This is a genomic window from Nakamurella lactea DSM 19367 (genome assembly GCF_000426645.1).
GTDB classification, from domain to species: Bacteria; Actinomycetota; Actinomycetes; order Mycobacteriales; family Nakamurellaceae; genus Nakamurella; species Nakamurella lactea.
In genome coordinates this window covers 56,033-100,713 of sequence record NZ_AUFT01000022.1, presented here as the reverse complement: position 1 = coordinate 100,713, position 44,681 = coordinate 56,033, and the positions used below count along the sequence as shown (strand labels likewise).

Below are 44,681 nucleotides of genomic sequence, written 5' to 3'. Positions count from 1 at the left end.
GGGTAGTTCCACGGCGTCACCTGCCCGACGACGCCGATCGGCTCCCGCCGGATCCAGGAGGTGAAGCCGCTCAGGTACTCGGCCGACGCCCGCCCCTCGAGCACCCGGGCGGCGCCGGCGAAGAAGCGCAGCTGGTCGACACTCGGTGGCAGTTCCTCGGACGCCGTCAGCCCCAGGGGTTTTCCGGTGTTCTCGCTCTCGACCGCGACGAACTCGTCGGCCCGCCTCTCCAGCGCGTCGGCGATCCTGAGCAGCGCCAGTTGCCGTTCGGACGGGGTGGTGCGCCCCCAGCTCTCGAAGGCCGCCTCCGCGGCGGCGTAGGCCCTGTCCAGGTCGGCCTGCCCGGACAGTGCCGCGGTGGCATAGGCCTCGCCGGTCGACGGGTTCACCACCTCGGACGTCGCGCCCTCGACCGCATCGACGTACTCGCCACCGATGAAGTTGCGCAGGGTTGGTAGGTGCTCGCTCACTCGCCTCTCCAAAGGTTTCGCTGAGCTGTTCGAGCCCACGGTAACTTGTGGCGGTCCTGCTCGCAACCGATAACGTTGCTTGACTTCAAAATCCATACGCAAATAGTCGCATCAGCCTTCGCTGGCCATCGAAACAGTGACGAAGCGCGATGCGCCTCAGAACGACATCCGCCGCAGGAACTTCTGGGTGCGTGGGTCCGACGGGTGGTCCATCACCTGGGACGGCGGCCCGGCCTCGGCGATCGAACCGTCGGCCAGGAACACCACCTGGTCGGCCACCTCCCGGGCGAAGGCCATCTCGTGGGTGGCCACCAGCATGGTGGTGCCGTCGTGCTTGAGGTCGGTCAGTAGGGTCAGCACCTCGCCGACCAGTTCCGGGTCGAGGGCCGAGGTCACCTCGTCGAACAGCATCAACAGCGGCTTGTTCACCAAGGCCCTGGCGATCGCCACCCGCTGTTGCTGGCCGCCGGACAGATCATCCGGCCTGGCCTTCGCCTTGTCCGCCAACCCGACCCGGTCCAGCATCTCCCGCGCCTGCCGCTCGGCGGTGCCGCGGTCGATGCCGTGCACCCGCCGCGGCGCCAGGGTGATGTTGTCCAGCACGCTCATGTGCGGGAACAGGTTGAAGGCCTGAAAGACGATGCCGACCTGCGCGCGGACCGTGTCGGCGTCCACCCGCGGGTCGGTGATGTCGTTGCCCTGCAACAGGATCGTTCCGTCGTCCACCTGTTCCAACAGGTTGATGCAGCGCAGCAGCGTCGACTTGCCGGAGCCGGAGGCGCCGATCAGCACCAGGCACTGGTGTTCGGGTACCGACAGCGTGAGATCCCGCAGGATCACCTGATCGCCGTAAGCCTTGCGCAGCCCGTCGATCTGCAGCAGTCCGCCGCCACCGGCGGCCGGCTGCTTGCCGAGGTTCGTCATACCGTTCCCCCGGCGCCGGTCCAGCCCTGCCGCCTGGCCACCCAGTCGGTGAGCCGGGTGAGCGGAATGGTGATGATCACGAACAGCACCCCGGCCACCACGTAGGGCGTGTAGTTGTAGGTCTGCGAGGTCTCGATCTTGGCGTTCAGCACGGCGTCGTAGACCACGCCGAGCACCGAGATCAGTCCGGTGTCCTTCATCAGCGAGACCAGGTCGTTCAGCAGCGGCGGCAGTACCCGACGGACCGCCTGTGGCACCACCACGAACCGCATCGTCTTGCCGTGGTTGAGCCCGAGCGAGCGGGCCGCCGCCCGCTGCGACGGGTGCACCGACTCGATCCCGGCCCGCAGCACCTCGGAGACGTACGCGCCGTAGGTGAGTACCAGCGCCACGCAGCCCCAGAACAGGCCCGATTTGGGCAGCCAGTCCAGCCGCAACGACGGCATGCCGAAACCGAGCAGGAACAGCACCAGGATCAGCGGCAGCCCGCGGAACAGGTCGGTGTAGGCGATGGCCAGGGCGCGCAACGGGAACCAGGCCGGCCCGCGCAGCGATCGCAGCAGTGCCACCACCAGCGCGACGATCAGGATGGCGATCTCGCAGATCACCATCAGCCGGATGTTCAGCCACAGGCCGGATGCGATGTCCGGCAACACCTCCCAGCCGTAGCTCAGGTCCAGGAAGGTGGACCGGAAACGCGGCCAGCCGGGGGTGTTCACCACCACCAGCACCACGACCGCGACCACCACGACCGTCGAGACCGAGGCGATCAGCACCGATCGACGGGTGCGCCGCCGGCGGTACGACTCCCGGTCCAGTTGGACCTTCGAGGCCACCCAGCCGTCGTCGGTATCGCTCACCGGGCCGCCCGCCCCTCGCTCATCAGGGCGCTACTTGAGTTCGGGCGCGACGTCCTTGCCGCCGAGCCATTCGTCGGTCAGCTTCTGCAAGGTCCCGTCGGCACGCAGCGCGTCGACGGCCTTGGTCGCGCACTCGGTGAGCGGCGAACCCTTGGCCAGCAACAGCCCGAACTGTTCCTTCTCACTGGCGGTGCCGGGCAGCTGGCCGACCATCACGCCGTCCTTGAGCTGGGCGCCCACCATGTAGAAGCCGGTCGGCAGATCGACGACCAGGCCGTCGATCTGGCCGTTCTGCAGAGCCTGGGCGGCCAACGCGTTGTCGTCGAAGACGTTCGGCTTGTTGGTCGGCTTGATCACGTCGTTGACGGCGGTCAGGCTGGTGGTGCCGTTCATCGCGCCGAGCTTGGCGTCCTTGAGCTCGGCGATCGTGGTGGCCTTCTCGATGCTGCTGCCCTTGACGGTGATCACCACCTGGCTCACGTCGTAGTAGCCGGAGGAGAAGTCGACCTGTTTCTTGCGGGTGTCGTCGATGGAGAACTGGTTGATGTCGAAGTCCCAGCCGTCCTGCTTGACGATCGCCTCGTCGAATCCGACCCGCGTCCAGGTGACCTGGTCCTTGCTGAAACCGAGCTGGTCGGCCACCGCGTATGCGACGGCGGACTCGAACCCCTTGCCGTTGGACGGATCGTTGTCGACCATCCACGGCTCGTAGACCGGCTCGGAGGTGGCGATGGTCAGCACGTTCGGCGTGGTGGTCTTCAACTGGTCGGGCACGCAGGCGCCGCCGACCGCGCCGGACGCCGAGCCCGACGATTCCGCGGTTGACGATGCCGGGGCTGACGATTCGGCGGCCGACGACTCCGGGGCTGACGACTCCGCGCCCGACGTGCCCACGGCCGAGGACGCCGCCGAGGTCTCGGCGGCGCTGGTGTCGGCGGCGCTGGTCTCGGCCGCGGACGTGTCGGCCGCGCTGGTGCCGCCGGAACCGGCGGTCGAATCGGAGCCGCAGGCAACAGCGCCGAGCAGCAGGGCGCCGCTCAGGCCGGCGGCGAGCGCAGCCCGTCGCAGCACGGTCGATGCACGGGTCGGATACAGGGCCATCGGAACCTCCACGATCGGGCAGTCGCAGGACGTCGGCGGTGATCGGTGAGCTCGGCCGATCGACGAGTCCCGTCGCTCGATGAACTCTGCCGGCCGGCGCCGTGCAGGACATCTGGAGCATACGGAGCATCCGGGGGAAACCTGCACGCGGCGGTGTGCGCTGCGGCACCGTTCCGCAGGTCCGGCTGTGTCACGATCGTCCGGTGGACGAACCCGACCCGAAGACCGGGCGCACCAGCCGCGACCTGGTTCCCGGCAACCCGGGTGCCGACCCCCTGCCCTGGCCGGCTGCCGACTCGGATCCGGCCGATCGGGCCACCGACCAGGCGGTGATGGACGAGCTGCGGGCCGTCGAGACAACCGGTAAACGCAGCAGCCTGCGGGACACGATCGGTCTGCTGGTCACCAAGCTGACCGCCGCCGAGCGGGAGATGCGCAGCGCCGACGAGGCCGCGGCGGCGGGCCGGCTGGCCGGATCCGCGGTCGGGGGCGAGGGCGAGAAGCGGGTGTTCTCCGCGTTCAAGGCCGGCTTCTTCGGTGGCGTCGGCTTGCTGCTGGCCTACATGGCCTACCTGTCGCTGGACACCATCCGCTCGACGCTGATCGTGATCGCGGTGGCCGCATTGCTGGCCATCGGGCTGAACCCGGCGGTCGGCTGGCTGGTCCGGCGCGGCCTGCGCCGCGGCGCCGCCGTGGCGACCGTCTTTCTGGTCCTGGTCGCTGCGATCGCCGGAGCGGTGTACGCCATCGTGCCGCCGATCGTCACCCAGCTCACGGCGTTCATCGGCAACCTGCCGAGCATCCTGAGCAACCTGCTGGACAACCCGACGATCAAGAACCTGGACGCGAAGTTCGGCATCATCAAACAGCTCCAGGACTCCGACATCGTCAAGAACGTCGGATCCGGCGCGGCCAGCGGGATCCTCAGCGGAGCCGCGACGGTGGCCGGCATCGTTTTCGACCTGTTCGTGGTGTTGATCCTGACGCTGTACTTCCTGGCCGGCTTTCCGCAGATCAAGGCGGCCTGTTACCGGCTGGCCCCGGCATCGCAGCGGGTGCGGGTCACCGATCTCGGCGACAAGATCCTCAAGCAGATGGGCGGCTATCTGTCCGGCGCCACCATCATCGCCATCCAGGCCGGGCTGGTGGCCGGCCTGTTCTCGGCGATCGTCGGGTTGCCGTACCCCTGGGCGATCGCGCTGGGCGCTGCGGTGTTGGATTTCGTGCCGGTGGTCGGCCCGATCATCGTCGGGGTCTCGATCGCGCTGATCGGCTTCACCCAGTCGCTGACGATCGGCATCGTTGCCGCTGCGTTCTACCTGTGCCAGCACCTGTTCGAGGCATATGTCCTGTACCCCAGGGTGATGCGCCGCACGGTACACATCAGTTCCGGGGCGGTGATCGTGGCGATCCTGGTCGGCGGCGCGTTGCTCGGGGTGACCGGCGCGCTGCTGGCGGTGCCGGTCGCGGCCGGTGTCCAGCTGATCGTCCGGGAAGTCGTGATGCCGATCCAGGAAGGTCGCTAGGACGCGACCGGGTAGGACGCGACCGCGAACGGTCCCGGCGCCATCAGCACAATGGGGGGCATGAGCGAGCATGCGAGCGAATCATCGGTGCTGAATGACGTGAACCCGCGAGCGCGAGCGAGCGGGGAGACGTCATGAGCCCTGCCCCGTCCGGTCTCGCCGGACTGTCCGAACGTGTCTTCCAGGCCGTGGTCTTCGACAACGACGGCACGTTGATCGATTCCACGCCGGCGGTCGATCGCTCGTGGGCGCGCTGGGCGGCGGAACGGGACATCCCGCAACACCGGTTGTCGGGATTCCACGGCGTGCCGGCACTGGCCATCGCCACCGCGCTGGTACCGGAACACCAACTCTCGGACGCGATCGCCAGAATCCACGAGCTGGAGCTGGCCGACCTCGACGATGTGCTGCCGTTGCCCGGCGCCGCTGCGGCGCTCGCCGCCCTCGGTGACCGCTGTGCCATCGCCACCTCGGCCACCAGAGCCCTTGCGCTGCTGCGACTTCGCGCCGCCGGCCTGCAGCCTCCCGCGGTACTGGTGACGGTCGACGACGTGCGCAACGGCAAGCCCGATCCGGAGCCGTACCTGCTGGCGGCCAGTCGGCTCGGGGTCGATCCGGCCCGGTGCCTGGTGGTCGAGGACGCGCCGAGCGGCATCGCCGCCGCGGCGGCGGCGGGCTGCACGACGATCGCGGTGACCACGACCACCCCGGCTGCGGAGCTGGCCGCCGATGCGGTGATCGATACCCTGGCGCAGCTGCGCTGGATCGTCACCGACGGCGGCATCCGGGTCGCGCCAGCCGACCAGGAGAGCAGCGGTCGATGACGGCGGGGGGATTGCCGCGTCGGGCGGTGGTGACCGGGGCGAACACCGGACTCGGGCTGGCGACCAGCACGGCGCTGGCCGCTGCCGGCTGGTCGGTGACGCTGGCGGTCCGCTCCCCGGCGAAGGGCCACGCCGCGGCCGCCGGTATCCGGGCGCAGGTGCCCGGCGCCGATCTACAGGTCCGCCGGATCGACCTGGCCGACCTGGGGTCGGTGCGGTCGTTCGCCGACGAATGGCGGGGTCCGCTCGCGGTGCTGGTGAACAACGCCGGGGTGATGCTGGCGCCGGAGCGCGAACTGACGCCGGCCGGGCTGGAGCAGCAGATCGGCGTCAATCATTTCGGCCACTACCTGTTGACCGCGCGGCTGCTGCCGGCGCTGGCCGAGGGGGCCGGCCGGGTGGTGTCGGTGTCCTCGATCGCCCATCGGGCCGTCCGCCGACTCGACCGGAAGCTGAATCTTGCCGGCAGGTACACCCCGATGGGCGCCTACGGGCAGTCGAAGCTGGCCGTGCTGATGTTCGCGCTGGAACTGGACCGGCGGTTGCTGGCCGCCCACAGCCCGGTGACATCCGTTGCGGCGCACCCCGGTTGGTCGGCGACCGAGACGCTCTCACCGGGCGATCGCGGCGATACCCCGGGTCCGCTGGTCTGGTTGGCCCGGCGGGTCAGCCAACTGCTCGGCTCGTCGGCGGCGCACGGCGCGCGGTCGCAGGTGCTGGCGGCGACCGCGCCGCGGCTGCCCGGTGGCAGCTACTACGGACCGCGCTTCGGGTTGTACGGCCGGCCACACCGCGCCGCGCCGTCCCGGGCGGCGCGCAACGCCGATGACGCCCGGTGGCTGTTCGACACCTCCGCCGAGATCACCGGCGAGACGATCCGGGACTGACTGACTACTCGGTCGCGCCCGGGTGAGCGTTCAGCGTCCCCGGCGCGGCGGCCAGACCGTAGTACAGGTAAGGGTTCTCGTTGCCGTGCAGTCCGTCGGCGTGGTGGCCGCCGGCGGCGTCGGCGAATCGAGGTGCGCCGGCGATCAGGGCCTTGGTGTACGGCACCCGGACCTCGGTCTCGGTGATCTGCGCGCCGGCCAGCGGAACGAACCGCTGCGGCCCGTCGAAGATGCTGGCGCCGATGGTGACCCAGGCCGGGTCTTGCGTCTCGCTGTCCAGGAAGACCTGATCGATCCCGCCGAGGTCTTCGCCGTCGGCATCGATGACGTGCGCATCCTGCAAGGCGAAGATCTGTTCTGCCGACATGGCCATGGTCCGCTCCCCTGATTGGTGACGTCATAGTAGAACGCGATCGGTACTGGTGAGCTCGCCGCAGCGGCGTGGAATCAGTCGAGCCGGCGCACCTCGAGCAGGATGATCGCCAGGGACTGGATCTGGTGCAGGACCCCGAACAGTCCGGCCTGATCGAGGCTCCCGCGCAGCAGCGTGACCTCGGACTCCGGGTCCGGCACGATTTCCAGGTCGGCGAATGCCGTCCGCGCCGCAGATCCGAGTTGCCCGGCGACGGTGATGCCGTACTTCCGCTTGACCATCAGCAGTCTCCTTCCGCGGGCCGGACCGTCGGCGACGTCCGGACCGACCCGGCCGCGAGGGGAAGGTCACCCAAGGGGAAGGTGCCGCATCGTTCGAAGGTCCCGGCGATTGTGCCACCGTGGCACCGGTGCACGACACCGGCCCCCGGGCTCTGCGATCGTAGGCTCACTCGGGTGGACGGCCGAGCGGGGGCTCCGGGTCGCCGGCCGGCTCGGTCCGGCGGACATCGACCAGTTGCATCCCGAGAGCGCGGATCTGTTCGATCACGGCGTGCAGTTCGGCCTGGCTGAGGTCGCCGGACAGGACGGTGGCGGTCGGCTCGACTTCGATCGCCAGGTCGGCGAACGCGGCTCGCGCAGCCGGGCCGACCGCGCCGCTGACCCGGACTTCGTAGCTGGCGGATGGGGCAGACACGGCGCCTCCTACTCTGGGATGCGCTCCATGGTCGTCGCTGCGGTGGGGTGTCGGCCTCATCCGTTGTGGGTGGCGCGCTCCGAACTGCGAGTGGTGCTGGACCGGAACTCGTCGTTCGGCAACGACCTCAGATCAACTGCAGCTCGTGGGCGCGGTCGATCGCTTCGCGCCGCTTCGCCGCGCCGAGTTTGCGATACACCGCCGCGAGGTGGGTCTTGACCGTATTGATCGACACGAACAGTTCGTCGGCGATCTCGGCGATCGTCATGGTGGTGGTCAACCAGCGCAGTACGGACAGCTCTCGCTCGGTCAGCTGCTCGAAGAGCTCCGCAGGTCCGGTCGGATCGACGGACCGCTGACGAACCAGCCCCGGGCGAGTGGTCGTCGCCGCTCTCGCCTCCGGCGGCGGACCGGGCCAGCGAGCGGCGAGCACCGCGTGGCGGCCGAGCAGCGCCCCGAGTCGTGGTCCCGCCTCGATGAACGGCATCACCAGACCATCAACCGTACCGAGATCGATGGCTCGGCTGACCGCTTCGGCGGCGGCCGCCTCTTCGCCGCGGGACTCGGCAACGATCGCCCCGAGCAGCACCGCGTCGAGCAACACGGGCAGCGGCGCCGCCGGCGCCGACGAACTGACCACCCGCCGGATCCGCTTCTCGGCGCGGTCGAACTCGCCGAGCTCCAGATCGGCCCGGGCGTGCGCCAACTCGGGAAGATGTGGCACGTTCAGCTCCATCGTCGCGAGCGACTTGATCGCCGTTGCCGGTCGGCCGAGCGCCACCACGATCTCCGACAGCAATATCTGCCGGACCCCCGGCAGGTTGAACCCGTTGGCCATGCTGGCGAGCGAATCGCTCGACAGCAGGTCCTGTGCTTGTTGGTACTGCCCGGCCAACGTCAGCGCCTTGGCTTCCAGCAGACCGGCGCAGTATCGCAGGGTGTGGTCATGGCTGGTGTCGAGCTCGAGGTTCGTCCGGCGCATCGCGCCCCGGTAGGCGTCCAGATCGCCGCGCAACAGGGCAAGGTGGGCATAGCCGAGGTGCAGTGGGGCGACCGAACCGCCACGTATCCCGGGGGAGGATCGAAGGAACGACATTCCCTGCTCGGCCGCCTGCCGGGCGACATCGGTCTTGCCCTGGGTCGCCGCGAGCATCGTCAGCATGCCAAGGCCGCCGATGGCGATCGCCGGCGCCCCACAGCCGACGGCCGTCTCGACCGATGCCCGCAGCGCCGGCTCGGCGGCGCTGATCGACCCACTCCAATAACGGGCGGCGCCGACCACGCCCTTCGCCGTCGCGATCAGCAGCGGTCGGTCACCGGCACTTTCGAGCCGGGTGGCCGCTTCCTCGACAGCCTCGAGGTCGCCATCGCGATACGCCAGCATCAATTCGGCGAGACCGACGAATGCCGCGGCCGTGGCGTCGTCGGCCCAGCCGCTCCGTTCGTCCTCGACGCCGGGCTCGTCCGGCGAGTCCGGCCTCGCGCGCAACTGTCCGAGGAGGGACCGAGCCCGCGCCGTCATCCCGGCGAGACCGGCTACCGCTGCCCGGATCGCGGAGGTGCGGAATGCCGTCAGGGAGGTGAGATCGGGCGATGCCGCGTCGACGAGCCGGTCGATGCCCTCGAGAGGCTGTCGGCCGTTCCGCAGAAAGGCAACCTCGAGACCACCACGCTGCAGCATGTCAAGGGCGTGGGACCAGTCGCCGGCGTTCAAGGCGTGCCGCAGGCCGTCCATCAGCCGGCCGTGCTCGTCGTACCAATGCGCGGCACGGCGATGGAGTCGGACCTGCATCTCCGGAGAGTCGTTGGCGCGCAGATGCTTGAGAAGTTCCAGCAGCAGCGGATGGTATCGATACCACACGCCTTCCCGATCGGTGGTGACGAACGAGTTCGTCTGCGCCAGTCGTTGCAGGACCTGGTCTCCGTCGCTTCCACCGGTGATGGCGTTGACCAACGAACCGCAGATCTCGTCGGCAATGCTGGTGCGGATCAGGGCGTGTCGGGTCTCTACCGTCTGGCTGGCGAGCACTTCCAGGGTGAGATATTCGCCGATGCTGCCCTGATCGAGGGCGAACTCGGTGATGAACGCGGCCGGATCGTCCCGGCCTTCCATCCGCAGGACGGAGAGTTTGAGTCCCGCCGCCCAGCCTTCCGTTCGCGTTGCCAGCGTCGCCTGTTGCTGCGTCGACAAATCGACGCCGTGCGCGGAGAGCAGACGGCCGATCTCAGGTGCGTCCATCGCGACGTCGCGAGCGCGCAATTCGGCCAGCTGCCCGGCGACCCTGACCCGATGAATGGGTAGTAATGGATCGCGACGTACCGCCATTACCATTCGCAGATTCGGCAGTGGATTGAGGATCAGCGAACTGATGGTTTCGAGAACCTCGATTGACGAAATGAAATGAAAGTTGTCGAGCACCAGAACCAACGGGCTCGGTCGGCCCTCGAGGTGGCGGCTGAGAACCTCAATGGCCAGCGCGCCGGATGACATCAGCGGATCAGCGGGAGTGTGGTGATCGCCGGCAACGTCGGTCAGTTCGGTTGCCAGCCCTGCTCGGGACATCGCCGCGCGGAACAGCCCCCAGAACGCCTCTTCGTGATCGTCGCCCGGGTCCAACGACAACCACACGACCGGATCCTCACGGTGTTCCGCCCATTCACTGAGCAGGACCGTCTTTCCCCAGCCCGGACCAGCCGCGATCAAGGTGAGTGGCATCTCCACCGCCCGATCCAGCGCCGCGATCAACCGGGGGCGTGGGACGTGCCTGGGCGGAACAGGCGGTGGCGTCGCCCGCCGGCCTAAGGAGGTTGCACCCATCTGTCCTCCCCGGGTCGAGATCGCTGTCCACAGGCGGAGAGGGTCCGCTGGCGCGAGAATACCCGTTCACCGGGCAGCCGGATATCGGGCAGCTGCCGAAGCCCGCAGATCTTCACCACTGAAACCCTAAGTGCCAAAGGTCGGGTGCGCATCTCAGGCCGCCGCCGGCGGAATCGTGTGAGCGAACGGGTGTGGATGAGCCCGATCGCCGGCCGCCGGTAACACATGGTGGTACCACGTCGTGGGTGTTCGGTAGCGAGATGTGCGGAACTCGTCCGAACAAGTTTGACGGGTCAGGTTCACCCTCGACGAGGGATCCGATCGACAAGGATCTGCGATGAGCTGGATCGATGCGATGGCGAGGGTGGCTGCCCAGACGGGACACGGTGCTGAAGGATCTGTTGGCCGGTCTTCCCGGTGCGATCAGCAGCGTTCCGGACGGGATGGCCTCCGGACTGCTGGCCGGGGTCAGTCCGGTCAACGGGTTGTACGCGAGCGCCGCAGGGCCGATTGCCGGCGGGCTGACCTCGAGCACCCAATTGATGGTCGTCGCCACCACCGGCGCGGCAGCGCTGGCCACCGGTTCGGCACTGGGCAGCGTCGCACCGGGCGATCGGCCGGGCGCCCTGGTGCTGATCTCACTGTTCGCCGGAATCGCCATGATCGCTGCCGCGGTCCTGCGGCTCGGTCGATACACCCGGTTCGTCTCGCATTCGGTGATGACGGGCTTCCTGACCGGCGTCGCGGCCAACATCGTCTTCGGCCAGATCCCGGATCTGACGGGAAGTTCGGCGTCCGGCGGCTTCGCACTCGCCAAGGCGCTTTCGGTGCTCGGTCACCCCACCCACATCGACCTGCCGAGTCTGCTCACCGGGGTGGCGGCCGGGGCGCTGGTCGTGCTGCTCGCCCGCACCCGGCTGGCCGCCTATGGCGCCTTGTTGGCGGTCGCGGTGCCGACCGCAGTCGTCGCCATGGTGAAGGCGGATTCCGTTGCGAGAGTACAGGATTCCGGCGCGATCCCGCGCGGCTTCCCGCTGCCCGCCCTCCCCGACTTCTCGCAGTTCTCCTTCAGCCTGGTCGGTGGGGCGTTGGCAGTTGCCGCCATCGTGTTGGTCCAGGGCGCCGGTGTCGCCGAGGTAGCGCCCAATCCGGACGGGTCAAGGAGTTCGACGGACCGGAACTTTCTCAGCCAGGGCGTTGCGAACGTCGCGTCGAGTCTGGTGAAGGGACAGCCGGTCGGCGGATCGTTGGGCCAAACCGCATTGAACGTCACCAGTGGCGCGCGCACTCGCTGGGCCGCCGTCTTCTCCGGGCTCTGGATGCTGGTGATCCTGATTGCCCTGTCCGGCCTCGTCGGCATCGTCGCCCAGCCGACTCTTGCCGCCCTGCTCATCGTTGCGGCCATCGGCTCGATCAGCCCGGCTCGGGTGATCACCATTTTCCGGACCGGGGCGACGTCGCAGGTCGCCATGGTGTCGACCTTCATCGCGACCCTGCTGCTGCCGGTCGCCACGGCAGTGGGGTTCGGCGTCGCGCTGTCGTTGTTGCTCCAACTCAACCGGGAGGCACTCGACCTGCGCATCGTCAGACTCGTCCCCACCGATGCGGGCTGGCGCGTCCGGGAACCGCCGAAGTCGCTCGGCGACCGGGAGGTGGTCGCTCTGGATGTGTACGGGAGCCTGCTGTACGCCGGGTCCCGCACCTTGCAGACCAAGCTGCCCGACCCCGCAGGTTCCCACCGGACCGCGGTCATCATCCGGCTGCGGGGCCGCACCGAGCTGGGCGCGACGTTCTTCCTGGTCATCGACCAGTACGCCGGCCAACTGCAGGAAGCCGGCGGGCGACTGTTTCTCAGCGGGGTCGACCCGGAGTTGCGGGCCCAGCACCGCCGCAACCGTGGACCCGAGGACCGCGATCGGATCACCGTGTCCGTCAGCACGGACCTGGTCGGCGAGTCCACCGACGCGGCCTTCGCCCAGGCTCGCCGCTGGGTCGACGCCGATCAGGACGGCGGAAACGTTCACCCGTGATGGGTGAGTCCCGGATCGCGATCGCGCCGCTACCTTCAGAGCGGTAGGACGTGCCTCACGATCGACCACGAGTGCTCCGGTCCGCGGGACTCACCGGGCAACGCGAGCAGAAATGCGAGGAAACGACCGATGACGCAATCGAATCCGTCGCCGGGAGTCGGCGACGCACCGCCCGAGCAGGGGTCGCCTCCGACCCAGCGACGGGTCGCGGTGGAGCCGGAGCTCGGTGCCGGGAAACGGGCAGTGATCATCGGGGTGACGGCGGTCGGTGCCATCTTCCTGCTGCTCGCCGGAGTGCTGCAGTTCCTGCAGGGATTGGCCGCCCTGATCAAGGGCGACTTCTTTGTCGTCGCACGGAATTTCACCTACACGTTCAACGTCACCACCTGGGGCTGGATCCATTTCGTCATCGGGGTGCTGATGGTGATCACCGGATTCGCCCTGGTCATCGGAGCCATGTGGGCCAGGGTCGTAGGGATCGGACTGGCCCTGTTCAGCGCGATGGCGAACTTCATGTTCCTGCCGTACTACCCGGCCTGGGCGATCATCATCATCATTCTGGATGTGGCACTGATCTGGGCGCTGGCCAACTACGACCGCGCCATCGACTGAATCAACGAGTAGCAGAAGGAGCTGAATATGCAGCGAGGACCGGTCGACTTCCTGGTGGCCGAATTTCGAGAGGGATCGTTTCACGGAGGCATCGCCACTGCCATCGCCAGGCTGGTGGAGCAGAACATCGTTCACATCATCGATCTGGTGTTCATCTCGAAGGACGCCGACGGGAATGTCGATACGATCGAGATCGACGCGCTGGACGACGAGGCCGCCGGGTTCTACGCCGGCCTGGACGGCGAGTTCGGCGGGCTGCTCAGCGACAGCGATCTGGAGGCTGTCGCGGTCGAATTGGCCCCGGGTTCGGCTGCGGGCCTGATCGTCTACGAGAATGTCTGGGCGCGGGAGTTCCTCGCCGCTCTGGGTGAGGCAGGCGGCAACGTCATCAGTCAGGCGCGCATCCCGGCCGAGGATGTCGAAAGTGCGTTCGCGGGCCTGGAAGATGCCTGACCGCGCCGAGTTTTCGTCCATGCACCGCAACGGCGTGCAACTTTCGTACAACAGTGAGGAGGCATCATGATTGGCCGACCTATGATGCGGGCCGGACGGCCCGGACTGCTCGGAACGGTCGCACGGACCGCCGTGATCGCCGGGACGGCGACCGCCGTATCCGGTGGCATGACGCGACATGCACAACAACGGGCCCAGGAGCAACAGCAGGCCGAGGCCTACCAGCAGGAGCAGCTCGCCGCGCAGCAGGCGCCACCGGTCTATGCCCAGCCGGCGCCACCGCCGCCGGCGGCCGGCGCAGCCTCCGAGGATTTGATCGCACAGCTGCGCGAACTCGGCGAACTACGTAGCTCCGGGGTGCTGACCGAAGAGGAATTCGCGGCGCAGAAGGCCAAGCTGCTCAACGGCTGACCCGATTCACCGCAGACGGCCGCCTTCCCCGGTGTTCTCGGGGAGGCGGTCCTCTCGTACCGAATCCTCTCGTACCGAATCAGAGCATTCCCACCAGGACCAGCGAAATGTCGATCGCCACGATCAGCAGTAACACCACGGCGATGGCGACGACGGCCGGATGGGCGCGCATGGTCGCACTGGACGGGTTGCCCACCGCGCTGTTCACTGCGGAGCAGCGCATCCGCACTCGATCGTGGTCGTGGGACTCGTACATGTACATGGACATGTTGCGCTCCTCGATCGGGCGAGAACGGGCATCGGCGAACGTCGGTCCCGGCTCACCGTGGCTGGTGCATCCGACCATATTTCCGGCGGCCGGCGGCGGGCTCACCCGTCTTGGGTGATCGTTGCTACCAGGCGGTTATCGCCGGACAGCACCGGGTCTCGGCGATCCTGGGTCACGTACGATTCAGACGTGCCGAACACTGACGATTCGAAGAACATGGTGTCGATTCCGGCCGGCAGCTTCCTGATGGGTAGCGACGATCACTACCCGGAGGAGCGCCCGGCGCACCTGGAGCAGGTCGCCGGATTCCGGATGGATCAGCACCCGGTCACCAATGCCGAATTCCGCCGGTTCGTCAAGGACACCGGTTATCGCACGATCGCCGAGACGCCGCCGACCGCCGAGGAATTCCCGGACGCCACGCCCGATCAGCTGGTGGCCGGCTCACTGGTGTTCCGTCAGACCGAGGGGCCGGTGCCGTTGAACGACTGGCGCCAGTGGTGGCACTGGACAACGGGCGCCCACTGGCGCGCCCCGTTGGGCCCGGGTAGCACGCTCGACGGCCTGGACCGGCATCCCGTGGTGCACATCGCTTTCGAGGACGCGCTGGCTTACGCGCACTGGGCAGGCAAGGAGCTTCCCACCGAGGTGGAGTGGGAGTACGCCGCCAGGGCAGGGCGCCCGCCGACCATGTATGCCTGGGGCGACGAGGTGGAGCCGCACGGGCGGGTGATGGCGAACACCTGGCGTGGGGAGTTCCCGTGGCAGAACCTCGAACCGCCGGGCCGGGACCGCACCTCTGCGGTCGGACGCTACCGGGCGAACGACTGGGGGCTGGTGGACCTGATCGGCAATGTCTGGGAGTGGACGACATCGGGCTGGACCGACAGCCATGCCGAGGCCGGCGCCGAGCAGCATTCCTGTTGTGCTCCAGAGCGACCCCTGCAGGAGAGCGACCGCAAGGTGATGAAGGGCGGCTCGCACGTGTGTGCCGAGTCGTACTGCCTGCGGTACCGGCCGCCGGCCCGGCAGGGCCAGTCGGTCCGCAGCAGCACCAGCCACCTCGGCTTCCGGTGCATCAAGCGGGACTGACCACTCCACCATCAGCAGTCAACCGCTCTCAACCGCGGCACCACTCAGCCGCGCCGGACTCAACCGCGCCGGCGCCTGCGGGAGCCGAGTACCAGCACCAGCCCGGCGGCCAGTAGCGCCAGGCCGATCGCCAACATGTTCCCGGCCGGCACGCCGGTGTTCGGCAATGCGCTCGACGGTGGGGTGGTCGGCGGCGTCGTGGGCGGGACGGTCGGCGGCGTCGTCGGCGGGGTGGTGGGCGGGGTGTCGAAGGTGTTCGTCGCGGTGATGGTGAGGACCGGGACGTCGCCACCCGCTGGATCGACTCCGGCGATCACCGCGGTGGCGGGCGAATCATGGTCCAGCACAGCGGAATCCGCTCCACCGGTGTCCGGCTCGGCACCGTAACACCTGGTGCCGGCCAGGATCAGCAGATCATCGCCGGACGCGGTGGTCACCGGGACCGTCTGCCCGCCCTTGACCTTCACGGGACCGGAGAACACCTCGGCGGTGTCGCCGGCGACTTCGAGCTCGCAGGTGACGACGACGGTGAAGACGTCATCGGTGTGCGCCGCGGCGGCATCGCCGGCCAGCACCTTGGTCACCTGCAATTTGGTGGCGGAGAACGGGTTGACGAAGCCCGCCACCACGACCTGGGCGGCGCCAGCGGCATCCGCGTCCGGGATGGTGACCACCACCGGCGGCGGGGTGCTGTCCGCGCCGCCGGAGTCGGACTCGGTGACCGTGCACACCGCGCCGACCGGAAGACCGGTGATCGGATCGGAATGCAGGGTGAGCTCGTCGGCGGTCCGCTTCAGCTGGACGGTGTCGGTGAACGCCGCGTCGTCACCGTCGAAGGCGCAGGAGACGGTGAAGGTGAACGGGCCGGCCGGCAGGGCGGCCCCCGGTCCGTCGAGCTGTTTGACGATCTGCAGGCCGCCGGAGCGGTACTCGTTGGTGATGGTGACGGTGTTCGGGCCGTCACCGCTGATCGGGACGTCGCCGGAGCCGTCGGAATCGCCGGAAGGCGCAGGGTCGTAGGTGATCTCGGTCGCCTGGCCGGTCGCCGTCTCGGTCGCAGAACAGGTGGCGCCGGCGAGCGTGTCGACCACCGTCGGGGTCCCCGGCACCACGGTCACCGTGGTCGGGAAGCCGGGCAGCACCGCCCCGTCCGCGGAGCAGGTCACCTCGACGTCGAACTCGTCGGCGGCGTAATCGGCGGCCTCGCCGGTCACCACCTTGTCGATCGACAGCTGGGCCGGGTCGAACGAGTTGGTGACCGTGACGGTGGCCGTTGTCGGCGAACCGGCTCCCCGGATCAGCACCGGCCGGTTCGGCGAGATGGTCACCACGCTGGCACCGGCGTCATCCGGCTCGGTGATGGTGCACAGCGATCCGGCGGCGATGTCGGTGACCGTCTTCTCCAGCGGCTGGTCTCCGCCGAGCACGATGTCGTCGTCCCAGTCCGTCCGGACGCCGGTCGGATCCCGCAGCACACAGGTCATGTGCACGGTGAAGGGCCCGGCGCCGTAGCTGTCGGCCGCGTCGCCGGTGACGTCCTTGATGAGGTGGATCGGCCCGGCGTGGTACGTGTTCGTGACGACGGCGGTGTTGGTGGTCGCGCCGTCGGCATCCGGCGCCAGCTCGATCGGCGGGGCTGTCGTGCCGTCGGTGGACACCGGGTCGTCGTCACCGACGGTGGTGACGATCGTGGTGGTCACCGCACCCTTGTCGTCCGGTTCGGTGATCGTGCATGCGGCACCCGCCGGCAGGCCGGAGAAGGTCACCGTGTCGCCGTCCTCGAGCTCGGCGGTCATCGGATCGTCCGGCCCGTAGCCCTCGGCGTAGACCGGATCGCCCAGGAAGGTGCAGTCGACCTCGACGCCGAACGGGCCGTAATGGATCGGGTTCCCGTCCTGGTCCACCGCCGCCGAGTCCACTGCCTTGGTGATCGACAGTGATGCCAGGTCGTAGGTGTTGGTGAGTGTCGCGGTCTCGACGTCGGTGATCTCCTGTTGCACCGTCGCCTCGGTCTGGGCGGGCGGAGTCGAGCTGGTCTGGCCGTTGTCCCCATCGGTCAGCCTGCAGGTGGCGTGGTAGGGCAGGTCGTAGACGGTGACCGGTTCGTCGGCGGTCAACGTCAGATTCTTGACGTCATCGGGCAGCGGGACCACTTGGCCGGCGGACGTGCAGGACAGGGTCACCGCGAAGGTGTCCGGGGCGAACGCCGCCCCGTCACCGTCGACGTGTTTGACCACCCGCAGCGGGCCGTTGGCCAGTGCGACGCCGACCCGCGGCGGCTCGGTGGTCAGGGTGTAGCCGGTGGTGTCGCCGGTGACCCAGCGAGCGGAGGTGCCCACCGAGTTGAACGCCATCGTGTCGATGTCGGCCGCCGCGTCCGTGTTCGGCGCGTCGGCCGGTGAGAACGGCGGCGCGACCATGTCGACCTCGACGTCGACCGTTGCGGCCGGCGCCAGCGTGGTCTCCGGCAGGATCTCGAACTGCAGGCCGGTAACGGTATCCGCATCCACCGGCAGCGTCGCCCCGGCCGGCCACTCCTGCCAGTTCAGCGCCGGGCACAGCAGTGCCCCGTCGGCGGCCGTGGGTCCGTCGCACCAGTCGGCTGCCGGCGCGGTGGTGTAGTACACGTTGAGCTGGCCGGCGCCGGGGGTGGTGACGGTGGGCCGATCGCCGGACAGCAACGGCCGCCACTGACTGCCGCGAGGCAGGGCCGGCGAGGTGGCGACCGCGTCGCCTGGGGCGGGCAGCCGGTCGATGCCAAGGATGCGGTCCAGCGGCCGGTTACCGGTGTTCTGGAAGTCCAGTCGCCAGGTGACATCGCCGCCGGGTTCGGCGACCGGCACACAGGGCCGCAGGTAAAAGCCGTCCGCGTCGGCCTGGCAGGTCGGATCGCCGGTCACTCCGGGGTCGACCAGGACGCCGAGCTGGTCCGATCCCTGCGCCTTGACGGCCTTGTGCACGCTGACCGCACCGGCCGAGATCACCGTGTTGGTGGCGGTCGTGGTGCACTCACCGGTGTCCGGGTCCAGCGTCCCGTCGCAGGCGTCCCAGGGCCGGTCGCCGGTCACCCCGAACTCATTGGTGAACTCGGTATCGGCCGGCAGGCCGGGCCGGGTCTGCATCCGAAAGGTGATGGTGTAGGTCGCACCGACCGGCAGCGTGCTGCCGTCCGGGAAGGTGAAGGCCAGCTCGGTCGGCGAATCTGCCGGGGTCTGGGTCACGGTGACGTCCGCCGGGTCGGTGGGCATTCCGGTGCCGCCGGCGATCGCGTAGGTGAAGTTCGGATCGTCGGCGAGCTGCACCTGCGCTCCCTGCGCGTCGGTGGGCAGCCGATCGGTGATCACCGGGTTGGTGATGTCGATGTCCCCGTTGTTGGTGACGGTCAACGTGTAGGTGAACGGGCTGCCCGGCGGCACCGTGTCGCCGTCCGGCGCCTTGGTCACCGCGACCGAGTTGTTGGCGTGGTGGTAGGTGATCGTCGCCGGGGCGTCGTCGCTGGCGGTCAGCGGATCGCCCGCCGCATCGACGTCGGAGCTGGTGACGTCGGCGGTGACGACGTTGGTGGTCACCCCGGGGGCGGTCTCGCCGGGGGCCGGCGGGTTCGCTGCCAGATCCGGCAGCACCGGTCCGCCGGTGTGCAGGATGTCGCGGCGCTGGACGACAAAAGTGGCCAGCTGCTTCGGGTTCGCGGGGTTCTCCCAGTTACTGCCGTCGGCCTTGGTGAAGGTGTACCGCAGACGTTGAACCTGGTCGGCGGTCACCCCGGCGGGCAGCTCTGCGGTGGTGCCAACGGTGCCGAGTTGCCACGACCCACCGGTCAGCACCGGTTGGCCGTTGACGACGGACCAGCTGCCGCCGGTCCACGCATCTACCTGCACCCGATCGATCGGGTTGACGAACGAGATCGGGTTGAGCGAGACCAGATCGTAGGCGTTCCAGAAGGTTTCGGCGTCGTCGGTGAGAACCATCTTGACCGTGCGGGACGGACCGGAGGGCTGCCCGGACAACGTCACAGTCGAGGGGCCATGGGACGGTTCGGTCAGGGTGGCCGGGTCGAAGGACTTTCCGGCCTCGACGTCGATGCCCTGGGCGACCAGGTCGATGTCGGCGGTCCGGTCGGCGGTGACGCTCTCCGGCGTGACGCCCGGGTAGCCGACCAGATCGGATGCCGTCACCGAGGTGGTGTTGGTGACGGTCTGCCCGTCGGCCGGCGGGGTGCCGGTGGACCGGGATGCGGTGCGGAGTCTGGTGTCGAACGCGACCGTGGCGGTCGGCACCGTGTCAGCCGTCGCGGCAGTGATCCGGCCGGTGTAGGTGACCTCGATGTGCGTGACGTCGACCAGCTGCGCCTCGGTCAGCGCCAGCGCTTCGTCCCTGGTGTAGTCGCTCTGGCCGCCCGGGCCCGGGGTCAGCGTGATCGTCACGTTGTCGGCGCCGATGTCGGCGGCCGGGGTGATCGTGGTGAAGCCCACCAGGTTGAAGGCGTCGAAGGGGTCGGTGCCCCTGGTCGCGTCCGCGATGGTCAGCTGGTCGATCTTCGCCGGTGTGGTGTTGGAGCCGGTCAGTGTGACCCTGGCGGTCGGATACTGGTCCTGCGGGACGCCGGCTTCCGGGATGCCCAGTGGCCCGCCGGTCCACGTCTTGCTGGCGTCGACGGTGACCGGGACGTGCAGCAGGTTGATGACGTCGGCGTCGGTCGCGGTCAGGCTGGGGGTGGTGCTGTTCACTTCCGGGTACGCGGTCGCTCTGACCGTGTTGTTGATCTCGCCCGAGTTGTCCGTGTTGTAGACCCGGTCGGCGGTCACCGGAACGTCCTCGTTGCTGCGGAGCTCGTCCCGCAATTGGAAGACCGGGTGGATGTGCCGGTTGTTGCCCTGCGAGGAGGCGACGCCGGAGCCGATCGACGGGGCGGTCGGGGTGCCGAGTCGTTCGCTGCGGGTCGGGCTCTCGATGTAGGACAACCGGAAGCCGATGGTGACGGCACGCTGGTCGCTCGAGAGGGTGTAGCCGGGGAAGGTTCCGTCGCAGGCGTCTGGACACGGGTCGTTCGCCGGCTCGACCCAGCTGCCCGCTGCCGGGTCGGTGCTGCCGGCCGGCAGCTGATACAGCTCGACCTTGGTGATCTGGTCGTAGGTGAGCAGCGGATCGAGTTCCGGGGTGATCGGGTCGATGCGCACCAGGTCCCAGGTGTCGAACACCGAGTCGGGCAGCGCCGTGGTGTCCGGATCCTGGGTGTCGTTGATCTCGGCGCGCTGCACGCCGGTGAAGCCGTTGGTCGACCAGGACAGGGTGGCTCCGACAACGGCCTCTGACCGGGCGTTGACCAGGTCCTGGTCCCAGGCCTTGTCGATCGGGTCGACGTTGCCGAGGTCAGGCGGCGTGAGCGTGACGCTGGCACACCGTTGCAGGGAGGTGCCGTCGACGTCGCCGACCGACGCCGACGATTGAACGCAGTTGGTCATGATGCCGTCGGTGCCGCCCGCGTCGTCCTCGAGGGCGTACGACAGGTTGGGCTGCACCGCGGTGCCGGGCGGGAAGCCGCCCGAGCAGTTGCCACCGGCCGGGTCAGCGGTGTAGACGAACCGGATGCCGATGGCTGCCGCGGAGATGTCTTCCGGAATGACGCCGTTGAAGATGCCCGGCGGAATGTCGACCATCCCCGGGATGTCCGTCCAGGTGGTGCCGTCCTCCGTGTACTGCACCGTCAGGGTCGAACACCCGGGTACGGGTGTGGCAGTCACGGCTTGCGGGTCGAAGGAGTCGTACCACTGGTTGGGGTCGGGGATGCTGGCCGGGTCCTGCACGATGATCGTCGTCGCGTCAACGGTCGACGCCGGAAACGGCCGGATCCTGGCGCCGAGTTGGGCCGTGACGATCTCGCCGGGTTGCGAAGGGACGGCCGCGGGAGTGATCTTCTTGCTGGTGTCGACGAACAGCCGGTCGCCGAGTGAGGTGATCGAGTCGGTGGCGTCGGCCTGGGCGTCGACGCCGTTCGCGGTGCCGGTCACGTCGACCGTGTTGTCCCGGGTCACCGACTGCACCGCCTGGTCGGACGCCGTGGTCACCTGGAACGGAATGGTGGCCTGGGCACCCGGATTGATCGGTCCGTCGAAGGTCGCGGTGAACCCGGTCGGGGTGCACCCGGCCGGCGGCCCCGGCAGGGTGTTCGGCGCGGTCGCGTCCTGTTCGGTCCCAGGGCATCCGGGTCCGGTGTAGGTGACATGTGCGCCGGTGGCGCCGTCGGGCCACACCACGTCGGCGCCCTCGGCGTCGCTGCCGATGCCGTCGAAGGTCAGCCCGCCGTCGGCGAACGGGTTGGTGGTACCGGCTTTCGGCTCGGTGATCGTCATCGACTCCAGCGGCACCTCGGAATTGTTGGTGCCGGTGACGGTGACCACGCTGGAATCGCCGGCGTGCACGGTGTCCGGGTCGAAGGACTTGCCGGCGGCCAGGTCGAGCGCGGTCGGCGGGATCCGGTACGTGTCGCTTGCGGGATCGGAGGTTGCGGAGTCCGTGCCCTGGGTGACGGTGGTGTTGGCATCGTTGGCGATGGTGATCGGATCGGTGAGCTCGGTGACGTTCTCCCGCTGCTCGAGGTCGATACCGACGTCGGCGGTGGCGCCCGGCACGATGCCGTTGTCGTCGGTGCTGGTGAAGGTCCAGCGCAGCCCGGTGATGTCGGCCGGGTCCGTCGGTGGATTCGGCGGCAATGCCGCCGGCGGGCCGACTGGCCCGTCGACCCATTGGCCGTTGACGTAGGCGGAGACCTGCACCGTCTCCGCGCCCTCGGGCATGGTGACCTCGCCCAGCCCGGTGACGCCGAGATACTGGAACGGGCTGGGTGTCGCGGTCGGGTCGACCGGGTCCTGGATCACCATCGTGTCGACCGGCACGTTGGAATTGTTCTGGCCGGTGAGCGCAACGCTCAGTGGGGTGCCGGGCACGGCGGGGGCGCCGGTCGGGGTGATCTCTTTGGTGGTCTTGGCTGCGAACGTCGACGGGATCGTCGGGGTCACCGTTGCGCTGTCGGCCTTCTGATCGGCGTTGTCGGCTGTGATGGTGGCCGTGTTCTCCAGCGGCTGGCCGCTCTCCGACACAGGGATGTCCTCGTCGACCACCACCGGGATGGTCAGCACGATGACATTGCCTGGTGCCAAACCGATATCACCGTTGCCGAGGTCGTCGTTGAACGTCACCGTCACCGGCGGCCCGTTGTCGATCGTCGGATTGCTCGTCGGTCCGGCGATGGTCGGCGTGCCGTTGAGGCTGATGTAGTCCGGCAGCGGGTCGACCAGCACCGCGTTGACGCACCCGTTGACGGTGCCGGCCGTGCACTGGAACTGGATGGTGTAGTTGAACGTCTGGCCGGGTTCGACGTCCGTGGCATCGGCGCTCTTCTGGATGGACATCGATGCGGTCGGCGCAGCCGAGGCAGCGGGCGCGGCCAGCATCGCCAACGACAGCCCGATGACGGTGGCCATGGCGAGGCTGAGCCAGCTGCGCAGCGCGCGGCGGGCCCGTCGCCGCTGCACCATCCGGCGCACTGGGCGACCCGGCTGCGCTGCGGGCACGTCATCCGCCTCGATCATGTCGAACTCCTCCACGTTCGATGCCTGGTCAGCATCTGATCCGGTCGACCGACCGATCAGACGAGTTTGGGAAAGGTGAGCAGCAGGGCGGCGCACACCACGAAGCCGGCTACCCCCAGCCCGAGCAGGACCCACTGCGCCCCAGGGTGTTTGAGCCGTCCGGACATCGCCGCGAAGAACAGCACGGCGGCGAAACCGATGGTGAGGACCGTGTAGTTGTCGCCGCGTTGGTTGTCGACCAAGGCGGTGAGGAACTTACTGTCCGCCCGCGCATCGGCTTCCTTCGCCGCGGCTACCTCCGGGATGGCGAATTCGGCCAGGTCGAACGGGGTGGCCGCGGCGTCCGGGTTCTTCAACGGCTGCGACGCCAGCCAGACCGGGAACGCGGTGTGCAGCGGTTCGGGAAAGCGATCGCTCAGGAAATCGCTCAGTGCCTTGTCGCCGCTCTGATAAGCCTGCAGCCACTGGGTGAAAAGCTGCACCTGGATGGTCAGTGCGCGATCTGCCGCGGCGTCGTATCGGGACGCCTCGATCCGGGCGCTGGACGCCTGGGAGAAGGAGATCGACATCGCCCCGCCCCACTTGCTGGCCTGGAAACCGGTCCACGCGGTGAGCACGGCGGTCACCGACAGGAGCACGACGGTGACCAGCTCCCGCCAGTCCTTCGGTTCCTTGTCGTTCGGTTCCTTGTCGTTCGGTTCCTTGTCGTTCGGGTCGCCGCCGTTCGGGTCGCCGCCGTTCGGGTCGCCGCGCGATGGTCCGGCAGCGGTGACCGAGAAACCGCCGGCCAGTCGGCCCGGTTCTGCCTCGTCCACTCGCTGCATCCTTCCCAAGGGCCGTTTGCTTCCACCTGTCCGCTCGAGTGGTTCAGCTGCGTCCTCCCGGGTGAACGGTGCTCTCTCTCGTGGCCCGAAGCGGCGAGCGGAGCGACATGTCCGTGTGACGCTAGGGCCCGCCGTCGGCGTTCGGGGTCACCCACTGCGGGTGATCATAGGACCGCAGCAGTGACGCCGCAGGGTGGACGATCACCCGAGGTGGGTGACCTGGACGGCACTTTTCAGACCTATCGTTCGCGTCAGCGGATAACAGTGCCACCTGGCATCTAGCCCACTTGGAGGACCGTGATGAGTACGAACCTGAGCCCGGCCAAGCGAGGCTGGTCGGTCGGGCTGACCGCGATGGCCGGCTTCTTCCTGCTGATGGCCGGCGGATTCCAGTTGCTCCAGGGCCTGGCAGCGCTGATCCACGGCGACTTCTTCGTGGTCGTGCAGAACAACACCTACAGCCTGAACGTGACCGGCTGGGGCTGGATCCACCTGATCATCGGCATTATCGGCATCATCACCGGGTTCGCGCTGCTGGCCGGTCAGACGTGGGCGCGAGTGGTGGGCATCGTCCTGGCGGTCCTGTCGGCCATCGCGAACTTCATGTTCCTGCCGTACTACCCCGTCTGGTCGATTCTGATCATCGTGCTGGACATCGCGGTGATCTGGGCTCTGACGGTCTACGAGCGCGACTCGGAGTTCTGATCCCGGTCCGACGGCGGGGTTCCGGCCAGCGCAGCTTCCGTGGTGTCGAAGACCCGGTTGTTCTCGACCAGCCCCTGATACCAGCCGGTGCGCGACGCCATCGCCACCGCCTCCGGCGCTACGGACGCCAGCCGCAGCTGAACGCCCAGTGCGGTCAGCTCGCGGTCCAGGTCTTCCAAGGCGTCGAGCACGGTGACGGACAACTGCCGCACCTGGCTCACCTCCAGGACCACTGCTTTCAGCGGCTGGTTCTGCTCGACCTGCGCAATGATCGCCCGCTCGGATTCCTGCACGTTCGCCGTGTAGAGGGCCCCGCCGACGACAACCGTCAGAGCCTCCGCGGTCCGCGGTCCCATCGTCACCCGCACCCGGTTCAGCTCGTGCAGCACCAGGCCGAAGGTGATCAGCACACCTGCGGCGACGGCGGCCAGCAACCCGGCGGTCAGGCCGACCGCGGCCGTGACCAGCGCGGTCCAGAAGTCGCGCGCGCTGATCCGCTTGAGGCGGGCCAATGCGCGCACGTCGATCAACCCGACGACGGCAACGAAAACCATCGAGGCGAGCGTCGCCTGCGGCAGCAGACTCAGCACGGGCGCCAGGAACAGCGCCACGATCACCGCGAGTGCCACCGTCACCAGCGATGAGACCTGCGATCGGGCACCCGCCCCCTGGTTCACCGCGCTCTGCGAGAACCCACCGGCGGCCGGCATGGTCTGGAAGAACGAGCCGGCCACGTTCGCGGCGGCGGTGGCGAACAGCTCCTGATTGCTGTCGATCTGCGTCTCGCCGGGCTTGCGGATGCCGCGGGCGACCGCGGCCGACTCCAGGAACGCCATCACCGCGATCGCCAGCGCACCCGGCACCAGGCCGGCGAGGTGGGTGAAATCGGGCAGCTTCGGAACCGGGAAACCAAAAGGAATCGGCGCGATCTTCTGCACGCCGTGATCGGTCAGCGAGGTGAACGCCACCAGCAGGATGCCGGCGACCACCACCACCAACGGTCCCGGCACCTTCGGCAGGTAGGCCTTGACGCCGAACAGCACAGCGACCGACCCGACCGACAGGCAGATGGTCGCCAGATTGCCCTCTGGGATGGCCTCGACGACCGCGGCGATCGACCGGATGAAACCCTTTCCGGTGGGGTCACTCGTCTCGCCGAGCAGTTTGGGCAGCTGGCCGACCGCCACCGTGCCGCCGACGCCGACCTGGACGCCGATGATGGTGGACTTGTTGATCACCTCGACGATCGAACCGAGTCGCAACAGCCGGCCCAGCAACAGGATGACGCCGACCAGCAGGGTGAGCGCCATCAAGGACCCGACGGCGTCCTCGGCCCCGGCCGCGACACCGGCCGAGACCAACGTGGTCGCGCTGAGCGTCGCAATGGTCGAGGTGGTGGAGACGCTCATCGCCCGGGATCCGCCGAGCATCGCGTACACGATCATCGGCACCATGCAGGTGTACAACCCGATCTGGACCGGCATGTTTGCGATGGTCGCGTAGGCCATCGCCTGTGGCACCACAACGGCGCCGGCGGACAGCCCGGCAATCACGTCGCCGGTCAGCCAGCCGCGTTGATATCCCGACAGGGTTGGCAACAGCCACCGGTGGGTCGACGGCGCGGCCGGAACAGGTGCATTCATCCAGCCGCTCCGGGCGGGGGGCTTGCTCGACGATCCCGCCGACCGCTGGTCCGCCCGCAGGATGTGACGTGGTTGTCCATGGTTATTGCTTGAGCATGGCGACGCTCATCAGGTGCTCCGGTTCGATCAGGTGCGAGTGATCGTCGTCGCCGAGATCGATGCGGACCAGGCCGATCGTGCCGGTGAACGCGTTGCCGGTCGCCTGGTAGTCGCTGGACACCGGGGATGCCAGATCCATGCCCACATCAACGGTCTCGTCGAAGGTGAACTGGAACGGCAGCGTGCGCTCGACCCTGCCCTCGCCGATCGCGGCATCGCCGGCGAACAGCGAGACGGTCCCGCCCTTGCCGAGACCACCGCCGTCGTAGGCGAAATGCACCCGCACCTCCTGATCGCCGGCCGGGACCGGGCCGTTCGACCGGACGATGTCGGTCCGGATACCCAGCAGGTTGTACGCGTAGGCCAGCTTCCCGTCGACCAGGTAGACCGACCAGCCGCCGTAGGCCCCGCCCTGCGCGATGAGCACGCCGCCGGCGCCCGACTCGGGAACGGTCACCTTCGCCGTCACGGTGTACGACTTGTTCTTGATGTTGATCGAGGTGTTCTCCGACAGCCGACGCATGCCCGGGTAGAAGGTCTGGCTGGTTCCGGTGACCAGTTCGGGACGGCCGGCAAGTTCCGGATTCAGTCGTTCGGCCGAGCGAATGTCCAGCGGCAGTACGTTGAACCGCGCGGCCTGGATCAGGAACAGCTGCTGGAGATGGGCGAGTCGCTGCGGCTCTTCGGCGGACAGGTCGTTGGATTGCGTCCAGTCCCGCTCGACGTTGTAGAGCTCCCAGACGTCCTCGTCCAGGCCGTGACTGGAGGCCAGCCACGGGTCCTTGTGCTTGGCCACCGCGGTCCAGCCCTTGTGGTAGATCGCCCGATTGCCGAGCATCTCGAAGTACTGCGTCTCGTGCTGTTCGGCCGCGTCCCCGTCGTCGAACGAGTAGTTCATCGGCACCCCCTCGTAGGGACGCTGGGTGACGCCGTTCACCGTCGACGGCTCGGGGATGCCCGCGGCCTGCAGCACGGTCGGGGCAACGTCGATGACGTGCGCGAACTGGTGCCGGATCTCGCCGCGGGCGGCGATCCCGTTGGGCCAGCTCACGATGGTGCCGTTGCGGGTGCCGCCCCAGTGGCTGGCCACCTGCTTGGTCCACTGGTAAGGGGTGTCCATGGCGTGTGCCCAGCCGATGGCGTAGTGGTTGTACGACTTGGGCGTGCCGAGATCGTCCTTGTGGGCGATGACGTAGGCCTCGTCCTCGATGTCGTTCATGTGGTTGATGGTGAAGCCCTCGTTGGTCGTCCCGTGCATCGAACCCTCGGCGCTGGCACCGTTGTCGCCGATGATCACATAGACGAGCGTGTCGTCGAGTACCCCGAGTTCCTCCAGCGCATCGAGCAGCCGCCCGACGTGGTGGTCGGTGTAGGCCAGGAACCCGGCGTACACCTCCATCTGGCGGGCCAGCGCCGGCTTGAGTGCGTCGCTCATCTCGTCCCAGGCCGGGATCCCGGCGCTGCGTTCGGTGAGTGCGGCGTCGGCGGGGATGACGCCGGCCTCCTTTTGCCGCGCGAACGTTTCCTCGCGGAGGCGGTCCCAGCCCTGGTCGAACTGACCGGCGTACTGGTCGGCCCACTCCGTCGGAACGTGGTGCGGCGCATGGGTTGCGCCCGGGGCGAAGTAGGTGAAGAACGGCTTGTCCGGGGCCAGCGATTTCTGCTGCCGGGTCCAGTCGATCGCCTTGTCGGTCATATCGGCCATGAAGTGGTACCCCTGCTCGGGCGTTCCCCACGCCTCGACCGGTGAGGTGTTCTCGTAGATCGCCGGGTACCACTGGTTCGTCTCGCCGCCGATGAAGCCGTAGAAGTACTCGAAACCGCCACCGGGGTGCGGCCAGTGGTCGAACGGGCCGACGGCGCTGGCCTCCCACACCGGCACCTCATGACACTTGCCGAACTGGGCGGTGTTGTACCCGTTGAGCTTCAGTGTCTCGGCCAGCGGCGCACAATTGTTCGGCCGCAACGAGTTGTAACCGGGTGCCGACGTGGCGATCTCGGTGATGCCGCCCATTCCCACCGTGTGGTGATTGCGACCGGACAACAGTGCCGCACGGGTCGGCGAGCACAGCGCCGTGGTGTGGAACCGGGTGTACTTCAGACCCTGCGCGGCCACCCGCTCGAAGTTCGGCGTCTGGATCGGCCCGCCGAACGCGCTCGACGCGCCGAACCCGACGTCATCGACCAGGATGACGAGCACATTTGGGGCACCGTCCGGCGGCAGCAGTCGCTGGATCGGTGGATAGTGCGTGTCCGGGTCGGACGCGTCATACGTCACCGTTCCGGTATAGGCGAGATCGGGGATCGGCAGGATGGAACGCTGGACGTCGGCCATGATCTGTGGTCCTCTCGGTGCTGCGGATCGATGTGCGTCGCTTGCAGATCAGTCGCAGGTCGGCCCGCGATTCAATCGCGGGACATCGCCGCGGCCAGATGCCCTTCCACGTCGATGTAGGCGTCGTCGGCGATGTCGAACACCACCTTGACAATCTCGCCGCCGGTGAAGGCGAACCCTGATTCGTACTCGCTGGAAACGGGATCGGCACTGTCGTAGCCGATGCACAGACCCTCGCCGCAGAGCGAGAAGTGACCGAGGACGGTGCGGATCTCCTGCTCGCCGACCTGCTGTTCGTCGATGAAGAGCTTCAGCGGTCCGACGCCCTCCCGGTACTCGCCCATCCGCTCCTTGGTGAACTCGACACCGATGATGTGCTTGCCGCCGGTCGGTGCCGGAGCCGTGATGTGGTTCTCGGGCGGGATGCCGAGGAAGTTGTAGGCGTAGGTCACCTGCCCGTCCTTGATGAAGAGGCTGTGGCCGCCGAACCTCGAGCCGTGCGCGAAGATCACGCCCTGGCTGTCGGGCGTCAGATCGACCTCGGCGAGGACCTTGTACGACACCCCGTGCACGTTCGCCGCGGACCGTTCCGGGATCTCGGTCGTCCCCGGGTAGTACGTGTACTGACCGCTCGGCGGCACCGGCACGTGGAACTCCATCTTGATGAACGTCTCGTAGTCCTCCGGATTGCCGATGATCTGAAGATCGTTCAGCGGGAGAACGTTGTTCGCCTTCGCCTCCTCCATCCAGAGTGCTTTGAGCTCTTCGACCTTGTCCGGATTCTGCTCGGCGACATCATGTGCCTCGGAGCGATCCACATCGGTGTGGAACAGCTGCCACTGGTCGTTGTCGAAGTTGCTCATGCCGGAGACCGGGCCGTGCACCGTGACCGCCTTCCAGCCCTCGTGCCAGATGCCACGGCTGCCGAACATCTCGTAGTACTGAGTAGTTTTCGCGGTCGGGCCGTCGACCGGCGCGTCGAACGAGTACACCATCGACACGCCGGAGAGCGGGGTCTGCTCGACGCCGTTGTAGGTGTCGGGGAAGTCGACGCCGCATGCCTCGAGGATCGTCGGCACGATGTCGGTGGAGTGGTGGTACTGGCTGCGGATTTCCCCTTTGGCCTTGATCCCGGCCGGCCAGTGGATCACCAACGGATCGCACACGCCACCCTGGTAGGTGTAGCGCTTGAACATCCGGTACGGGGCGGAGAACGCCATCGCCCAGCCGGTCGGGTAGTGGCTGTAGGTGTCCGGGCTGCCGAGTTTGTCGACCATACGCAGGTTCTCGGCCTCGTCGTCCGGGTAGCCGCCGAAGATCTTGCCCTCGTTGACCGAGCCGTTCGGGCTGCCCTCGCCGGAGGCGCCGTTGTCCGCGCAGTACATGATGATGGTGTTCTCCAGCTGGCCGGATTCCTCCAGGTAGTCGACGATCCGGCCGACCTGGGCATCGGTGTATTCGGAGAAGCCGGCATACACCTCGGCCATCCGGGAGAACATCCTCTTCTCCTCATCGTTCAGTTCGGCCCACGGCCGCACGTAGTCGGTGGGGGTGTAGGTGCCCTCCGGCATCGGGTTCATTTCGGTGAGTTCGGTGCCCTCCGGCAGGATGCCGCGCTCGATCATCCGCGGCAGCACCCAGTCGCGGTAGGCCTCGTAGCCGTCGTCGAACGCGCCCTTGTACTTCTCGATGTACTCCTGCGGCGCGTGATGCGGTGCGTGGTTCGCTCCGGGGCAGAACCACATGTACCAGGGCTTCTCGGGCTCGGTCTGCTTGCTGTCGCGGATCATCCGCATCGCCTGGTCGGCGAGGTCCTTGGACAGGTGGTAGCCGTCTTCCGGAAGGTAGGGCTGATCGATGTAGTGGTTGTCCTCGGCCAGCGACGGGTACCACTGATTGGTCTCGCCGCCGATGAACCCGTAGAAGCGGTCGTAGCCCATGGCCAGCGGCCATTCCGTTTTCGCCGCGCCGGCGGTCCAGGCGTCGATCGGAACGTTGTGATTCTTGCCGACCCAGTAGGTGGACCAACCGGCGTCGCGCAACAGGTGAGCCATCGGGACGATATCCGGGGGGATGTGCGAGTTGTAGCCAGGGAATCCGGTCGACGACTCGCTGATCGACGCGAAGCCGTTCAGATGGTGGTTGCGGCCGGTGAGGAAGGTCGACCGGGTCGGCGAGCACAGCGCGGTCGTGTGCCACTGCGAGTAGGTCAGTCCGCCTTGGGCTAGGCGATCCATCGTCGGCATGTTGATCCGGCCGCCGTACGGCGACCATGCCGCTGTGCCGGTGTCGTCGTAGAGCACGACGAGGACATTGGGAGCGCCGGCCGGTGCCTTCTCCGGCAGAAAGGCGTCCCAGTCCGAGACCGAATCCCTGACGTCGAGGTTGATCGTCCCGCTGAACTTCTTGGCCATCTGCTTCTCCGTTCGCTGACGACCGGCCAGGTGCGACACTCGTCACGCTAGAAGCCCGGCGGGTCGAGGTGGTCACCCGAAACGGATGATGGTGTCGCTGGACCGGTGAGGTCATCGCGTCCGATGCCCTGGTGAGCAACGGTCACAGGCCCTGGATCCCCTTGGAGAGCTGGAGCGCACCGATCACCAGCAACAGCAGCGCATTCATGATGCCGGTGTTGCCCGCCACCCAGTCCCGGGCCTTGCGCAGGATCGGCTGTGCTGTCTGCCCACGGACCACCAGATAGCTGACCGGGACCAGGATCGACAACGACGAGACCAGTACGAACACGATGGCGACGGTGATCTGGGCGGCGAGTGAGACGTCGCCGAGTACCAGCGTCAGGCCGGCAGCAACGGCGCAGGAGAGGTCCACCGGATTCAGCACGAACAGGCCGAAGCCGGTGAGACCGGTACGAGCCGGGGTGAACTCGTCGACCGCATGCAGCCAGCCTGGCAACGAGGGCGCCGCGGCCACCACCTCACGGGGGGTGTCGGCCGCGGCCATCTTCTGCACGACCGGCTTCTGCCGGCGCAGCACCACGACGGCGCCGAGGATGAGTATCACGGCAAGAACGAAATGAACGACGGTGAGCCAGACGGGGGGATCCCGCCGCGCATTCACCTGGAGTAGATGGAAGACCCACATGCTGACGCCGACGCCGACGGCGATGCCCAGAATCCAGCCGATCAGGTACGCAACACTATTGGCCCTGGCACGGCTGGACCCCAGCACCGCGATGGCGGCGACGATCGCCAGCGGGCTGATCATGATGCCCAGCGCAACCGGGAGGAGTTGCATCAGCAGTGATCCCATGGCTCACACCGATCCGGGTCCCTGGGCGGCATGCCAGCGATCCGCGATTGCTACCGCTTCGGTCGCCGCCTCACCGATGATGTCCTTGCGCCACACGACGTTCTGCTCGCCGACCTCCGTCAGGATGCCGGTCTTGGAGAACAGCGAGCGCTGGTCGGGCTCGGCATCGGCCAGTACCACCAGGTGTCCGGATTTCCGGAGATCCTTGATCAGATCGGCGAGATAGTCGACTCCGGTCAGCGAGTACAGTCGCCGGCCACGGATCTGCAGGATCACCGCTGCACCTGGGGCGTCGTGGAACTCCGGCAGCGCGTGGCTCGCGCGGTACACCGACGCGAAGTACGCGGATCCGCTGACCGCCAGTACGGTGGTACTTCCCGGCTCCAGGGATTTCGGCGGCTCGACCTGTCGCCATCGATCTGGCGGCACCTGCTGCCAGGCAACAACTTTCGCTCGATCGGACATGGTCAGGGTGAAAAGGATCAGCGATAGCGCGACGCCGGTGAAGATGGCTGTGGTGATCTCTGAGAACACCCCGACCACGATCGTGATCGCGGCCGCAACCAGGTGGGGCCAGGACACGAAGCGAGCCTCGATCAAATGCCGGATCTCCTTGATCAGCGTCTCGAAGCCGATGACGATGAGGATTGCGGCCAGCGTGCACAGCGGGATCAGTTCGGCGAGCTTTCCGGCAACCGCGATCAGGATGATCAGCAGCACGCCGGCGTAGACACCCGACCACCGGCTGCGAGCACCGGCAGAGACGTTGACCCCGGTCCGGGACAGCGAGCCGCCGACCACCATGGTGCGGAAGATCCCACCAGTGACATTGGCCAACCCCTGAGCCAGGAAGTCCCTGCTGGTATCCGACGGCGATCCGTCCGGGTTCGGGTAGGCGGAGCCCACCGTCGCGGCCTCCGACAGCCCGACGATCGCGGCGGCGATGGCGGCCGGGATCAACGCGGGAACGAGTGAGAGGTCCGGCAGGTGCGGGGTGGGGATGGAGCTGAGACCGGTGGGGATGGTGGCGATCTGCTTGACCGTCTCGATGCTGTCGAGGTGGAACAGCGCCACCACCGCGGTTCCCGCGACGAGGGCCACGATGTCGGCGTAGGACCGTAGCGACGTCTGCTTGATCAGCACCAGCACCACGATGCAGCCGACGCCGACGCCGACGGTCGGCCAGTTCCAACTGCCGATGTGCGCGGTGATGTCAATTGCCTTGCGGACCTTGTTGCCGTCGATCTCGCTGCTGTAACCGACCAGGTCCTTGTATTGGCCGAGCAGGATCAGGAGTGCCACCGCGGCGACCAGGCCGGTCGAGACCTCCTTGGAGACGAACCGGATCAGCGAACCGAGTCTCAGGACACCGAGGATCGTCATCACCACGCCGACCAGCAGGGTCAGGGTGAACATTCCCGTCGCCGGGTCGACGTCCCCGCCGAGGGCGCCGACCTTGTCGGCCGTCACCAGCGCCAGGGCGTTGGTTGCCGTCACCATCAGCAGCGTGGTGGACGCGAACAGCGACCCGACGATGACGGTGATCGAGCCGGCGTACAGGCCGTAGATCGGATCGACGCCGGCGACCAGCGCGTAGGCCATGCCCTCGGCGACGCTGACCAGGCCGACCGTCAGCCCGGCGCCGAGGTCGCGACCGAGATCCTTGGGCCGCGGCCAGAATCCGGCGAGCCGTCCCGGTCGACCGCCGCCACCGTGCTCACTCACCGGGACCGCACCTTCGGCCGGTTCATCCGAGGCCACCGATGCCCTTGCCCACCATCACCACGCCCAACACGAGCAACAGCACCGTCATCACCGCAGCGTTGTTGGCCTCGAGCCACACCCGCAGGTCGTCCAGCCACGGACGTACCTTGGTGCTGGCCACCGCGAAACCGATCACCGGGACCAGTACGGAGCTCGCCGCGAGCACGGTGAAGACCACCACCGCGATCACGTCCTTGCCGCCGGACAGGTTCGCGGATCCGATGATGGTGCCCGCACCCACGGCCATGAGTAGATTCTTCGGATTGACCGCGGCCAAAAGGAAGCCGAGTCCACCCGCCTTCACCGCGGAGAACTCGGTTATGGCCGACATCCATTTCGGCAGCTGCGGTTCGGCGCCGGGTCGAGGGCGCTTGCGCCATTGACCGCCAGCAAGTACCAGCAACAGTGCGCCAAGAACGATCTTGATCCAGGATGCCGTGGTGGACGGCCCGGTGTCGGAGCCCAGGTCGGCAACCCCGGAGAGCAGCAGGAACACCGTTGCGGCCACGACGATTCCGAGAACCCAGCCGATACCGAAGGCGATACTGGTGGCGCCGGGCCGCTGCGAGAGCAACATCAGGATCACCGCGATGATCGGAACCGGGGAGATGGCGACCCCGATCGCCATCGGAAGCAGATCGCCGATCACCCCGCCCATTGCGTTGCCTCCCGTCAGTCGGCCGCACAGCGACCTCACCGCATCTCAACATCCGTCGATCTACCCTGAGGCTGCGCTGCGTGCGCGGCATCACCCGCGGCGGGTGACAGTCGGTCGCAAGGATCACTCGGTCGAGATGAGGCTCTCCCGGTGGACGCGCGTGACGCTGACCGGGACCACATGAAAGGGATGCACATGGTGAACATCGATGACGTGATCTCGCCCAGTGAAGTCAGCGGCTGGGACGTAGCCCTGGCGATCGTGACGCTGATCGTCACCTGGGTGGCGTTCCGCATCGTGCAGAAGGCCACCCGGGCTGCGGTGGCCCGGGTGTCGGGTCTCACCGACAATGTGCGGCTGCTCATCGTCCGGATCGTCAAGTACTTGGTGATGCTGTTGGGCATCGGTGTCGCCCTGACCTTCCTCGGGGCGGAGCTTCAGCCACTGCTGGTGGTGGTGATCGTCATCGCCGTCCTGGCAGTGCTTGCGGTGCGTGGGGTCGCCGACAATTTCGGTGCCGGAATCGTGCTGCAGACCCGCAAGCCGGTCACGGTCGGGGAGGAGATCGAGTCGCAGGGATACACCGGGACGGTGACGGAACTGAACGGTCGCTCGGTGGTGATCACCACCAGCGACGGCCAAACGATCCACCTGCCGAATGCGGAAATTCTGCGGGAGCCGTTGGTGAACAATTCCCGACACGGGCACCGCCGGTCCCAGGTGGAAGTGCGGCTGCAGCTCAAAGGTGCCGAGCCGCTGCAGCATCTGCTCGCCGAACTCGAGGCAGCGACCGCGGCGACGGACGGTGTGGTGGCCGATCCGGCGCCGTCGGCGGTGGTGGTGACGGTGGAGCCCGGCCGCCTCACCGCGTTGGTCCGCTTCTGGCACGAACCGCTGACGTACACCCGCACCAAGTCGGCGGTGGTGGCCTCGGTGGGCGAGTTCCTGCGGCATCGCACCGTTGAAGGCACGGTCACCTCGCAGCGACCTGAACCGCCGTTGACGAGTCCGCCCGCGGTGTGAGCCCGGCGACCGGCCGTCGTCTGCCGCGCACACTCACCCGTCGGGGATGAGGACCTGCCTGATCGCCGCGGGCGATGATGTCCGAATGCGGACCCCGGTACCGACCGGAAGCTGTGGCCTGGGACCGGTTCCGCAATCTTCGGACGGATGTCGACGAGAGGATGAGTGCGGTGGCAAAGGAATTCAAGGGGACGATCAAGCTGGACGTCCGGGACTCGGTCGCAGACTGGGGTCCGTTCGAGGTGACCCGGGCCAAGGAGGGCTCACCGAACATCCTGGTCATTCTGTACGACGACACCGGGATGGCCTCGTGGTCGCCGTACGGCGGCCGGATCAACATGCCTACCCTGGACAGGCTGGCGGCCAACGGGCTGACGTACACCCAGTGGCACACCACGGCCCTGTGCTCACCGACTCGGTCGGTGTTCCTCACCGGCCGCAACCACCACGTGAACAACGTTGCGTGCATCATGGAGGGCACCAACGGGTTTCCCGGCGCGTCCGGCCGAATTCCGGAGGAATGCGCCACCATCGGGCAGATCCTGCAGGACAACGGATACTCGACATTCTGGCTCGGCAAGGATCACAACGTGCCGGAGGAGGACAACTCTGCCGGCGGGAGCCGGTCGAGTTGGCCAATGGCGATGGGATTCGACCGGTTCTACGGATTCCTCGGCGGTGAGACCAACAACTGGTATCCCGATCTGGCCGAAGACAACCACTACATCGACCAGCCCTACCTGCCGGAGGACGGCTACCACCTGTCGAAGGATCTGGCCGATCAGGCGATCCGGATGATCCGCGACCAGAAGTCGGGCAACCCGTCCAAGCCGTGGTACATGTGGTTCTGCCCGGGAGCGAACCATGCCCCGCACCACTCGCCCGAGGAATACGCGGCCAAGTACAAGGGCATGTTCGACGACGGTTACGAGGCGTACCGGGAGTGGGTGCTGCAGCGGATGATCGATCGTGGCGTCCTGCCGGAGGGCACGCCGCTCACGCCGCTCAATCCACTGCCCGAGGATCAGGCGAACCCGGCCGACTACGTCAAGCCGTGGGACGAATGCTCCGATGACGAGAAGAAGCTGTTCTCCCGGATGGCGGAGGTATTCGCCGGCTTCTCCGAGTACACCGACGATCAGATCGGTCGCGTCGTCGACTACCTGGAAGAGACCGGCCAGCTGGACAACACACTGATCTTCTACTGCGCCGACAACGGGGCCTCAGGCGAGGGGTCGACGAGTGGGTCGGTCAACGAGAACAAGTTCTTCAACGGATACCCGGACGAGCTGGCGGAGAACCTGCAGTACCTGGACACGTTGGGTACGGCGGAGACCTACAACCACTACCCGACCGGCTGGGCGGTGGCGTTCTCCACCCCGTTCCAGATGTTCAAGCGCTACTCGCAGTTCTCCGGCGGCACCTGCGATCCGATGATCATCCACTGGCCGGCAGGCATCAAGGCCAAGGGCGAGATCCGGCACCAGTACCACCACGCCACCGACATCGTGGCGACCATCCTGGATGTCGCCGGCCTCGAGATGCCCTCCGTATACCGGGGTGTCGAGCAGAAGCCACTGAACGGGGTGTCGATGCGCTACAGCTTCGACGCCGCGCCGGATGCCCCGACCACCAAGAAGCGGCAGTACTACTGCATGCTCGGCACCCGCGGGCTCTGGCAGGACGGGTGGAAGGTGGCGGCCATCCATGCCCCGCTGACCGGCCACGGCCGCTTCGACGAGGACAGGTGGGAGCTCTACCACGTCGAGGACGACCGGGCGGAGGCCAAGGATCTGGCGGCCGAGCATCCGGACAAGGTCAAGGAACTGGTGGCCGCGTGGTTCGAGGAGGCAGAGGCCAACCAGGTGCTGCCGCTGGACGACCGGAGTGCCTTGGAGCAGTTGACCGTCGAGCGCCCACAGCCGGAACCGGCACGGACCCGGTACATCTACTATCCGGACAGCGGCGCGGTCCCCGAGGGCGTCGCCGTCAGCGTGCGCGGCCGCTCCTACAAGATGATCGCGGATGTCGACATCAGCGAGGACGCCGAGGGCGTGATCTTCGCGCACGGCTCGCGGTTCGGCGGGCACGCGCTGTTCATTCAGGACCGCAAGCTGCACTACGTGTACAACTTCCTCGGCATCAAGCCCGAGCAGGTCTTCGTGTCCGAGGAGCTGACGCCCGGGCCGCATGCCCTCGGCATGGAGTTCACCCGGGAACGGGCCGGTGAGTACCACGAGTCGCATGGCACTACGAAGCTGTACGTGGACGACAAGGTGGTCGACACGGGCCCGATGCGCACCCAAACCGGGAAGTTCACCCTGTGCGGCGACGGACTGTGCGTCGGCTTCGACAGTGGCGACCAGGTGAGCCGGTCGTATCGGGCGCCGTTCACCTTCACCGGCGGGAAGATCCTCGGCGTTGCGGTCGACGTCAGCGAGGATGCGTACCTCGACCTGGAAACCGAGGCCCTGGCGGCACTCTCGCGCGAGTAGCCGCGGAGACGACAGTCGACAACGGCCCCCGGGATGTTCCCGGGGGCCGTTGTCGTGGGGCTGGGCTTCGACGCAACCTTAATCGACGTCGGCGAAGACGCTCGCCCAGTCGTTGGCGATGCTGACCACTGTCCAGTCCTGGGCGTCCGCCAGCTCGAGCGCCTTCTCGGCACCCTTGATGTAGTCGAACTCCCGCTCGGCATCGTCGTGCTTGAGCAGCAGCCGCAGCGCCGGCAGATCCGGTCCGCCGGCGAAGCTGAGCATCGGGATGTCGCCGTTGGAATTGCCGACGGCCAGGATCGGTCTGCGCCCGATCCGGCTCCAGATCCGGATCGGCTTCTCCGGTCCGTCGTCGAAGAAGTCCATCTCGCCCTTGTACAGCAGGTTGCTCCGGCCGTCGTCATCGTCGTAGCCGAGACCGACGGCGCTGCCGACAACGCGTTCCGGCGGGATGCCGTACATCGTGCCGGCGATCGGGCGCATGAAGTCCCGGTCCCCGCCGGACGCGATGTAGGTGGTGAAGCCGTTGTCCTCCAGGTAGCGCAGGAGCTCGACCATCGGCCCATACCCGCAGGCCAGGTACGGCCGTTTCAGCTGCGGATTTGCTGCATCGACGAAGAACTCCCGCACCTTCGCGTCGTAGGCCTCAACGGTGACCGACTCGAAAGCCTTCGGCACCGCCTTGAGTACGAGTGCGAAATCGGAGTCGTCGCCGCGATAGTGCTTGATCACGGACTCGCTCAGCCACCCGAGATTCTTCTCGTAAGCGGCCTGATAGGGCTGTACGGTCCGGAGCTCCGGGTCCTGCTCGGCAAGCTCACCGAATCGACGCACCGTGAAATCCAATTGGATCACCAGTGGTTTCTCTGGCCACAGTGTGCCGTCGTTGTCGAACACCGCGATCCGCTCCTCGGCGGGTACGAAGTCCGAGCCGCTCTTATCTGTCACCCGTGCGACGAAATCGACGATTGCCGACTTGGTGGCGCCATCGCGCCAGGTGGTCAATTCAACGGTCATGCCCTGTCCCTTCGTCGGCCACCGACTCATCGGAGTCCGGAGCTCGAATACGACCGTCCGGCAGCGGATCACCCCGCTGCCGGACGGATCTGAACTGTGCGGCTCACCCCTCGGCGAAAGCCGCCCGCAGCGATGCTTCTTCTGCTTCGCTGAGATTGGTCTCGATCAGCTCCGCGTTGACCCCGCGGAATGCTTCGGCGACCTTGTCGACCACGGCGTCCGTGGTCATGATGAACAGCGCGGAGGTGCCGGGGACAACCTTCTCCCGCACTCGCTTGATGAACGAATCGTCGATGCCGACATCGGTGAATGCCCCGGTGAGAGCGCCCATCGCGGCGCCGACGGCGGCGCCGATCAGTGGGATGAAAAACAGCAGCCCGAACAGCATTCCCCAGAATGTTCCGCCCAGTGCGCCGGCACCGGTGAGGCTGTTGAGTTGCTTGGTCTTCGGCTTCTTCTTGCCGATCTCCCAACTGACCACCGCGGCGTCCTGAATTCTGATCAGGTCACGGGTCTGCAGATCCAGCGCAGCCGCCTCGGCCTGTTCCGCGCCTTCCGGCGTTTCGAATTTCCAGACTGACAGTGTTGCCATCGAAGATCCCTCGTCTCTCTACTCGTCGAACTACTTGTCGAACCGACCTGTCGGGTTCGCAGGCCTCCCTCAGCATGAGTCGACAGAGTGACGCCGTGCTCATCCTGAGTGGGTGATCGGGTGTCAACCTGCGTGATCGTCCTCGGGCGCTGCGCCGTCGTCCGAGCGGCCCGCACTCGCCGCGGCGGCACCGGCGCGACGCTGCTTGCGGGACTCGTGGTGGGGCTCGTCGCCCAGGAACAACTGAAGCCATTTGGTCTCCGGATCGACGTCGACCAGTAGTGCCTTGGCCAACAAGGTCATCGGGACGGCGAGAATGGCGCCCAGCGGGCCGAGCACGTACGCCCAGACGATCAGCGACAGAAAGCTGACGGTCGTCGTCAGACCGACCGAATCGCCAACGTACTTCGGTTGGATCACCGACTGGATGATGAAGTTGAGCACGCAGTAGACGATGATCACCGCGACCATCCGACCCACTCCGCCGGTCAGCAGAGCCAGCAGCGCCGGTGGGATGACGCCGATCAGGAACCCGATATTGGGAATGTAGTTGGTGACGAACGCCAGCACGCCCCAGAGCAGCGCCGCAGGCACATCGAGGATGACCAGGGCCAACCAATCGAGAACAGCCACGATTCCGCCGAAAATCGTGGAGACGATGAAGTACTTCCGGGTCCCGAAGGCGAACGACGTCAAGGCGGACAACGCCTGTTCACGGCCCCCGCGGACCTTCTCCATCCGGGTGGTGAACACCGCGCTGTCGATCCCCATGAACAGCACCAGGGTGACGACAAAGACCAAGAGCGACAATACGTTCATCAGGCTGCCGACGATGCCGCCGACCAACGAGATGATGGTGCCCGGGTTGAGGCCCTTGAGGGCATTCTGCAATTGGTCGTGGCCAACGCCCAGGCCGGTCAGCCAGGACTGGAGGTCGGCGATCCGCTGCTGCATCTGCGGCACATAGGCCGGCAGCAGATCGGCCAACCGGGCCACCCCCAGGATGAAGGCCAACATCAGACCGACCAGCAGTAGATAGACGCCGAGAATCACCAGTAGCGTCGCCAGCCAACGGGGGACGCCGTGCCGCTGCAGCAGTGGTCGCAATGGGTAGACCGTGATGGTCAGCGACAGCGCCAGGAAGATCGGGGCCAGGATGCCCGCCACCTGCCGCATGCCGAACAGCACGATGACCATGGAGGCGAGCCCCAGCATGATCAGCACGCCGCGGGGCAGACCGAACGTCCGGGCCGGAGCCGGCGGTGGCTGGGGTGTGTTCATGAGAGCATCCGAGCAGTTCTCCGGCCGGTTTGGTTCACCTAGCACGGGTGAGTCCCGCTGCCGCGGCGAACTCATCCAGCTCGGGTGAGCCCAGCGCGACCATCGGCGGACAACAATCCAGGGGCCAGGTCCCGGGCGCCGATCCTGAAGGCGGACGGGACTAACTGTGATCGAGAGGATGGAATATGGCGGACGTCGACCCGGCAGAGAAGAACTCGACCATTGCGGTCTACCCCGACCACGACACCGCGCTCATCGCGCTGAACGCCCTGCAGCAATCCGGGTTCGACGCGAACCATGTGTCGATCGTCGGCAAGGGTGTCAAGAACGAGAAGGAAATACACGGCTGGGTACCGCAGGGCAGCGAAGCGGGGCATTTCGGTGCGTGGGGAGCGTTCTGGGGCGCAATCAGCGGGTGGTTGCTGCTGGGATTCATGTGGCTACCCGGCATCGGCTGGGTGGCCGCGGGCGGCTGGCTGGCGGCGACGTTGGTCGGGGCGGGCCTCGGGGCCGGGCTCGGCGCGCTGGTCGGTCTCGGCGTCCCGAAGGACGAGATCCCGGTCTACGAGAACGAATTGAAGGCCGACCGGTACCTGGTGGTCGTGCACGGCACCGCCGAGCAGGTGAACAAGGCGCACGACATTCTGCAGAACGGGTCGCTGTCCGTACGGGCCTACGTGGTTCCGGCCTGACACCCGGCGGAACCCACCGTGGTCACCGCGTCGACGGGTGCGGGGCCGGGGGGCGCGGTGGCACCCAGACCGCCGTCCAGGCATCGGGTTCGAACCTGGGTGGCCGGGATGCTCGTGCTCATCGGGGCCGTTCTCGGCCCGGTGGCGTTGGTCGCGAACTGGGCCAGGACCGTCGTCACCGACGACGACGCCTACGTGCGGGCGGTCGCCCCGTTGGCCACCGATCCCGAGGTCATCGCGGCCCTGCAGGACCGACTGGTCACGGCCGTGATGACGGCAGTGGATAACCTCGGTGCCTCCGACCAGGTTGCCGAATTCCTGTCCGCGCGCGATGTCCCCGACCGCGTCACGGATGCCGTCATCGCCGCGCTCGACGCGCTGAACGGCGGCATCCGTGACCTCGTCGGGCGAGTGGTCGGGGACGTGCTGACCGCCCCGGGCTTCGCCACCGTCTGGGAGCAGCTCAATCGCACGGCCCACCACCAGTTCGTCCAGCTGATGAACGGTCAGGGCAACCTGCTGGACCCGGCGGGAAACATTGCGCTGCAACTCGAACCGGTGTTGGCGCAGGTCCGTGAACGACTGGTGGCACAAGGTCATTCCTGGGCGGCAGGGATCCCGACCGGCTCTGCCGAATACGTGCTGATACCTGCCGCTGACGTCGCCACGCTGAGGGCCCACTACGCACAGCTGATCCGATGGTCGACGGCAGTGAGCGCCGGCGCGCTGTGCGCCCTGATCGGCGCCGTGGTGATGGCCGCCGACCGGCGGCGCGGCGCTGCCCATGCGTCGGCGGCCCTGGCGTGCGGCACCGTCGTTGTCGGTGTGCTGCTGAGATTTGCCCTGACGGCCGTCAGCAAACCTGCGAGGTCACCGGAGGCGACGCACGCCATTCTCGCCGTCGTGACCGCGGATCTCGTTGCCTGGATTCGGCTGGTCGCCATGGTCTCGCTCACCGTCGCTGCGCTGGCGGCCCTGTGGGCGCCGGGACAGCGACGAGCCCTGCCGGTACCGGTGCCGGTCCCGTCGAGTGGACGGCGTCGTCCGGCCCGACCGGAGTTCAGCCTTCCGGGCGGCGACGCACGGATCGGACCCGGCGGATCTCGATCAGCTCCAGACCCAAAGCACCGATCCTGACGATCAGGCCGTGTAGCGCGGACTGATCGAACCAACCGGTCACCGAGGTGAACTCCTTACCGACCGAGATGCGCAGGCCCTCAAGGGCGTCCAGATCCGCGGGGTCGACCACCCCACCGATTCTGATCTCGTACTGAAGTTGGGCCACCTCAATCCCTTCGGTCCCGATCAAGCGTCCGATGGTCGACCGGCGGGAGGCCTCATCCGAACAGGGTGGTCTCGGCGAATCTCCTGGCTCCCGGTGTTGTCCTCGGCTGATCATCCATATCGGGTGACGTCCCGGGTAGGCGCAGATGGGACCCTCGGACCATGGTGCGCAGGGTACTGATCATGTGGCTGATTCTCGCCGTGGCGCTCGGCGTCGCCGCGTGGCTGATCCCGGATGTGCACATCAAGTACGGCTCGTTCGCGCTGATCGGTCTGGCCGCGCTCTACGGACTGGTCAATGCCGTCATCGGCCCCATCCTGCGGCTGTTGACCGTGCCGCTGAACGTGATCACCCTGGGGTTGTTCTCCATCGTGGTCAATGCGATCCTGCTGGCCATCACCGCTGGGATCTCGGACGTGCTCGACCTCGGCGGGTTCCTGCAGACCGTGATCGCCGCGATCGTCATCTCCGCGGTCACCACCGTTCTGCATCTGATCCTGTTGGGCCGCAAGCACCATGACAAGGCGAAGTGAGACAACCCCGCTACGCCATCCCGGTCAGCCGTAGCGGCGTTGTCCCGCTGGGGCGTAGCGGGGTTGTCCCGGTGGGGGCGTAGCGGGGTTGTCCCGGTGGGGCGTAGCGGGGTTGTCCCGGTCAGCGGTCGGCCTCGGTCCCCCCGGCCTCCGATTTCGATCCCGACACCGAGCGCAGGATCACCACGACCGCGGCGATCACCAGCAGGGCGGCCACCGCTATGCCGATCCAGAGCCAGACGCCCAACCCTGACGAGCCGTCACCGGCGGCCGCCGACGGGGTGCTGCCGGCCGGTGCCGGCGAACCGGTGGCGGTCCCTGCGGCCCCGGCCGCGAGCGTGTAGCGGATCTCGCCGCTCACCGGGTGCCCGTCCGCCGAGACCACCCGGTAGGCGGCGATGTACTCGCCGGCCGGTCCGGCCCCGTCCAGCGCGACCGACACGGTGTTCGACTGCACCGTCGCCTCGCCGGCGCTGAACCTGTTGCCGTTCGGGCCGGTCACCGTGAGCACCGGCTGGTAGTTCTGCACCGGCTGGTCGAAGGTCAGCGTGACGGTGGTCGGCGCCGCCGACACGGTGCTGCCGTCGGCCGGATCGGACCCGGTCAAGGTGTTGTGGGCGGAGGCCGGCAGGGCCAGCCCGACACCGATCAGCAGCGCGAGCAGCACGGCGGCCCCGGCCGACAACCCGCGCCGCCACCAGCTCGTCGGCTGCGGGTCCAGTACTTGCGTCATCGTCATGACCGGTCATCATCCTCGGCGCTCGCCGGACTCGACACCCGCCGGCCCGGCCCCGCCGACCTGCGTCGCAGCCCGAGCGCACCGACGAACAGCGAGAGCGCCGCCAGCACGATGCCGACGATGCCCAGCACCCTGGCCAGGGTGTCGGCGCTGCCGACGGCGACCGCGGCCTGCCCGACCTCGGGGGTGGCCTGGACGGTCGCGTCAGCAGAGTGCGAGTGGCCGGCGGTGTCGTCGGCGGCCGCGGTCAGCGTGACGGTCGGTGCCGGATGGTCCGGCTCGGCGGCCCCGGCGACCGTCTTGTCGGCCCACTTCACCACCGAACCGTCGTCGTAGGTCTGATCGGTCGGGAACGACAGGGCCGGGACGTCCGGCAGTGGACCGACCGAGAGGTCGAACTGGGCGAACTCGCCCGGCGCGATTTTCGTGCCGCCGGCGGCGGTGAACGTCACCGAGGTGACGGCCTTGTCGATGGTGATCGCGCCCTCCGTCACCGGCTTCGGCAGTTGCTCGGTGACCGCCTTGGCGGTCCAGCCCGGGACGTTCTGGTACCGGACCGAGGCCAGCGGGGTGTCGGTGGGGAAGTGGATGGTGAGTCCGACGGTGCCGGCCGTGTCGGACTCGTTCGGGACGCGGAAGGTCAGCACGGCGTACCCGCCGGCTTCCGCGGTCGACGGTGAGACTGTCACGTGTGCCGACGCCGCGCCGGCGCCGATCACCAGGGTCGCGGCGGTCAGCGCGCCGACGGTCAGCAGCCGGGCTGCTCGGGTGGGGGATCGCATGGGTCGTTCT

The 44,681-nt window shown here is 67.5% G+C and carries 36 protein-coding genes; 14 read left to right on the top strand and 22 right to left on the bottom strand.

What is annotated here, in order from left to right:
- From K340_RS0119830 to K340_RS36750, 4 genes are all read right to left on the bottom strand, one after another.
- A partial coding sequence (locus tag K340_RS0119830) for an aldehyde dehydrogenase family protein (protein WP_029137985.1) occupies positions 1–470 on the bottom strand: 470 nt, incomplete at its 3' end.
- A 156-nt stretch (positions 471–626) separates the two neighbouring features.
- The gene (locus K340_RS0119825) at positions 627–1,394 is read right to left on the bottom strand and encodes an amino acid ABC transporter ATP-binding protein (RefSeq protein ID WP_051266956.1); all 768 of its coding nucleotides are present in this window, start codon (positions 1,392–1,394) and stop codon (positions 627–629) included.
- A complete protein-coding gene (locus K340_RS0119820) occupies positions 1,391–2,254 on the bottom strand; it encodes an amino acid ABC transporter permease (protein WP_029137983.1) in 864 nt (287 codons plus the stop codon). Before K340_RS0119820 ends, K340_RS0119825 begins: the two co-directional genes overlap by 4 nt.
- 30 nt (positions 2,255–2,284) lie before the next feature.
- Positions 2,285–3,355: an ABC transporter substrate-binding protein gene (locus K340_RS36750; RefSeq protein ID WP_084614682.1), complete on the bottom strand. Its 1,071-nt coding sequence runs from the start codon at positions 3,353–3,355 to the stop codon at positions 2,285–2,287.
- 203 nt (positions 3,356–3,558) lie between these two features.
- On the opposite strand from K340_RS36750, the gene K340_RS31735 reads away from it, so the two are divergent.
- From K340_RS31735 to K340_RS0119800, 3 genes are all read left to right on the top strand, one after another.
- The gene (locus K340_RS31735; protein WP_051266954.1) at positions 3,559–4,881 is read left to right on the top strand and encodes an AI-2E family transporter; all 1,323 of its coding nucleotides are present in this window, start codon (positions 3,559–3,561) and stop codon (positions 4,879–4,881) included.
- A gap of 134 nt (positions 4,882–5,015) precedes the next feature.
- Positions 5,016–5,705, top strand: coding sequence for an HAD-IA family hydrolase (locus K340_RS0119805; protein ID WP_029137982.1), 690 nt, complete (start codon positions 5,016–5,018; stop codon positions 5,703–5,705).
- Complete coding sequence (locus K340_RS0119800; protein ID WP_029137981.1) at positions 5,702–6,592, top strand: SDR family NAD(P)-dependent oxidoreductase; 891 nt, start codon at positions 5,702–5,704, stop codon at positions 6,590–6,592. The genes K340_RS0119805 and K340_RS0119800 overlap by 4 nt, the downstream gene beginning before the upstream one ends.
- 4 nt (positions 6,593–6,596) lie before the next feature.
- Here the strand turns inward: K340_RS0119800 and K340_RS31730 are convergent, their stop codons facing one another.
- From K340_RS31730 to K340_RS0119780, 4 genes are all read right to left on the bottom strand, one after another.
- The gene (locus K340_RS31730; RefSeq protein WP_051266952.1) at positions 6,597–6,965 is read right to left on the bottom strand and encodes a PRC-barrel domain-containing protein; all 369 of its coding nucleotides are present in this window, start codon (positions 6,963–6,965) and stop codon (positions 6,597–6,599) included.
- Between the two features lie 74 nt (positions 6,966–7,039).
- On the bottom strand, positions 7,040–7,246 hold the full coding sequence (locus K340_RS0119790) for a hypothetical protein (protein WP_037365820.1): 207 nt from the start codon (positions 7,244–7,246) through the stop codon (positions 7,040–7,042).
- A gap of 166 nt (positions 7,247–7,412) precedes the next feature.
- Positions 7,413–7,661 (bottom strand): hypothetical protein, encoded by a 249-nt coding sequence (locus tag K340_RS31725; protein ID WP_037365818.1) that lies wholly within the window; start codon positions 7,659–7,661, stop codon positions 7,413–7,415.
- 127 nt (positions 7,662–7,788) lie between these two features.
- A complete protein-coding gene (locus K340_RS0119780) occupies positions 7,789–10,377 on the bottom strand; it encodes a LuxR C-terminal-related transcriptional regulator (protein WP_245599651.1) in 2,589 nt (862 codons plus the stop codon).
- Between the two features lie 452 nt (positions 10,378–10,829).
- On the opposite strand from K340_RS0119780, the gene K340_RS0119775 reads away from it, so the two are divergent.
- From K340_RS0119775 to K340_RS0119760, 4 genes are all read left to right on the top strand, one after another.
- Positions 10,830–12,509 carry a SulP family inorganic anion transporter gene (locus K340_RS0119775; protein WP_029137978.1) on the top strand — a complete coding sequence of 560 codons (1,680 nt, stop codon included), beginning with the start codon at positions 10,830–10,832 and terminating at the stop codon, positions 12,507–12,509.
- Positions 12,510–12,638: 129 nt separating this feature from the next.
- The gene (locus K340_RS31720) at positions 12,639–13,121 is read left to right on the top strand and encodes a DUF7144 family membrane protein (RefSeq protein WP_211229554.1); all 483 of its coding nucleotides are present in this window, start codon (positions 12,639–12,641) and stop codon (positions 13,119–13,121) included.
- 27 nt (positions 13,122–13,148) lie between these two features.
- Complete coding sequence (locus tag K340_RS0119765; RefSeq protein ID WP_029137977.1) at positions 13,149–13,574, top strand: DUF6325 family protein; 426 nt, start codon at positions 13,149–13,151, stop codon at positions 13,572–13,574.
- A gap of 66 nt (positions 13,575–13,640) precedes the next feature.
- The gene (locus tag K340_RS0119760) at positions 13,641–13,985 is read left to right on the top strand and encodes an SHOCT domain-containing protein (RefSeq protein WP_029137976.1); all 345 of its coding nucleotides are present in this window, start codon (positions 13,641–13,643) and stop codon (positions 13,983–13,985) included.
- 79 nt (positions 13,986–14,064) lie between these two features.
- Here K340_RS0119760 and K340_RS37130 read toward each other — a convergent pair whose 3' ends face one another.
- Positions 14,065–14,253, bottom strand: coding sequence for a hypothetical protein (locus K340_RS37130; RefSeq protein ID WP_154674369.1), 189 nt, complete (start codon positions 14,251–14,253; stop codon positions 14,065–14,067).
- Between the two features lie 189 nt (positions 14,254–14,442).
- On the opposite strand from K340_RS37130, the gene K340_RS0119745 reads away from it, so the two are divergent.
- Positions 14,443–15,345, top strand: coding sequence for a formylglycine-generating enzyme family protein (locus K340_RS0119745; RefSeq protein WP_245599650.1), 903 nt, complete (start codon positions 14,443–14,445; stop codon positions 15,343–15,345).
- Between the two features lie 59 nt (positions 15,346–15,404).
- Here K340_RS0119745 and K340_RS0119740 read toward each other — a convergent pair whose 3' ends face one another.
- Complete coding sequence (locus K340_RS0119740; RefSeq protein WP_154674368.1) at positions 15,405–22,934, bottom strand: DUF5979 domain-containing protein; 7,530 nt, start codon at positions 22,932–22,934, stop codon at positions 15,405–15,407.
- 56 nt (positions 22,935–22,990) lie between these two features.
- Positions 22,991–23,749 (bottom strand): hypothetical protein, encoded by a 759-nt coding sequence (locus K340_RS31715; protein WP_051266950.1) that lies wholly within the window; start codon positions 23,747–23,749, stop codon positions 22,991–22,993.
- Positions 23,750–24,058: 309 nt separating this feature from the next.
- Here K340_RS31715 and K340_RS0119730 point away from each other — a divergent pair, with 309 nt between their 5' ends.
- Positions 24,059–24,463: a DUF7144 family membrane protein gene (locus K340_RS0119730; protein WP_037365816.1), complete on the top strand. Its 405-nt coding sequence runs from the start codon at positions 24,059–24,061 to the stop codon at positions 24,461–24,463.
- Here K340_RS0119730 and K340_RS31710 read toward each other — a convergent pair.
- The 6 genes from K340_RS31710 to K340_RS0119700 form a co-directional block, all read right to left on the bottom strand.
- Positions 24,439–26,106: a SulP family inorganic anion transporter gene (locus K340_RS31710; RefSeq protein ID WP_051266948.1), complete on the bottom strand. Its 1,668-nt coding sequence runs from the start codon at positions 26,104–26,106 to the stop codon at positions 24,439–24,441. The two genes, K340_RS0119730 and K340_RS31710, sit on opposite strands and share 25 nt — an antisense overlap.
- An 82-nt stretch (positions 26,107–26,188) precedes the next feature.
- On the bottom strand, positions 26,189–28,540 hold the full coding sequence (locus tag K340_RS0119720) for an arylsulfatase (protein ID WP_029137971.1): 2,352 nt from the start codon (positions 28,538–28,540) through the stop codon (positions 26,189–26,191).
- A 71-nt stretch (positions 28,541–28,611) separates the two neighbouring features.
- Positions 28,612–30,954 carry an arylsulfatase gene (locus tag K340_RS0119715; protein WP_029137970.1) on the bottom strand — a complete coding sequence of 781 codons (2,343 nt, stop codon included), beginning with the start codon at positions 30,952–30,954 and terminating at the stop codon, positions 28,612–28,614.
- Between the two features lie 142 nt (positions 30,955–31,096).
- A complete protein-coding gene (locus K340_RS0119710; RefSeq protein WP_029137969.1) occupies positions 31,097–31,810 on the bottom strand; it encodes a GAP family protein in 714 nt (237 codons plus the stop codon).
- Between the two features lie 3 nt (positions 31,811–31,813).
- Complete coding sequence (locus tag K340_RS31705) at positions 31,814–33,535, bottom strand: SulP family inorganic anion transporter (protein ID WP_161632146.1); 1,722 nt, start codon at positions 33,533–33,535, stop codon at positions 31,814–31,816.
- A 22-nt stretch (positions 33,536–33,557) separates the two neighbouring features.
- Entirely contained in the window at positions 33,558–34,232 is a 675-nt protein-coding gene (locus K340_RS0119700; protein ID WP_029137968.1) for a GAP family protein, read from the bottom strand.
- 195 nt (positions 34,233–34,427) lie between these two features.
- Here K340_RS0119700 and K340_RS0119695 point away from each other — a divergent pair, with 195 nt between their 5' ends.
- Positions 34,428–35,255, top strand: a complete 828-nt coding sequence (locus K340_RS0119695) for a mechanosensitive ion channel family protein (RefSeq protein ID WP_161632145.1) — start codon at positions 34,428–34,430, stop codon at positions 35,253–35,255.
- Between the two features lie 161 nt (positions 35,256–35,416).
- Complete coding sequence (locus K340_RS0119690) at positions 35,417–37,750, top strand: arylsulfatase (RefSeq protein ID WP_037365842.1); 2,334 nt, start codon at positions 35,417–35,419, stop codon at positions 37,748–37,750.
- Between the two features lie 78 nt (positions 37,751–37,828).
- Here the strand turns inward: K340_RS0119690 and K340_RS0119685 are convergent, their stop codons facing one another.
- The 3 genes from K340_RS0119685 to K340_RS31700 all read right to left on the bottom strand — a co-directional run bounded on the left by K340_RS0119685 (position 37,829) and on the right by K340_RS31700 (position 40,640).
- Entirely contained in the window at positions 37,829–38,767 is a 939-nt protein-coding gene (locus K340_RS0119685; protein ID WP_029137965.1) for an HAD family hydrolase, read from the bottom strand.
- A gap of 103 nt (positions 38,768–38,870) precedes the next feature.
- Positions 38,871–39,359, bottom strand: coding sequence for a DUF1269 domain-containing protein (locus K340_RS0119680; protein ID WP_029137964.1), 489 nt, complete (start codon positions 39,357–39,359; stop codon positions 38,871–38,873).
- A gap of 123 nt (positions 39,360–39,482) precedes the next feature.
- A complete protein-coding gene (locus K340_RS31700) occupies positions 39,483–40,640 on the bottom strand; it encodes an AI-2E family transporter (protein WP_245599649.1) in 1,158 nt (385 codons plus the stop codon).
- A 185-nt stretch (positions 40,641–40,825) separates the two neighbouring features.
- On the opposite strand from K340_RS31700, the gene K340_RS0119670 reads away from it, so the two are divergent.
- The 3 genes from K340_RS0119670 to K340_RS0119660 all read left to right on the top strand — a co-directional run bounded on the left by K340_RS0119670 (position 40,826) and on the right by K340_RS0119660 (position 43,150).
- Entirely contained in the window at positions 40,826–41,332 is a 507-nt protein-coding gene (locus K340_RS0119670; protein WP_029137963.1) for a general stress protein, read from the top strand.
- 108 nt (positions 41,333–41,440) lie between these two features.
- Positions 41,441–42,469: a hypothetical protein gene (locus K340_RS0119665; protein ID WP_029137962.1), complete on the top strand. Its 1,029-nt coding sequence runs from the start codon at positions 41,441–41,443 to the stop codon at positions 42,467–42,469.
- A gap of 309 nt (positions 42,470–42,778) precedes the next feature.
- Positions 42,779–43,150, top strand: coding sequence for a phage holin family protein (locus K340_RS0119660; RefSeq protein ID WP_029137961.1), 372 nt, complete (start codon positions 42,779–42,781; stop codon positions 43,148–43,150).
- 121 nt (positions 43,151–43,271) lie between these two features.
- Here the strand turns inward: K340_RS0119660 and K340_RS0119655 are convergent, their stop codons facing one another.
- Together K340_RS0119655 and K340_RS31695 are read right to left on the bottom strand one after the other, a co-directional pair.
- A complete protein-coding gene (locus K340_RS0119655) occupies positions 43,272–43,889 on the bottom strand; it encodes a copper resistance CopC family protein (protein ID WP_211229552.1) in 618 nt (205 codons plus the stop codon).
- On the bottom strand, positions 43,886–44,671 hold the full coding sequence (locus K340_RS31695; RefSeq protein WP_037365813.1) for a YcnI family copper-binding membrane protein: 786 nt from the start codon (positions 44,669–44,671) through the stop codon (positions 43,886–43,888). Before K340_RS31695 ends, K340_RS0119655 begins: the two co-directional genes overlap by 4 nt.
- Between the last annotated feature and the right edge of the window lie 10 nt (positions 44,672–44,681).

Excerpts from the sequence above, each read along its gene's own strand:
- K340_RS0119825 (WP_051266956.1), bottom strand. The coding sequence starts at position 1,394 with ATGACGAACCTCGGCAAGCAGCCGGCCGCCGGTGGCGGCGGACTGCTG.
- K340_RS36750 (WP_084614682.1), bottom strand. The coding sequence starts at position 3,355 with ATGGCCCTGTATCCGACCCGTGCATCGACCGTGCTGCGACGGGCTGCG.
- K340_RS0119805 (WP_029137982.1), top strand. The coding sequence starts at position 5,016 with ATGAGCCCTGCCCCGTCCGGTCTCGCCGGACTGTCCGAACGTGTCTTC.
- K340_RS0119800 (WP_029137981.1), top strand. The coding sequence starts at position 5,702 with ATGACGGCGGGGGGATTGCCGCGTCGGGCGGTGGTGACCGGGGCGAAC.
- K340_RS31730 (WP_051266952.1), bottom strand. The coding sequence starts at position 6,965 with ATGGCCATGTCGGCAGAACAGATCTTCGCCTTGCAGGATGCGCACGTC.
- K340_RS0119790 (WP_037365820.1), bottom strand. The coding sequence starts at position 7,246 with ATGGTCAAGCGGAAGTACGGCATCACCGTCGCCGGGCAACTCGGATCT.
- K340_RS0119780 (WP_245599651.1), bottom strand. The coding sequence starts at position 10,377 with ATGCCACTCACCTTGATCGCGGCTGGTCCGGGCTGGGGAAAGACGGTC.
- K340_RS0119775 (WP_029137978.1), top strand. The coding sequence starts at position 10,830 with ATGCGATGGCGAGGGTGGCTGCCCAGACGGGACACGGTGCTGAAGGAT.
- K340_RS31720 (WP_211229554.1), top strand. The coding sequence starts at position 12,639 with ATGACGCAATCGAATCCGTCGCCGGGAGTCGGCGACGCACCGCCCGAG.
- K340_RS0119765 (WP_029137977.1), top strand. The coding sequence starts at position 13,149 with ATGCAGCGAGGACCGGTCGACTTCCTGGTGGCCGAATTTCGAGAGGGA.
- K340_RS0119760 (WP_029137976.1), top strand. The coding sequence starts at position 13,641 with ATGATTGGCCGACCTATGATGCGGGCCGGACGGCCCGGACTGCTCGGA.
- K340_RS37130 (WP_154674369.1), bottom strand. The coding sequence starts at position 14,253 with ATGTCCATGTACATGTACGAGTCCCACGACCACGATCGAGTGCGGATG.
- K340_RS0119740 (WP_154674368.1), bottom strand. The coding sequence starts at position 22,934 with ATGATCGAGGCGGATGACGTGCCCGCAGCGCAGCCGGGTCGCCCAGTG.
- K340_RS0119730 (WP_037365816.1), top strand. The coding sequence starts at position 24,059 with ATGAGTACGAACCTGAGCCCGGCCAAGCGAGGCTGGTCGGTCGGGCTG.
- K340_RS31710 (WP_051266948.1), bottom strand. The coding sequence starts at position 26,106 with ATGAATGCACCTGTTCCGGCCGCGCCGTCGACCCACCGGTGGCTGTTG.
- K340_RS0119720 (WP_029137971.1), bottom strand. The coding sequence starts at position 28,540 with ATGGCCGACGTCCAGCGTTCCATCCTGCCGATCCCCGATCTCGCCTAT.
- K340_RS0119715 (WP_029137970.1), bottom strand. The coding sequence starts at position 30,954 with ATGGCCAAGAAGTTCAGCGGGACGATCAACCTCGACGTCAGGGATTCG.
- K340_RS0119710 (WP_029137969.1), bottom strand. The coding sequence starts at position 31,810 with ATGGGATCACTGCTGATGCAACTCCTCCCGGTTGCGCTGGGCATCATG.
- K340_RS0119700 (WP_029137968.1), bottom strand. The coding sequence starts at position 34,232 with ATGGGCGGGGTGATCGGCGATCTGCTTCCGATGGCGATCGGGGTCGCC.
- K340_RS0119695 (WP_161632145.1), top strand. The coding sequence starts at position 34,428 with ATGGTGAACATCGATGACGTGATCTCGCCCAGTGAAGTCAGCGGCTGG.
- K340_RS0119690 (WP_037365842.1), top strand. The coding sequence starts at position 35,417 with ATGAGTGCGGTGGCAAAGGAATTCAAGGGGACGATCAAGCTGGACGTC.
- K340_RS0119685 (WP_029137965.1), bottom strand. The coding sequence starts at position 38,767 with ATGACCGTTGAATTGACCACCTGGCGCGATGGCGCCACCAAGTCGGCA.
- K340_RS0119680 (WP_029137964.1), bottom strand. The coding sequence starts at position 39,359 with ATGGCAACACTGTCAGTCTGGAAATTCGAAACGCCGGAAGGCGCGGAA.
- K340_RS31700 (WP_245599649.1), bottom strand. The coding sequence starts at position 40,640 with ATGAACACACCCCAGCCACCGCCGGCTCCGGCCCGGACGTTCGGTCTG.
- K340_RS0119670 (WP_029137963.1), top strand. The coding sequence starts at position 40,826 with ATGGCGGACGTCGACCCGGCAGAGAAGAACTCGACCATTGCGGTCTAC.
- K340_RS0119665 (WP_029137962.1), top strand. The coding sequence starts at position 41,441 with ATGCTCGTGCTCATCGGGGCCGTTCTCGGCCCGGTGGCGTTGGTCGCG.
- K340_RS0119660 (WP_029137961.1), top strand. The coding sequence starts at position 42,779 with ATGGTGCGCAGGGTACTGATCATGTGGCTGATTCTCGCCGTGGCGCTC.
- K340_RS0119655 (WP_211229552.1), bottom strand. The coding sequence starts at position 43,889 with ATGACGATGACGCAAGTACTGGACCCGCAGCCGACGAGCTGGTGGCGG.
- K340_RS31695 (WP_037365813.1), bottom strand. The coding sequence starts at position 44,671 with ATGCGATCCCCCACCCGAGCAGCCCGGCTGCTGACCGTCGGCGCGCTG.